At 65.9% G+C, this 55,858-nt stretch carries 51 protein-coding genes and 1 pseudogene (1 of these 52 cut by a window edge); 19 read left to right on the top strand and 33 right to left on the bottom strand.

What is annotated here, in order from left to right:
• Window positions 1-261: the 3' portion of an L-lactate dehydrogenase gene (locus QMG72_RS16060; RefSeq protein ID WP_226775808.1), read on the top strand. Its footprint begins 696 nt before the window's first position; 261 of the gene's 957 nt are visible here — the last part of the coding sequence; the start codon falls outside the window, past its left edge; its stop codon occupies window positions 259-261.
• Window positions 262-464: 203 nt separating this feature from the next.
• Window positions 465-1,781 carry an ATP-binding protein gene (locus QMG72_RS16055; protein ID WP_226775809.1) on the top strand — a complete coding sequence of 439 codons (1,317 nt, stop codon included), beginning with the start codon at window positions 465-467 and terminating at the stop codon, window positions 1,779-1,781.
• A gap of 21 nt (window positions 1,782-1,802) precedes the next feature.
• On the opposite strand, the gene QMG72_RS16050 is transcribed toward QMG72_RS16055, so the two are convergent.
• Genes QMG72_RS16050 through gluQRS form a run of 3 tightly spaced genes read right to left on the bottom strand, consistent with a single transcriptional unit; the run spans window position 1,803 to window position 4,395 of the window.
• Window positions 1,803-2,807 carry an NADP-dependent oxidoreductase gene (locus QMG72_RS16050; protein ID WP_226775828.1) on the bottom strand — a complete coding sequence of 335 codons (1,005 nt, stop codon included), beginning with the start codon at window positions 2,805-2,807 and terminating at the stop codon, window positions 1,803-1,805.
• A gap of 2 nt (window positions 2,808-2,809) precedes the next feature.
• The gene (locus QMG72_RS16045; protein ID WP_283481047.1) at window positions 2,810-3,478 is read right to left on the bottom strand and encodes an HD domain-containing protein; all 669 of its coding nucleotides are present in this window, start codon (window positions 3,476-3,478) and stop codon (window positions 2,810-2,812) included.
• Window positions 3,479-3,513: 35 nt separating this feature from the next.
• The gene (gene gluQRS, locus QMG72_RS16040) at window positions 3,514-4,395 is read right to left on the bottom strand and encodes a tRNA glutamyl-Q(34) synthetase GluQRS (RefSeq protein WP_226775811.1); all 882 of its coding nucleotides are present in this window, start codon (window positions 4,393-4,395) and stop codon (window positions 3,514-3,516) included.
• A 415-nt stretch (window positions 4,396-4,810) separates the two neighbouring features.
• On the opposite strand from gluQRS, the gene QMG72_RS16035 reads away from it, so the two are divergent.
• Window positions 4,811-5,269 carry an Lrp/AsnC family transcriptional regulator gene (locus QMG72_RS16035; RefSeq protein WP_226775829.1) on the top strand — a complete coding sequence of 153 codons (459 nt, stop codon included), beginning with the start codon at window positions 4,811-4,813 and terminating at the stop codon, window positions 5,267-5,269.
• Window positions 5,270-5,451: 182 nt separating this feature from the next.
• Here QMG72_RS16035 and QMG72_RS16030 read toward each other — a convergent pair whose 3' ends face one another.
• From QMG72_RS16030 to QMG72_RS16010, 5 genes are all read right to left on the bottom strand, one after another.
• A complete protein-coding gene (locus QMG72_RS16030; RefSeq protein ID WP_226775812.1) occupies window positions 5,452-5,808 on the bottom strand; it encodes a nuclear transport factor 2 family protein in 357 nt (118 codons plus the stop codon).
• Between the two features lie 46 nt (window positions 5,809-5,854).
• A complete protein-coding gene (locus QMG72_RS16025) occupies window positions 5,855-6,355 on the bottom strand; it encodes a DUF456 domain-containing protein (protein WP_226775813.1) in 501 nt (166 codons plus the stop codon).
• A 23-nt stretch (window positions 6,356-6,378) separates the two neighbouring features.
• Window positions 6,379-7,590 carry an NAD(P)-dependent malic enzyme gene (locus QMG72_RS16020; RefSeq protein ID WP_226775814.1) on the bottom strand — a complete coding sequence of 404 codons (1,212 nt, stop codon included), beginning with the start codon at window positions 7,588-7,590 and terminating at the stop codon, window positions 6,379-6,381.
• A gap of 300 nt (window positions 7,591-7,890) precedes the next feature.
• Window positions 7,891-8,484, bottom strand: a complete 594-nt coding sequence (locus QMG72_RS16015) for a helix-turn-helix domain-containing protein (RefSeq protein ID WP_282468046.1) — start codon at window positions 8,482-8,484, stop codon at window positions 7,891-7,893.
• A gap of 137 nt (window positions 8,485-8,621) precedes the next feature.
• On the bottom strand, window positions 8,622-9,935 hold the full coding sequence (locus tag QMG72_RS16010; RefSeq protein WP_282359991.1) for an MFS transporter: 1,314 nt from the start codon (window positions 9,933-9,935) through the stop codon (window positions 8,622-8,624).
• Between the two features lie 109 nt (window positions 9,936-10,044).
• Here QMG72_RS16010 and rraA point away from each other — a divergent pair, with 109 nt between their 5' ends.
• The 3 genes from rraA to QMG72_RS15995 all read left to right on the top strand — a co-directional run bounded on the left by rraA (window position 10,045) and on the right by QMG72_RS15995 (window position 13,878).
• Window positions 10,045-10,521: a ribonuclease E activity regulator RraA gene (rraA, locus tag QMG72_RS16005; protein ID WP_226775817.1), complete on the top strand. Its 477-nt coding sequence runs from the start codon at window positions 10,045-10,047 to the stop codon at window positions 10,519-10,521.
• A 102-nt stretch (window positions 10,522-10,623) separates the two neighbouring features.
• Window positions 10,624-12,279: an MDR family MFS transporter gene (locus QMG72_RS16000; RefSeq protein WP_282359992.1), complete on the top strand. Its 1,656-nt coding sequence runs from the start codon at window positions 10,624-10,626 to the stop codon at window positions 12,277-12,279.
• A 147-nt stretch (window positions 12,280-12,426) separates the two neighbouring features.
• Window positions 12,427-13,878: a sugar porter family MFS transporter gene (locus QMG72_RS15995; protein WP_226775819.1), complete on the top strand. Its 1,452-nt coding sequence runs from the start codon at window positions 12,427-12,429 to the stop codon at window positions 13,876-13,878.
• A gap of 109 nt (window positions 13,879-13,987) precedes the next feature.
• Here the strand turns inward: QMG72_RS15995 and QMG72_RS15990 are convergent, their stop codons facing one another.
• From QMG72_RS15990 to QMG72_RS15970, 5 genes are all read right to left on the bottom strand, one after another.
• Window positions 13,988-15,214 carry an MFS transporter gene (locus QMG72_RS15990; RefSeq protein ID WP_282359993.1) on the bottom strand — a complete coding sequence of 409 codons (1,227 nt, stop codon included), beginning with the start codon at window positions 15,212-15,214 and terminating at the stop codon, window positions 13,988-13,990.
• Window positions 15,215-15,254: 40 nt separating this feature from the next.
• On the bottom strand, window positions 15,255-15,725 hold the full coding sequence (locus tag QMG72_RS15985; RefSeq protein ID WP_283481040.1) for a MarR family winged helix-turn-helix transcriptional regulator: 471 nt from the start codon (window positions 15,723-15,725) through the stop codon (window positions 15,255-15,257).
• A gap of 207 nt (window positions 15,726-15,932) precedes the next feature.
• Complete coding sequence (locus QMG72_RS15980) at window positions 15,933-17,093, bottom strand: mannitol-1-phosphate 5-dehydrogenase (RefSeq protein ID WP_283481039.1); 1,161 nt, start codon at window positions 17,091-17,093, stop codon at window positions 15,933-15,935.
• Window positions 17,093-19,081 (bottom strand): PTS mannitol transporter subunit IICBA, encoded by a 1,989-nt coding sequence (locus tag QMG72_RS15975; RefSeq protein ID WP_283481037.1) that lies wholly within the window; start codon window positions 19,079-19,081, stop codon window positions 17,093-17,095. Before QMG72_RS15975 ends, QMG72_RS15980 begins: the two co-directional genes overlap by 1 nt.
• A 56-nt stretch (window positions 19,082-19,137) precedes the next feature.
• Complete coding sequence (locus tag QMG72_RS15970; protein ID WP_226775824.1) at window positions 19,138-19,866, bottom strand: TetR/AcrR family transcriptional regulator; 729 nt, start codon at window positions 19,864-19,866, stop codon at window positions 19,138-19,140.
• Between the two features lie 160 nt (window positions 19,867-20,026).
• Here QMG72_RS15970 and ptsP point away from each other — a divergent pair, with 160 nt between their 5' ends.
• From ptsP to QMG72_RS15955, 3 genes are all read left to right on the top strand, one after another.
• Window positions 20,027-21,712, top strand: coding sequence for a phosphoenolpyruvate--protein phosphotransferase (gene ptsP, locus QMG72_RS15965; RefSeq protein ID WP_283481036.1), 1,686 nt, complete (start codon window positions 20,027-20,029; stop codon window positions 21,710-21,712).
• 56 nt (window positions 21,713-21,768) lie between these two features.
• Entirely contained in the window at window positions 21,769-22,191 is a 423-nt protein-coding gene (locus QMG72_RS15960; protein ID WP_283481034.1) for a helix-turn-helix domain-containing protein, read from the top strand.
• Between the two features lie 74 nt (window positions 22,192-22,265).
• Window positions 22,266-22,541: a hypothetical protein gene (locus QMG72_RS15955; RefSeq protein WP_226775665.1), complete on the top strand. Its 276-nt coding sequence runs from the start codon at window positions 22,266-22,268 to the stop codon at window positions 22,539-22,541.
• 11 nt (window positions 22,542-22,552) lie between these two features.
• Here QMG72_RS15955 and QMG72_RS15950 read toward each other — a convergent pair whose 3' ends face one another.
• A complete protein-coding gene (locus QMG72_RS15950) occupies window positions 22,553-23,773 on the bottom strand; it encodes a PucR family transcriptional regulator (protein WP_283481032.1) in 1,221 nt (406 codons plus the stop codon).
• A 256-nt stretch (window positions 23,774-24,029) separates the two neighbouring features.
• Between QMG72_RS15950 and ald the strand changes: the two genes are divergently transcribed.
• Window positions 24,030-25,148: an alanine dehydrogenase gene (gene ald, locus QMG72_RS15945; RefSeq protein ID WP_226775663.1), complete on the top strand. Its 1,119-nt coding sequence runs from the start codon at window positions 24,030-24,032 to the stop codon at window positions 25,146-25,148.
• Between the two features lie 56 nt (window positions 25,149-25,204).
• Here the strand turns inward: ald and QMG72_RS15940 are convergent, their stop codons facing one another.
• The 6 genes from QMG72_RS15940 to QMG72_RS15915 all read right to left on the bottom strand — a co-directional run bounded on the left by QMG72_RS15940 (window position 25,205) and on the right by QMG72_RS15915 (window position 33,332).
• Window positions 25,205-26,263: a Gfo/Idh/MocA family protein gene (locus tag QMG72_RS15940; protein ID WP_283481030.1), complete on the bottom strand. Its 1,059-nt coding sequence runs from the start codon at window positions 26,261-26,263 to the stop codon at window positions 25,205-25,207.
• A gap of 138 nt (window positions 26,264-26,401) precedes the next feature.
• Window positions 26,402-28,111 carry an ABC transporter family substrate-binding protein gene (locus QMG72_RS15935; RefSeq protein ID WP_283481028.1) on the bottom strand — a complete coding sequence of 570 codons (1,710 nt, stop codon included), beginning with the start codon at window positions 28,109-28,111 and terminating at the stop codon, window positions 26,402-26,404.
• A 51-nt stretch (window positions 28,112-28,162) separates the two neighbouring features.
• Complete coding sequence (locus QMG72_RS15930) at window positions 28,163-30,424, bottom strand: dipeptide ABC transporter ATP-binding protein (RefSeq protein ID WP_283481026.1); 2,262 nt, start codon at window positions 30,422-30,424, stop codon at window positions 28,163-28,165.
• Window positions 30,421-31,383 carry an ABC transporter permease gene (locus tag QMG72_RS15925; protein ID WP_283481024.1) on the bottom strand — a complete coding sequence of 321 codons (963 nt, stop codon included), beginning with the start codon at window positions 31,381-31,383 and terminating at the stop codon, window positions 30,421-30,423. Before QMG72_RS15925 ends, QMG72_RS15930 begins: the two co-directional genes overlap by 4 nt.
• A 2-nt stretch (window positions 31,384-31,385) precedes the next feature.
• On the bottom strand, window positions 31,386-32,372 hold the full coding sequence (locus QMG72_RS15920; protein ID WP_226775658.1) for an ABC transporter permease: 987 nt from the start codon (window positions 32,370-32,372) through the stop codon (window positions 31,386-31,388).
• 303 nt (window positions 32,373-32,675) lie between these two features.
• On the bottom strand, window positions 32,676-33,332 hold the full coding sequence (locus QMG72_RS15915) for a TetR/AcrR family transcriptional regulator (protein ID WP_226775657.1): 657 nt from the start codon (window positions 33,330-33,332) through the stop codon (window positions 32,676-32,678).
• A gap of 126 nt (window positions 33,333-33,458) precedes the next feature.
• Here QMG72_RS15915 and QMG72_RS15910 point away from each other — a divergent pair, with 126 nt between their 5' ends.
• The 3 genes from QMG72_RS15910 (at window position 33,459) to QMG72_RS15900 (ending at window position 35,937) form a co-directional block, all read left to right on the top strand.
• A complete protein-coding gene (locus QMG72_RS15910; RefSeq protein ID WP_226775656.1) occupies window positions 33,459-34,022 on the top strand; it encodes an NAD(P)H-dependent oxidoreductase in 564 nt (187 codons plus the stop codon).
• Between the two features lie 140 nt (window positions 34,023-34,162).
• The gene (locus QMG72_RS15905; RefSeq protein ID WP_283481022.1) at window positions 34,163-35,452 is read left to right on the top strand and encodes an aminotransferase-like domain-containing protein; all 1,290 of its coding nucleotides are present in this window, start codon (window positions 34,163-34,165) and stop codon (window positions 35,450-35,452) included.
• 53 nt (window positions 35,453-35,505) lie between these two features.
• On the top strand, window positions 35,506-35,937 hold the full coding sequence (locus QMG72_RS15900) for a universal stress protein (protein ID WP_226775654.1): 432 nt from the start codon (window positions 35,506-35,508) through the stop codon (window positions 35,935-35,937).
• Between the two features lie 29 nt (window positions 35,938-35,966).
• On the opposite strand, the gene QMG72_RS15895 is transcribed toward QMG72_RS15900, so the two are convergent.
• On the bottom strand, window positions 35,967-37,565 hold the full coding sequence (locus tag QMG72_RS15895; RefSeq protein ID WP_226775653.1) for an AMP-binding protein: 1,599 nt from the start codon (window positions 37,563-37,565) through the stop codon (window positions 35,967-35,969).
• Between the two features lie 217 nt (window positions 37,566-37,782).
• Between QMG72_RS15895 and QMG72_RS15890 the strand changes: the two genes are divergently transcribed.
• Complete coding sequence (locus QMG72_RS15890; RefSeq protein WP_253031739.1) at window positions 37,783-38,121, top strand: hypothetical protein; 339 nt, start codon at window positions 37,783-37,785, stop codon at window positions 38,119-38,121.
• A gap of 12 nt (window positions 38,122-38,133) precedes the next feature.
• On the opposite strand, the gene QMG72_RS15885 is transcribed toward QMG72_RS15890, so the two are convergent.
• The 4 genes from QMG72_RS15885 to QMG72_RS15870 all read right to left on the bottom strand — a co-directional run bounded on the left by QMG72_RS15885 (window position 38,134) and on the right by QMG72_RS15870 (window position 43,194).
• On the bottom strand, window positions 38,134-39,645 hold the full coding sequence (locus QMG72_RS15885) for a dihydrolipoamide acetyltransferase family protein (protein WP_283481020.1): 1,512 nt from the start codon (window positions 39,643-39,645) through the stop codon (window positions 38,134-38,136).
• 58 nt (window positions 39,646-39,703) lie between these two features.
• Window positions 39,704-40,684 carry an alpha-ketoacid dehydrogenase subunit beta gene (locus QMG72_RS15880; RefSeq protein WP_226775650.1) on the bottom strand — a complete coding sequence of 327 codons (981 nt, stop codon included), beginning with the start codon at window positions 40,682-40,684 and terminating at the stop codon, window positions 39,704-39,706.
• Window positions 40,684-41,928, bottom strand: coding sequence for a pyruvate dehydrogenase (acetyl-transferring) E1 component subunit alpha (gene pdhA, locus QMG72_RS15875; RefSeq protein WP_283481019.1), 1,245 nt, complete (start codon window positions 41,926-41,928; stop codon window positions 40,684-40,686). The genes QMG72_RS15880 and pdhA overlap by 1 nt, the downstream gene beginning before the upstream one ends.
• 147 nt (window positions 41,929-42,075) lie before the next feature.
• A complete protein-coding gene (locus QMG72_RS15870; RefSeq protein ID WP_226775648.1) occupies window positions 42,076-43,194 on the bottom strand; it encodes a histidinol-phosphate transaminase in 1,119 nt (372 codons plus the stop codon).
• A gap of 83 nt (window positions 43,195-43,277) precedes the next feature.
• On the opposite strand from QMG72_RS15870, the gene QMG72_RS15865 reads away from it, so the two are divergent.
• Entirely contained in the window at window positions 43,278-43,664 is a 387-nt protein-coding gene (locus tag QMG72_RS15865) for a phage holin family protein (RefSeq protein WP_226775647.1), read from the top strand.
• A gap of 37 nt (window positions 43,665-43,701) precedes the next feature.
• Here QMG72_RS15865 and QMG72_RS15860 read toward each other — a convergent pair whose 3' ends face one another.
• Both QMG72_RS15860 and QMG72_RS15855 read right to left on the bottom strand, forming a co-directional pair.
• Window positions 43,702-45,141 carry a hypothetical protein gene (locus tag QMG72_RS15860; RefSeq protein WP_283481018.1) on the bottom strand — a complete coding sequence of 480 codons (1,440 nt, stop codon included), beginning with the start codon at window positions 45,139-45,141 and terminating at the stop codon, window positions 43,702-43,704.
• Window positions 45,141-45,482, bottom strand: a complete 342-nt coding sequence (locus QMG72_RS15855) for a hypothetical protein (RefSeq protein ID WP_226775646.1) — start codon at window positions 45,480-45,482, stop codon at window positions 45,141-45,143. The genes QMG72_RS15860 and QMG72_RS15855 overlap by 1 nt, the downstream gene beginning before the upstream one ends.
• Before the next feature lie 158 nt (window positions 45,483-45,640).
• Here QMG72_RS15855 and purB point away from each other — a divergent pair, with 158 nt between their 5' ends.
• The 3 genes from purB (at window position 45,641) to QMG72_RS15840 (ending at window position 48,349) form a co-directional block, all read left to right on the top strand.
• Entirely contained in the window at window positions 45,641-47,083 is a 1,443-nt protein-coding gene (gene purB, locus QMG72_RS15850; RefSeq protein ID WP_283481017.1) for an adenylosuccinate lyase, read from the top strand.
• Window positions 47,080-47,751, top strand: a complete 672-nt coding sequence (locus QMG72_RS15845) for a histidine phosphatase family protein (protein WP_283481016.1) — start codon at window positions 47,080-47,082, stop codon at window positions 47,749-47,751. Before purB ends, QMG72_RS15845 begins: the two co-directional genes overlap by 4 nt.
• 94 nt (window positions 47,752-47,845) lie before the next feature.
• A complete protein-coding gene (locus tag QMG72_RS15840) occupies window positions 47,846-48,349 on the top strand; it encodes a GNAT family N-acetyltransferase (RefSeq protein WP_226775643.1) in 504 nt (167 codons plus the stop codon).
• A gap of 41 nt (window positions 48,350-48,390) precedes the next feature.
• Here QMG72_RS15840 and QMG72_RS15835 read toward each other — a convergent pair whose 3' ends face one another.
• The 6 genes and pseudogenes from QMG72_RS15835 to QMG72_RS15810 form a co-directional block, all read right to left on the bottom strand.
• Window positions 48,391-49,581 carry a 4-hydroxybenzoate 3-monooxygenase gene (locus QMG72_RS15835; protein WP_283481015.1) on the bottom strand — a complete coding sequence of 397 codons (1,191 nt, stop codon included), beginning with the start codon at window positions 49,579-49,581 and terminating at the stop codon, window positions 48,391-48,393.
• Between the two features lie 94 nt (window positions 49,582-49,675).
• A complete protein-coding gene (locus QMG72_RS15830; RefSeq protein WP_226775641.1) occupies window positions 49,676-50,455 on the bottom strand; it encodes an IclR family transcriptional regulator in 780 nt (259 codons plus the stop codon).
• A gap of 87 nt (window positions 50,456-50,542) precedes the next feature.
• The gene (locus QMG72_RS15825; RefSeq protein ID WP_226775640.1) at window positions 50,543-51,706 is read right to left on the bottom strand and encodes an ABC transporter permease; all 1,164 of its coding nucleotides are present in this window, start codon (window positions 51,704-51,706) and stop codon (window positions 50,543-50,545) included.
• Window positions 51,703-52,857 (bottom strand): ABC transporter permease, encoded by a 1,155-nt coding sequence (locus QMG72_RS15820; protein WP_226775639.1) that lies wholly within the window; start codon window positions 52,855-52,857, stop codon window positions 51,703-51,705. The genes QMG72_RS15825 and QMG72_RS15820 overlap by 4 nt, the downstream gene beginning before the upstream one ends.
• Window positions 52,858-52,876: 19 nt before the next feature.
• The gene (locus QMG72_RS15815) at window positions 52,877-53,836 is read right to left on the bottom strand and encodes an ABC transporter ATP-binding protein (RefSeq protein ID WP_283481014.1); all 960 of its coding nucleotides are present in this window, start codon (window positions 53,834-53,836) and stop codon (window positions 52,877-52,879) included.
• Between the two features lie 69 nt (window positions 53,837-53,905).
• Window positions 53,906-55,013 (bottom strand): annotated as a pseudogene (locus QMG72_RS15810) (FUSC family protein).
• Window positions 55,014-55,218: 205 nt separating this feature from the next.
• Here QMG72_RS15810 and mscL point away from each other — a divergent pair.
• A complete protein-coding gene (gene mscL / locus QMG72_RS15805) occupies window positions 55,219-55,686 on the top strand; it encodes a large conductance mechanosensitive channel protein MscL (protein ID WP_283481013.1) in 468 nt (155 codons plus the stop codon).
• The last annotated feature ends 172 nt before the right edge of the window (window positions 55,687-55,858 follow it).

Genomic DNA, 55,858 nt, shown 5'->3' with positions numbered 1-55,858 from the left:
GGCGCTACCAACTACGCGATCGGTCTGTCCGGCGCCCGGATCGTGGAAGCCCTGCTGCGCTCGGAAAACGCGGTTCTGCCTGTCTCCACGGTGCTCGATGGCCAGTACGGGATCTCCGGAGTGGCACTGTCCCTGCCCAGCATTGTCGGGAACGGCGGGGTTCGCGCGGTCCTGGATACCCCAATGAACGACGGCGAACTCGCCTCCCTGCATCATTCGGCCGAAACCCTGCAACAGACACTGGCGACGCTCGGGATCTAACAGGGCTGCGCCGTCCCGGGGGCGCCGCCGGCGGGACCAGACGGGGGCGCCGCCGGCGGGACCAGACGGGGGCGCCGCCGGCGGGACCAGACTGTGGCGACGCCGTAACGCAACTTCCCCGCAACCCTTAGTATCGGCGCGTCGCATATGCTCAGCAGACAGATTCACGCTGGCTCATCGACGAACCACCCGGGAGACACCTTATGACCAACTGGCGAATCAGGGATTTCCATTCGACCGACCTTGACGGCATCCTGAACCTCTGGGAGTCCCTCAAGGCCACCAATGTCGAGCCGGTATACGCGCTCTCCGAAGTGCTGGCATCCTGCGAGAAGGACCACGCCGTCGTGGCGGTGCAAGGTGATCAGGTGGTGGGCGCCGCCGTCGGCCGGGCCGCCCACGACCAGGGCTGGGTGGTCTTCCTGGCCACCCTCCCCGAGTACCGCGGCCGCGGGATCGGCACATCGCTGCTGGCCGCCGTCGAGAACCGGATGGCGCCCCATGGCCTGAACAAGCTCTCCGCCCTGATGCCGGAATCGGAGACCCGGGTGGAGGCATTTGTGAGCCGCGGCTTTGTGCTGAAGAAGAACCTGCGCTACTTCGAGCGGAAGATCCCGGTGCAGCGGCAGGAACTTGAGCCCCTCAGCCAGCTTGGCGGCCGGATCCTGGCCCGCGACCTGTGGGAAAACGTCGCCGGAATGCGCAAGGAGAAGGAACTGCTGGAGCGCCGCCTTGTCCTGCCGCTCGCGGAGGCCGACCTTGCCGACGAATACGGCGTGGTGCCGCCACGCGCCGTCGTCCTCTTCGGGCCTCCCGGAACCGGCAAAACAACCTTCGCCAAGGCCATCGCGTCCCGCCTCGAATGGCCGTTCGTCGAGGTTTTCCCCTCCCGGCTGGCTTCCGATCCCAAGGGCCTCGCCGGCGCGCTGCGCGAGACATTCCTGGAGATCGCCGAACTGGAGCATGCCGTCGTCTTCATCGACGAGGTGGAAGAGATCGCCTCCCAGCGCTCCGGCGAACCGCCGTCGCCGCTCCAAGGTGTCACGAACGAACTGCTCAAGATCATCCCGGCCTTCCGCGAACAGCCCGGCCGCCTGCTGGTCTGCGCCACCAACTTCATCCGCGCCCTGGACAATGCGTTCCTGCGACATGGCCGCTTCGACTATGTCATCCCCATCGGCCTCCCCGACCGCCAGGCCCGCGAAGCCATGTGGGAGCGCTTTATCCCGGCCACCGTCGTGGACGATGTCGACGTCGAACTGCTGGTGGACCGGACCGAGGGCTTCTCCCCGGCGGACATCGAATATGCGGCCCGGAGCGCGTCCCAGCGGGCGCTGGAGAAGGCCGTGTACGACGACGGCGGGCTGGCGTCCAGCGGCACCGGCCCCAGCCGCGACGCAGTCCGGAAGGGCCCCGCAACCCGGGACTATCTCGATGCGATTGCGGACACCCGGACCACTGTCAGCGACGAAGTCCACCAGCTGTTCCTCGAGGACATCGACGCCCTCGGCCGGGTGTAGCCACCGCCTGGCGGCATGGTCCTAGCGGATAGTGACGACGATCTTGCCCTTGGCGTGGCCCAGCTCAAGGGCGGCGAAAGCCTCACCGATCCGTGCAAACGGGTAACTGCTGTCCATCACCGGCTGCAGTTGCCCGCCGTCGACGAGGGTAGCCAGAACGCGGAGATCATCACCGCTGGGGTGCATAAAGAGGTACCGGTAGCTTGCCTTGACCTTGCGGGCGCGCCGTCGGATTCCCAGGCTCATCAGCGCGAACACGACGGTGATCCACGGTGGCGCCTTCAGGTCCACCGTCGCGGTGCGGGGCTCCGGCACCCCCGCAATGGAGACCACTTTGCCGCCAGGCCGGAGGATGCCGAAGGATTTTTTTAGTGTCTCTCCACCGACCAGATCCAGTACGGCGTCGAAGTTGCTCAGCAGCGCCGGGAATTCCTCCCGGGTGTAGTCGATGACATGGTCGGCGCCAAGCCTGCGCACCAGGGCCAAGCCGGCCGGGGATGCGGTCGTCGTGACGTCTGCCCCGAAGTGTTTGGCCAACTGGATTGCCAATGTGCCAACACCTCCCGAGCCGCCGGAGATGAAAAGCCGGGTCCCGGGGCCGACGCCGAGTACATCGCGCAGCGCCTGCAGTGCCGTCAGCCCCGCCAGCGGCAGTCCTGCGGCTGCGGCGAAATCGAGCGAGGCAGGCATCGCGGCCACCAGTTCCTCCCGGACGCAGACGTACTCTGCGAACGCACCGAGCCGTTTTTTGTCCACGCGCGCATACACGTTGTCGCCGACGGCGAAGCGGCTCGGCCCGGGCCCGACGGCGTCCACGGTCCCGGCGGCTTCGCAGCCGGCGATGATGGGCAAGCGAAGCCGATTGAGAGGGCGCAAATCACCATCGCGGATTCGGAAGTCGACCGGGTTCAGGCCTGCCGCTTCAACTCTGATCCGCACCTCGCCGACCCCCGGTAGGGGTTCGGGGACGTCCTGGAGCTCCATTGCCTCGGCCCCGCCGTAGCGTGTGAGCACAAACGCCCGCATGCTCACTTCTGGTCGGCGCCTTGCCCGGCAGCCGTGTCCCCTACGGCCCCCGCCAGCGGTTCTGCGTCCGCCGGGACGGCCGACGGCGCATCTGCGTACGAGAGATTTTCATAATCGGTGTCATCGGCTTCGTCCAGCAAGTCGTCAAGCTCCTGGAGCAGCCACGGGTTGATCCGGGCGAGGATCTTCCGGGTCTCCTCGACCGGAACAGCTGCGTAGAGCACCGGGCGGGCCTCGTCGTACCGGGTGACGGGCGGCTTGTCGGGCCACTTTTCGGCCAGCGCCTTGACCCTGGAGGGCAAGGAGTTATGCGCGTTGTCGGCGATCTTCACCAAGGTGGCGTCGTGGTCCCCGGCGATATAGCGGATTCCGGCCTGGTAGTCATCCGGGTTCTCGTGCAGGCGCTTCGTGACCCGCTCAACAATGTCCGCCGCCCGCTCCGAGACACCCATGTCCAGCAGTGCCTGCCGGGTCATCGGGGTATCCTCCGCGATATCGTGCAGGTAGCCGGCGATCCGGATGTCGTCGTCGAAGTCCGCCAAGGCATCCCCGACGGCGATAACGTGCTCTCGGTAGGGCTTCTTGAGCTTGTCCTTTTGGCGGTTGTGAGCCACCTCGGCGAGGACCTTCGCGGTCTCAACAGTGAATCGGGGGTGTGCTGGTTCTGACATGGTTCAAGCCTACGCGTCCGGGCCGGCGGCTCAGGTTACACCCCGGGCCACACCCAGGGCTGAAGCGGCAGCATCGCAGGCCGGAATGCCGCAAGGGCTTGGTCCAAGGACCCCGCCGGCAGACCGACGGAGGACAGCAGTATGTCCCTCACGTCCTCGCCCGATACCCCCGCACGGCCCAGGTCTGCCAAGGTCACGGCCCCGTCCCGCTTGGCAAGCCGGATCCCGTCGGCATTGAGGATAAGCGGGACATGGGCATATTCCGGTACGGGAATATTCAGGAGGGAAGCCAGGTAGGCCTGACGGGGTGTGGAGGGCAGCAGATCATCGCCCCGCACCACCTGGTCGACCCCTTGGGCCGCGTCGTCGACCACCACTGCCAGGTTGTAGGCGGCCACACCGTCATTTCGCCTGAGCACAAAGTCGTCCACCACCCCGGTGTAGCTGCCGTGCAGCACATCGTCCACTGTTGCTTCGGCGACGTCGGCGCGGAGCCGGATCGCGGCAGGCCGGACGGCGCGCTTGGCGTCCCGCTCAGCCGCGGACAGGTTCCTGCAGGTGCCCGGGTAGGCCCCCTGCGGCGCATGCGGGGCGGACGGGGCTTCCTGGATTTCGCGGCGGGTGCAGAAGCACTCGTAGCTCAGGCCGGCGGATTCCAGCCGCGAAATCGCCGCCGTGTACAGCGGTTCGCGTTCCGTCTGGCGCACGACGCCGCCGTCCCAGCTCACGCCGATGGCCACCAGGTCCCGCAGCTGCGCGGCCTCGGCCCCGGTCCGTGCGCGGTCCAGGTCTTCGACCCGGAGCAAAAAGCGCCGGCCGGTGGAGCGGGCGAAGAGCCAGGCAAGGACGGCGGTCCGGAGGTTGCCCACGTGCAGTTCGCCGGAGGGGCTGGGGGCGAAGCGGCCGGCAGATGTCATGGCACCACCCTATGCGGGGAAACACAAGGGCCCCTCAGCTACCGATGACAACGGAATACCGGCGCCGGTAGCTCAGGGGCCCTTGCCGTGCCGGACCCGGACTGTTGCTCCGGGCCCTGGCACCGTAAATCCTACGAACAGCGAATCAAATCGTAAGGACAGCGGGTCGGGTAACCGTGACTGTGGAAAGACAATGCGTGAACAAGTGTCAATCAGCGGCGGGTTCCTTGCGGGAAGCCTCATCGAGGGTCCGGGTGGTGTACCGGGGTACCTGTAGCCTTCGGGATCCGGCGGTAGCTCGCATCCCTTTGTTGTCACCATTTGAACAGACGCCCTACAGTTAGTGCAACGGACATCGCTTATATTGGTCAATCTGATCAACATAAGCCGAAGGGATGGGCAAGTAGTGGTCACTTTGCAGCAACTCGACGCCACCGACCGGCGGATCCTCGTCGCCCTGGACGATGACCCCCGGATGCCCATTATGGTGCTGGCCCAGAAACTGGGCCTGGCCCGCGGGACCGTACAGTCGCGTCTTGAGCGGATGACAGCATCGGGCGCGCTGCGTCCCAACAGCAGTCGGGTGCTGCCCTCCGCGCTGGGCCGGGGAGTGGCGGCGTCCGTGAGCGCGGAACTGGACCAGAGCCATCTGAACGAGGCGATCGCCGCGCTGCGGAACATCCCGGAGGTTCTTGAGTGCCACGCTCCGGCCGGCGAGACGGACTTGTTGATCAGGGTGGTGGCCACAAGCCCGGACGATCTGTACCGCGTCTCCGAGGAAATCCGGCTTTGTCCCGGAATTGTGCGGACCTCCACCAGCATGTTCCTGCGCGAGGTCATCCCGTACCGGACAACGGGACTGCTGGCTTCCTGAACCTACGGAGCGGACGTCGCCGCGCCGGGCCGGCTGGCCAGGGACCGGGCCGCAAGCGCGCAGCGGCCCAACCAGCGGCCCAACCAGCTCGGACACAAGCTCAGCGGCACCATCAGCATCAGGCCTCGGCACGGGAACAACGGCGGCCGCAGCAGCCAGGGCGGCCCGGAGCGTCCCCAAAGTCACTGCCGGGGCATAAACCATTCGGTGAATGCCGTGGCGCGGCCGTCCCCCGTGAGCTGGATGACCCAGAGGTTGTTATAGCTTGGGCTGTCACCGCGGTATTCGGTGCGGCCCTGCACGAAGGCCCTGCCGCCGTCGACCCCGAGGAGATTCCACTCAAAGGTCCAGTCCCCCGGCTCGTCCAGCCTGGCGATCCAGCGGTCCACAATTTGCTCACGCCCGCTCCAAGGCTCGGGATCATCAGGACGGGTGAAGTACTGGGCGTCCTCGGTGAAGAGTGCCCTGATGTCCTCCGGTGCGTTCGACGTCCAGGCTGTGATGTAGTGCTGGATCCAGCGCGCTACATTATCTCTCATGCCTCGTTTGTACTCCCTGCTTCCGGGCGCCCGCAAGCGTCCTCGACTAAGCTGCGGCCGTGATCCACAGGCCGATCACCCAGGTGCTGGCGGCGAGGCAGGCGAGGCCGAACTCAACAATCATGCCCAGCCCGGTTGCTTTCAACGCCGCCCAGCTGGACGCCAGGGCCGTGCCGAAAACGCGTGTGCGGTGCAGCTCGCTGAGCAGCAGGCCGGCGGCGAACCCAACAAAAAGTCCCACGACGGGGATGATCAACATCCCCGCCACCCCAAGGACCAGCCCTGCCACCACCGACCGGCCGGGAATGCTGTGCTCTTTGAGTTTCCGCCCGGTCAGGACCGCACTGGCCGCCATTCCCGACAGGACAAAGACCAGTCCGATCCCGAACACCACCCAGCCGGTGGTTCCGGCGCCGCCCCAGATGGCCCAGGCCAGCAGGCTCAGTCCGATCAGGATGCTGCCGGGAAGGACCGGGATCACGGTGCCGGCGACGCCGACCAGAATGGCGATGCCGCACAGGATTGTCACCACAGGCTCAGGGTTCATCTCCCCAGCCTATTCACCTGCGGCTACTCGGCTTCCACCGCCGCGGCGACGGCGGCCGAAACCGCCGGGGCCACCCGGGGATCCAGCGGGCTGGGGACGATGTAGTCCGCGGAAAGGTCCTCGTCGGCGAGTGCGGCGATGGCCCGGGCCGCGGCCAGCTTCATGGCCGGCGTGATGCGTCGGGCGCCAGCGTCGAGGGCTCCGCGGAAGATGCCGGGGAACGCGAGGACATTGTTGATCTGGTTCGGGAAGTCGCTGCGGCCGGTGGCGACCACGGCCGCATACTTGCGTGCGACCTCCGGCAGGACTTCGGGGTCCGGGTTGGACAGCGCGAATACGATCGAATCCCGGCTCATGAGCTTGAGGTGTTCCTCGGCCAGCTTCGATGAGGAGACGCCGATAAAGACGTCCGCGTCCAGGAGCGCCTCGGCGGGGCCGCCGGAGACGCCGCGGGGGTTGCCGCTGGCGGCCAAAGTGGCCTTCTTGCCGGCCGGGTCGGCGGCGATATCCGCACGCCCGCTGTTGAGAACACCCTTCGAATCCAGCAGCACAACGTCGGTGATCCCGGCGGCCAGGAGCATCTGTGCGACGGCGATCCCGGCAGCGCCGGCGCCCGAGACGACAACACGCAATTTCTCAAGGCCCCTTCCGGTCACCTTGGCGGCGCCGGTAAGTGCGGCGAGAACGACGACGGCGGTGCCGTGCTGGTCATCGTGCATCACTGGGCAGTCAAGGGCCGCAATGAGCTTCTCCTCGAGTTCGAAGCAGCGCGGCGCAGAGACGTCTTCAAGATTGACGGCGCCGTAGCTCGGACGCAGGCGGACGAGGGTCTCCACGATCTCGTCGACGTTGGTGGTGTTGAGCACCAGCGGGATGGAGTCAAGTTCGCCGAAAGCCTTGAACAGGGCGGACTTGCCCTCCATCACCGGCAGCGATGCGCTGGGCCCGATGTCGCCGAGGCCCAGGACGGCGGTGCCGTCGCTGACAACGACAACCAGGCGTTGGGCCCAGGTGAGCGTCTTCGCAAGCTCCGGGTTGGCGGCGATTGCACGGCTGACCTGGGCAACGCCGGGCGTATAGGCGATGGACAGCTCGCGCTTGGTGGCGAGCGGCACGGTGCTGGAAACGGAAAGCTTGCCGCCCTGGTGGGAAGCGAAAATTTCCTCGTCGCTGAGCACCGTGAGGGGCTCTGTGGGGGAAGTGGCGTCGGCGGGAATCGTTGTTTCTGTGGACACGTCGTTGTCTCCTAAGGCTCACCGTGGGCGCACGGCTTATGGAAGCTCAAGCACAGGGATGCTCAAGATAATCTGGGGGAACATCGGCTCCGACCCGAGGTTGGCGGATCTGCGGCTTAGCTCCGGTCGTGCAGGCGGCGGGCCGCTCCGGTTCTGTAATGGTAAACAGCCCGGCTCCGGCGTAACGCGCCGCAGGACGGACACCGGACAGGGTGAAACGTTTATCCTCCATGCCTAGTGAGCCCGGTCACAGGAAATCGCCGCTATTTTGCAGAAGAAGGGCCACCTGGACTAGACCAGTTACGCCGCCGGACGGCTGCGGGCCAGCAGGAAACAGGCCTTTTTGAGGTCTTCCTCGGCTTCGAAGAGGGACAGCCGCCGGCAGCGCACGGACTGGACCAGCCCCGTTACGGCGAGCAGCAGCACTCGGGCGCTGGCGGCGTCGCCGCTGACGGCCGTGACCGCCTTCTGCGCCGCGTCGTCAATTTCGCGGAGCAGCTTGGTGGTGTCCGTGTCCGTGGTGTACACCGCCTTGTTCAGGCTCTGCTCCACGGCAGGCTGCATCAGGCGCATGTGCAAGATCTCCATCACGACGCCGGCCAGCGCCAGTGCCGGAACCTCACCCTGGGCCGAGGCTGCGGGATGCTTGGCGCAGCGTCCCGCGGCTGTCCCCGCCGGGGCGTGCAGTTCCGTGAGCTGCTTGCGGTAAAGCGCGAGCACCAGTTGCGCGGCGGAGGGAAAATACCGGTACAGGGTGCCCAGCGGAACGCCGGCTCGGGCGGCGACTTCGGAGAGGACCACGGAGTCCAGCCCCTTGCGCGCGAACCCGGTGGCTACCTCGAGGATCCGGGTATAGCGAATCCGCTGCCTGGGCAGGGTGGGGGGAGGGGCCATCGGTGGAAGTTGTACGGGGAATTCAGGCATCAGCAGCGTTCCGTGGTCAGTTTTCTCGGCAGCCTGGAGGGATTCCCCCCAGCACTGCCGCGGCACTTCCCGTCCACTATACGTGACGCCCCCGGGCCCAACCCGGGCTAGTCGACGCCCTTGATCTTGACCACAAAGACGGCCCCCAGCAGGCCGATGACTGCTGCCGCCACAAACAGCGAAACGTAGCCTCCCCACATCGTCACGAACGGGAAGGCGATGAGCGGCGCGAGCACCTGGGGCAGGGAATTGGCGATATTGAGGACACCCAGGTCCCTGCCGCGGCTCCGTGCCGCCGGCAGCACCTGCGTGATCAGGGCGAAGTCGACCGCAAGGTAGCAACCGAAGCCGAGGCCCAGCACGGAGGCGCCCAGCAGTGCCCCGGTCCAGCTGGGGGCAAACGCCAGAATCAGCGCGGCCGCCGCGATGATGAGTGAGGAAATGATCACGAGCGGCTTCCGCTTCCCCATCCGGTCACTGATTCTGCCGCCGATGACACTGCTGATGATCACCATTACCGCATACAGGCCGGTCAGGACGAGCACACCGAGTTCCGGCGGGATGCCCTGCGTCTGCTCAAGCTGGACTGCGTCCGTGAGGAAAAAGAGCAGGTACAGGGTGATCATGTGGTTTCCGATGTTCACCAGGAGCCTGGTCAGCCAGGCCCAGCCGAAGTCCGGGTAGAGCACCGGCGAAATCCAGAAGCCCGTGGCGAAGTCGGCCAAACGGAACGGCGGCCGGACCTCGGCCGGGAGCGGGACGTCGTCGCTCCTGAAGAAATACAGCACAACGCCGGCGAGCAGGGCCACGGCGCAGACCAGATACCCCACGGCGAAGTTGCCGGTCACCGCGGCAGCTATCACCGCGCCGGCCAGGATGCCGACCGTCTGCCCCATCGCGGCAAGGCCCCCGACCGTGCCGCGCTGGGCCACCGGCACGCGGTCTGGGATGGCTGCGGTAATCGCGGCATACGCCCCGTTGCAGCCGGCCTGCACAAGGCACCAGATCAGCGTCATACTGGCAACGTTCGGCGCCCCGGCGAGCGCGATCAAGGCCACGGCGCCGAGGATGGCCCCGAAGAGGACCCAGGGCACCCGACGGCCCATCCGCGCGGAGGTGCGGTCGCTGAACGCGCCGAACAAGGGATTGGCGACCAGCGAGACTGCTGCGCCGGCCCCGGTGACGAGGGCGAGGATGGCCTCCTTGTCGGCTTCGCTGAAGGTTGCCGCCTGCTGGCCGAGAAGTACTTGGAGCGGGGCGAAAAATGCCGCGTTGATGCCGAGGTTGACGAGCACCACCCCGGCGATCCAGACGGGGCGTACCGCCCGTTCAGGCTCGGCGAGCGCTCCGGCCCTCAATTGTCCCGCGGCGGGGCCATGGGCTGGGTCCGGAGCTGCTCCGGGTAGATCGGACAGGCTCATGTAATTCGGTTCCCCCCCGGAAACGGATGACGCACACTGAAGATCGATGAGCAGCCAGACTATCGTGGGGATGACGATCCGCCCCCCTATTTCCAGCCCAGGAGAACCGATGGCCGCATCTGCAGTGAATACCGCCGACCTTTACGACGAACGGGGCGAGGAGCTCGACTCGATTGCCCTGCAGTTCCAGTCGCTGGGCGGACTATCGCACTTCGGCGGACCGATCCGGACCATCCGCTGCTTCGAGGACAATGCCCTGGTCAAGTCCACCCTCGCCACACCCGGCGGTGGCGCCGTCCTGGTGGTGGACGGCGGCGGCTCGCTGCGCACCGCCCTGATGGGCGACCTGATCGCGGCCAGCGCCGTCGCGAACGGCTGGGCCGGCGTTGTTGTTTACGGCGCGATCCGCGACCGGACGGCCATCGCCGGGCTGCCGCTGGGAGTCAAGGCGCTCGGCAGCAACCCGCGTAAAAGCGCGAAGGCGGGCGCCGGTGCGAGCGGCGTGGAGTTGGAGATCGACGGCGTTGTTCTCCGGCCGGGCGCAATGATCTGGTGCGATCCCGACGGGATACTGGTGGAACGCTGACGACTTTGTTCGCCGGCAGTTGGAGGCGGGAACAAATCAGCCGGTAACATAGTTACTGAAAGCAACTATCGGCTTATTCCCACTCTTCCTCTTGGAGCAGTCATGTCCAAAACCACCTCCGCGCCCGCTGCGGGAGAGGTCCTGACCCATCGTCAGACCATCACCGTCATGGTGGGACTCATGCTCGGCATGTTCCTGTCCTCGCTCGACCAGACGATCGTGTCCACCTCGATCTACACCATCGCCAACGACCTCGACGGATTGTCCCTGCAGGCCTGGGCCACCACGGCGTACCTCATCACCTCCACAGTGAGCACGCCGCTCTACGGCAAGCTCAGCGACATCTTCGGGCGACGCCCGCTGTACCTCATCGCGATCCTGATCTTCCTCGCCGGCTCGCTCTACGCCGGCTCGGTCCACTCCATGACCGAGCTCGCCATCGCCCGCGGCATCCAGGGTATGGGCGCCGGCGGCCTCCTGGCACTCGCCTTGACCATCATCGGCGACATCGTGGCACTCAAGGACCGCGCCAAGTACCAGGGCTACTTTATGTCGGTCTTCGGTGTCTCCTCCGTCCTGGGTCCGGTGATCGGCGGCGCCTTCGCCGGTTCGGCGACCATCCTCGGCATCGACGGCTGGCGCTGGGTATTCCTGATCAACCTGCCGATCGGACTTGCCGCCCTCACGGTGGTCTTTATGTACCTGCACCTGCCGGCCAAGCACGTGAAGCAGAAGATCGACTACTGGGGTGCCGCGGCCATTACGCTGGCGATCGTCCCGCTCCTGCTCGTGGCCGAACAGGGCCGCAGTTGGGGCTGGAGCTCGGCCAACTCCTATCTCTGCTACGGACTGGGCGTTGTGGGCATCGTCGCGTTCCTGCTGGCCGAAAAGCGCGCCGGCGACTACGCACTGATCCCGCTGCGGCTGTTCCAGAACATCACGTTCGGGCTGTCTTCACTGCTGAACTTCATCATCGGCATCGGCATGTTTGGCGCGATCGCAATGCTTCCCATGTACCTGCAGCTGGTCAAGGGCCTGACCCCCACCGAAGCCGGCCTAATGATGATCACCTTCACAGTCGGCATCCTCACCGGTTCCATCACGGCCGGCCGGACCATCTCGGCGTCGGGCACCTACCGGGTCTTCCCGATCCTGGGCACCGCCGTCCTGACGGCGGCCGCCGTCGTTATGGGCCTCTCGCTGGGCGTCGATACTCCGCTGTGGGTCCCGGGTGCCATCGCCGTGTTCTTCGGCCTGGGCCTGGGCTTCTGCATGCAGCCGCTGACGCTGGCCATGCAGGTCTCTGTGCCGTCGAAGGACATGGGCGTGGGCACCTCCGCAGCCGCGTTCTTCCGCTCGATGGGCGGCGCCGTCGGAACCGCCGTATTCATCTCCATGCTTTTCAGCCTCGCAGCAGACAAGATCGCCACCGGCATGAAGGACGCCGCGCAGAACGCGGACTACCTCAAAGTGCTCAAGGATCCGGCAATCGCAGCTGACCCCGCCAACGCCAAGCTGTATGAATTCTTCAAGGGCGGGGCCAGCAACGACTCGCTGAACGACACCAGCTGGCTGCACACCGCGAATTCCACGCTGACACGCCCGATCACCGAGGGCTTCGCGCAGTCAATCGACGCCGTGATGCTCACGGCTGCCGTGCTGACCGGCATCGCATTCCTGATCACCTTCGCCCTGCCGAACAAAAAACTGACGGACCCCAAGGCGATCGCCCGGGAAAGTTCAGCCGCCGCCCACTAGGGTCCGCAGCACCGTGGGGCGCCTGTCCGCCAGAGTGTAAGTTTGCTCTCACTTTCTGGTCTTGTGACAGGCGCTCCACTGCGTCCGGTGTAAGACTGGGAAGTTGCGGCGCAGTCCGTGGAACGTAAAAAAGCCGAGGGAGCCAGGATGACAAGCAGCGCAGAACAGACCCCAGCCAAGATCCCCCAGCGGGTTATTTGGCTGGCAGTCGCGGGGGCGGTGGGCGGATTCCTCTTCGGCTTCGATTCCTCCGTGGTCAACGGCGCCGTCGACGCCATCAAGAACGAGTTTGCCCTCAGCGAGGCCGTGACCGGCTTCGCGGTGGCCGTGGCGCTTCTGGGCTGTGCCGCCGGTGCTTACCTGGCCGGCAAGATCGCCGACCGCTACGGGCGCATCCCCGCCATGAAGCTCGGTGCGCTGCTATTCCTGGTCAGCGCGATCGGGACCGGTTTCGCCTTCAGCGTGTGGGACCTCATCTTCTGGCGGCTGGTCGGCGGCCTGGGCATCGGCCTGGCTTCGGTGATCGCCCCGGCGTACATTTCCGAAATCTCCCCGCGCCACGTCCGCGGCAGGCTGGCTTCACTGCAGCAACTCGCCATCACCACGGGTATTTTCGCTGCTCTGCTCTCAGACGCACTGTTCGCGAACTTCGCCGGCGGCGCCGCTGAAATCCTCTGGTTCGGCATCGAGGCCTGGCGCTGGATGTTCCTCGCGGCCGCCGTGCCCGCCGTCGTCTACGGCTGGATCGCCTTCACCCTGCCCGAGTCGCCGCGGTTCCTGGTGGTTCAGGGGAAGGACGAAGAAGCCCTCAGGATCTTCCGCTCCATCGCCCCGAGCGAAGACACTGACCGCCAGCTGCGGGACATCAAAAAATCCGTCGAGGAGGACCAGATCGCGGGCCAGAAGGGCTCCCTGCGCGGCAAGGCCTTCGGGCTGCAGCCCGTGGTGTGGATCGGCATCATTCTGTCCGTCCTGCAGCAATTCGTCGGCATCAACGTTATCTTCTACTACTCCACAACCCTGTGGAAGGCCGTTGGTTTCCAGGAAAAGGACTCCCTGACCATCTCCGTGGCCACCGCGGTCACGAACATCCTGGTGACGCTCGTGGCGATAGCCCTGGTGGACCGGATCGGCCGGCGGCCCATTATGCTTGCGGGTTCCATCGGGATGGCGGTCTCGCTGGGCACCATGGCCCTGGCCTTCGGTTCCGCCACCGGAACCGGAGACGCCATTTCGCTGCCGGGCGCCTGGGGGCCCGCCGCCCTGGTTGCCGCCAACGTTTTTGTGATCAGCTTCGGTGCCTCCTGGGGCCCGCTGGTCTGGGTACTGCTGGGGGAAATCTTCCCGTCCCGGATCCGTGCCCGCGCCCTGGGCCTCGCCGCGGCCGCCCAGTGGATAGCCAACTTTGCCATCACCCTGAGCTTTCCGGTCATGGCGGCAGCCTCGCTGCCCCTGACCTACGCCATGTACGCGATCTTCGCCGCGGCGTCGTTCTTCTTCGTGAAGTTCAAGGTCCCGGAGACCAACGGCATGTCCCTGGAGCACGCCGAGACCCTTTTTGTTCCGAAGGGCTCGGCGAAGGCTGCCGGAAAGGCCTGAGCCGCAGATCGCGCGGGCCGGGCAGATCTGCCCCGGACGGCAGCAAGACGCCCATGTTCCTGGGGAACATGGGCGTCTTCTGCCTCCCGGCAGAAGGCCGGGCGGGCGGTTAAATGGCGTGCGGTTCGTGCGCCGTCAAATAGCTGCGGCCGCCAAGGACTACGGCAATCGCCGCTGCCATGGCCACCGCAGCAGCGAAGAACGGCACCTGCGGCCCGAAGTTCTCGCCGAGCTGGGCAGCCGCGAACGGCGCCAGTGCGCCGCCCATCCAACGGACGAAGTTGTAGCCCGCGGACGCGACCGGCCGGGGCGAATCCGATACCCCCATCGCCAGCTCGGTGTAGATGGTGTTGTTGATGCCCAGCAGTGCGCCGGAGATCACCACAAGCACCACGACGGCGGGCACCGAGTGGCCGGCGGCCAGCCCCAAACCCACCAGGTCCAGCAGCAACAAGGCGAGCGTGCCGGTGAGGACCCGGACGGCCCCGAAGCGGTTCTGCAGCACGGGGGCCGCGAAAACCGAGAAAACAGCGACGGCGACGCCCCAGCCGAAGAAAACCCCGCCGATCCCATAAGCGTCCATCCCGAGGATAAACGGCGTGAAAGCAAGGACGGTGAAAAAGCCGTAGTTGTAGAACAAGCCGCTCGCCGCCGTCGTCCGCAGGCCCTTGTGGCCAAGAGCCAGCAGCGGATCCCGAAGCCTGACTTTCCGCGCCGGCAGCGCGGTCTTGGGCAACAAGGCCAGCAGGGCGATGAACGCGGCGGCCATCAGCACTGCCGTACCAAAGAACGGCGCCCGCCACTGCCAGCCGCCAAGAAGTGCCCCGAGCAGCGGGCCGAGCGAAATACCCAGGCCCAGGGCCGCTTCGTAGAGGATAATCGCCGTACCGGCGCCGCCGCTGGCGACCCCAACAATAACCGCCAGGGCCGTGGCTACGAACAAGGCATTGCCCAGTCCCCAGCCGGCCCGGAAGCCAATGAGCTCCCCGACGCTTTCCGAAGTACCGGACAACGACGCGAAGACAACGATCACGGCGAGCCCAATCAGCAGTGTGCGCTTCCCGCCGATGCGGGACGAGACGAAGCCGGTAATCAGCATCGCGACGGCCGTGACAAGGAAGTAGCTGGTGAAAAGCAGGGAGACTTCGCTTTGCGAGGCATCGAGGTTTTTGGCGATCGCCGGCAGGATGGGATCCACCAGGCCGATACCCATAAAGGCGAACACGGCGGCAAGGGCTGTCGCCCATACCGCCTTGGGCTGTTTGAGTAATGAGGCCTTTTCGGCTTTGAGGGTATCTTCCGCTACCGGCAGGGTGTCAGCGGGCTGGCCGTGCATGGGGTTGCTCCTAAAAAATGTCGGGAAATCGGGTTGAAAGTCAGTCCTGAAGCATCGCGTTGATCTTGCCGATAACTGGCAGCGCGGCGGCAAGGGCAGCGCGGTCGGCGTCGGAAAGCGAGGCGAGGATTCCGGCCATGGCGGTGTTCCGGCGGTGATCCCCGGAGTCGACGGCGGCGCGTCCCGCCGGGGTGAGCCGCACCCGGACCGCCCGGGAGTCGTCAGGGTCCGGCTCGCGGCGGGCCAGGCCGGCGCGTTCGAGCTTGATGATCTGTTCGGTCGCACTGGGCACCTTGACGCCGAGGTTCCGCGCAATTTCACCAACCCTGGCACCGGTGTTTTCAGCAGGAGCCGGGCCCTCCAGCAACATTTTGAGGGTGCTGAGCTGTGCGGCACTAAGCTCACCGCCGGAGTCCAGCCGGCGAACCAGGTAGACGCTGTGCCGCAGTGCCTCGCGAAAGTCCTGGGCGAGGCGGACCAAAGCGGATGTCGTCGGTTGGCTGTCGTTCATAATTAGGTAGCCTAACTGTTAGGCACCCTAACAGTCAACTCGTCCGCCGCGCCTTGACCCTTCCGGTGGGGCCCGCCGGAGCCCTCGGATAAGGACCCACTGTGATAGCGCACCGCGGGTCACGGCTGGCGTGGGCTTAAACGCCACGACGCCGGAACTCGGCTGAGTTCCGGCGTCGGCGGTGCTGCGTCGAACGAATCAAACGCCTTAGCCGGCGGCTTTGGCCTCCGCGACCAGGGCTGAGACCGCCTGGAACAGCGGGTGCTCCGGGTTTAGTCCGGTGATTTTCGCCGTTGCCTCATCGGCGCCCAAAGACGCCAGGATCTGCCCCAGCTCCACGGCTTCGGCGTCGGCCGGGTCGTTGAAGCGCAGGGCTGCTGCGATGGCGCCGAGCAGGGCCTCCGGGACGATCCCGCGCTCGGCCAGCTCCGCCGCCGGACCGATGAAGCGCTCGTGCCGGCTGAGCTTGCGCAACGGCGCCCGGCCCACGCGGTTCACAGTGTCCGGCAGGTGCGGGTTGGAAAACCGGCCCAGGATCTTTTGGACGTAGCTCTCCTGCTCATCCCGGTTGAAGCCATGCTTGGCCACCAGGAGCTCTTTGGTTTCATCCAGGACGGCACGCACGTCGGCGGCGACGTCCTGATCGGCCATGGCCTCGGAAATCTTTTCCAGGCCGCCCTGGAAACCGAAGTACGCCGCCGCGGCGTGCCCGGTGTTCACGGTGAACAGTTTCCGCTCGATGTATGGCTCCAGTTCATCCACGAAGGTCGCACCCGGAATTTCCGGCTCCTTGCCGGCAAACGGGGTCCGGTCAATAACCCATTCGTAGAACGTCTCGACAGTGACGTCCAGGCCCTGCCCTGCCGCTTGGTTGGGAACGATCCGGTCCACGGCAGTGTTCGCGAACACTGCCTTTTCATCGAGCTTGTCATCGAGCGAACCGGCGGCGCCGTCCCACCGGGCGGAGACCTCGGACTTCAAAATGTCGGTTGCGTTGATCGCGTTCTCGCACGCCATCACCTGCAGCGGAGCGAGGCCGGCCGTTCGAGCGGCGATCCCCTTGGCGATCACGGGAGCCACGAACTTGAGAATATGCGGCCCCACCGCCGTGGTGACCACGTCCGCCGTCGAGATTTCCGCGATGACCTCCGCCTCCTGGCGGGTGGAGTTCAGCGCGCGGAAATTCTCCACGGTGCGGACGGTGGGGTGTTCGCCTACCTCGTGGACCCGGTAGCTGTCGGCTGCCGCGAGGTCGGTGATGAGGTCCTCCGCAACGTCCGCAAACACCACCTCGTACCCCGCCTCGTGCAGCAGCAAGCCCACAAAGCCGCGCCCGATGTTTCCGGCTCCGAAATGAACAGCCTTCACTATGAATTAACCTTTCCGAACAGGTCCAGGATTTCCTCGACAGTGGTGGCAGCCTCGAGCTGTGCCACCTGGGCCTTGTTGGTAAAGACCTTGGCGATCGAGGACAGGATGTGCAGGTGCTCGTTGTTGATTCCGGCGACGCCAACGACGAACTTCACTTCCTTGCCGTTCCAGTCGATGCCCTCGGGGTAGCGGATCACGGAGACCGCCGACTTGATGATGTGGTCCTTGGCGGCGTTGGTACCGTGCGGTATGGCCAGGAAGCTGCCCATGTACGTCGAGACGGATTCCTCGCGCTCGTGCATGGCATCCAAGTAACCGTTGTCGACGGCGCCGCGGTCCAGCAGGAGCTTGCCGGCCTCGTCGATCGCCTGGTCCCGCGTAGTTGCGGTGCCGCTGAGCAGGACGCTCTCGGCCACCAGGATGCCGGCGGTGCCGCCGTCGGATCCGCCTTCCGGAGCCGTCGCGGCGTGCGCACCGCCCGTTGCCGGCGCCGCCTCCGGGGCCCCGGCGGTGTTGCTGTGCGAGACGAGTTCCACCACTTCGTCATACCGCGGGCTGCTCATAAAGTTGTCGACAGAGTAGTGCAGCGCTTTGCCCGTCAGCGGCCTGGCCCGTTCGGTGAGGTCCTGGTGGGTGATCACAACGTCGTAGCTGTCCGTGAGGTTGGCAATGGCGGAGTTGGTGACCTTGACGTCCGGGAAGCCGGCCGCCCTGATTTTGTTGCGCAGCACCGAAGCACCCATGGCGCTGGAGCCCATGCCGGCGTCGCAGGCGAACACAATGCTTTGGATTGGACCTGCCATCACCGCCACCCCGCCGCCGCCGATCAGCGCGGCGGAAACAGAGCTCTTTTTGCCCTTCATTTCTTCCATCCGCGACGTTGCTTCGGCCAGTTCGTCCTCGTCAGAGACTTTGCCCGTTTTGAGGATGACCGCTGCGACCAGGAAGGAGACTGCTGCTGCCAACAGGACCGAAAGGATCACACCGAAGTAGCTGTCCCGGCTGGTCTGGGCGAGGACGGCAATGATGGACCCCGGAGCCGCCGGCGCCACAAGACCGGCGTTGGTCACGGCAAGGGTGGCAATTCCCGTCATGCCGCCGGCGATCGCGGCAAGGATCAGCAGCGGACGCATCAGGACGTACGGGAAGTAGATTTCGTGGATGCCGCCGAAGAAGTGGATGATCGCAGCGCCCGGTGCCGACCCCTTGGCGAGGCCCCGGCCGAAGAACATGTAGGCCAGCAGGATGCCCAGGCCCGGGCCGGGATTAGCCTCGAGCAGGAACAGGATGGATTTTCCCTGCTCCAGGGACTGTTGGACGCCCAGCGGAGTGAGCACGCCGTGGTTGATGGCGTTGTTCAAAAAGAGCACCTTGGCCGGTTCGATAAAGATGCTGGTCAGCGGCAGGAGTCCGTTGTTGACGAGGAACTGTACTACGTTCCCGGCACCGGCGCTGAAGGCGGACACGAGCGGTGAAATGCCGTAGAAGCCCAGCAGGGCCAGCAGGGCGCCCCAAATGCCGGCGGCGAAGTTGTTCACCAGCATTTCAAAACCGGGGCGGATCTTGCCGTCCCAGAGGGCGTCGATCTTTTTTATGGTCCAGCCGCCAAGCGGGCCCATGATCATGGCGCCGATGAACATCGGGATGCCGGCGCCGACAATCACCCCCATGGTGCCGATGGCGCCAACAACGCCGCCGCGGACGTCGTAGACCATCTTCCCGCCGGTGTATCCAATCAGCAGGGGCAGCAGATAGGTGATCATCGGGCCGACGAGGCCCACATTCGGGTCCCCGTCGGCGTTGGTGCCGAAGCCACCCAACGCCGGCACGGGAAGCCAGCCCTTCTCAATGAAGAGGGCCGTGATGATGCCCCACGCAATGAACGCACCGATATTGGGCATAATCATCCCGGACAGGAATGTCCCGAATTTTTGCACGTGCACGCGTGCGCTGGTGCGGGGTTTTGCAACTGTATCTGTTGCCATGTGGTTTCCTAAACGTCACTCCTGCGACAGCGCAGGATGGGTGAATGTGGCGCGGATCAGCCTTTGGCGCTGGTGGAGATCCGGTGGAGCCATTCGAGGAAGAGCTTGAGTTCTGAGCTGGAGAGCTGCGCCGGATCCGAGGACTGGAGTGCGGCGTTCAGGGCGATCGCAGCCACCACCACGGAGGACTCCCCGGAGGAACCGGGCCCGGAGGCCTTGGCCTTGTCCGTGGAGACGGCAAAGACCATGGCATCCCGCGTCATCGCGGACAGCTCAAGGTTTCGGTCGGCAGCACGCTCGGAGATCAGCATCAGCGTAACCCCCACGGTTGCGGCCAGAATGCTTCTGGCAGCCTCCCGCGGGGGAACGTTCAGGTGACCCATCACAGCGGCAGTGGTGAGCAGCTCCTCCATCAGCGCCTCGGCATCAGCGATGACCGCGGGGCGGCTTTCCGGACGGATGTTGCCGAACATCACCAGGTAGAGCTCGGGGTTAGCGAGCCCAAAGTGCACATGGTTGTCCCACATGCGCCGGATATCCTCCATCGGCTGTCCGGACGGGGCGAAATCACGTTCGCCCGCAACATAGGCTCTGAAACCCTCCGTAATAACGGCGTCAAAGAGCCCTTCTTTGTCACCGAAGTGGTGATACAGCGTCGGTGCAGTCACGCGTGCAGCCTGCGTGATCTGGCGCGTCGAGATCGATCCGCCAGCCGACGTGGCGAGCAATTCGGCGGCCGCCTGCAGCAGCCGCGTCTTCGGCGGCAACTCGCCATTCACACTCATACGCGCTAGCCTAGCATCTATAGCAACGCTATATGAAGTGCATCACATACACTTTTCAAGAACGCAGATTTACGGCAGCAACAACAGCGCTAGGCAGCTGCTGCCCCGGCCCGCAGGTGTTCCGACGGGCACGGCTGCCGTCAGAGAATGAGGACCTTCAATGCAGAACTTCCCAGGAGTAGGCGTCAGCCCCGGCCGCATCATCGGACCCGTTCGCCAAATGCCCAAACCAGTCAGCGAACCACCCGCCGGGGAGCAGCTCCCGGCCGGGGTCACGGCCGAGGAGGCGACAGCGGCCCTGAAGACTGCCGCTAGGGCCGTGCACGATGTGCTGAAGGCCCGCGCCGAGACCGTCAGCGGCGACGGGAAGGCAGTCCTGGAGGCAACAGCACTGATGGCGACGGACACCATGCTTCTGAAATCCGCCGCCAAGCTGATCGGCCGCGGCACCTCCGGCCAACGGGCCATCTGGGAAGCCGGCGCTTCCGTCTCGGAAATGCTGCATAACCTGGGCGGCTACATGGCCGAACGCGCTACTGACGTCCTGGACGTCCGCGCCCGCATCGTCGCCGAGCTGCGCGGCGTCCCCGCCCCGGGCATCCCAAACTCCCCCACCCCGTTTATCCTGATCGCCGAAGACCTCGCCCCGGCGGACACCGCGACCCTGGATCCGGATAAGATTCTGGCCCTGCTCACGGCCGGCGGCGGACCGCAGTCCCACACGGCGATCATCGCCCGCTCACTGGGCCTGCCCGCCATCGTTGCCGCCGCCGGCGTCGACCGGATTTCGGACGGCACCGAGGTCTACGTGGACGGCGCCGCCGGCCTGATCACCGTGGACCCGGACGACTCCCAGCGGGCCGCCGCCGAACACTGGGCTGCCACCGCGTCGCTGCTGGCGGACTTCGACGGAACGGGTGCCACGGCGGACGGCCACCTGGTGCCGCTGCTCGCCAACGTCGGCGGGGCCAAGGATGCCGTGGCCGCCGCGAAGCTCAATGCCCAGGGTGTGGGACTGTTCCGGACCGAGTTTTGCTTCCTGGAACGCGACACCGAACCCACAGTTGACGAACAGGCCGCCGCGTACCAGGGCGTCTTTGCTGCCTTCCCCGGCAAGAAGGTTGTGCTCCGAACCCTCGACGCCGGCGCTGACAAGCCGCTGCCTTTCCTTACCGACGCCACCGAACCGAACCCTGCCCTCGGTGTCCGCGGCTACCGCACCGATTTCACCACACCGGGTGTACTGGAACGGCAGTTGCAGGCCATTGCCAGGGCCGAACAGGAATCCGAGGCGGACGTGTGGGTCATGGCGCCGATGATTTCCACCGCCGAGGAGGCCGCCCGCTTCGCCACCCTGTGCGCCGAGGCCGGAATCAAAACCCCCGGGGTCATGGTCGAGGTCCCGTCCGCGGCGCTCACCGCCGAGGCCATCCTTCGCGAGGTGGCCTTCGCGAGCCTGGGTACCAACGACCTCACGCAGTACGCGATGGCAGCCGACCGCCAGCTGGGGCCGCTCGCAGGGCTCAACACACCCTGGCAGCCTGCCGTGCTTCGACTGGTGGGCCTAACCGTTGAAGGTTCCGTCGCGGAGGGCCACCGCAAGCCGGTCGGCGTTTGCGGCGAGGCCGCAGCGGACCCTGCCCTCGCCGTCGTCCTGACCGGGCTTGGCGTCTCGACCTTGTCCATGACGGCCCGGTCCCTGGCAGCAGTGGCCGCGGTGCTGAAGACTGTCACCCTGGCCGAGGCACAGGAACTCGCCAAACTTGCCCTCTCCGCGCCGAGCGCCACCGAGGCCCGCGCCTGGGTCCGGGCGAAGCTGCCCGTCCTGGAAGAACTGGGGCTCTAGCGCCGCAGCAGGGCTAAGGCAATGCAGGGCCGGCCCGGGGCGCTAGGATGCAGTCCATGACACTGATTGCCCCCCGGGTGGCCGCCCCCCTTCTCGCTGAGGACGCGCAGAAACTCCGGTACGCCCTCAACGGCAGCGACGACATTACGGTCTTTGTTGACGGCACCGTGCACCGGCTGCCGGACCAGGCGCGGGACGCCGTTGTGGACTTACTGGCGCGCTTCAGCCGGGGCGAAGCCGTCACGGTGGGCAGCGTGGCGGAAATGCTGACCACGTCCCGGGCAGCCGAGCTGGCCGGAATCTCGCACACCTACCTGCGGAACTTGACGGACCGCGGCGAAATCCCGGTGGAGTACCGGGGCACGCACCGGCGGATCCGGCTCGCCGACATTATGGCCTGGTTGGATAAGCAGAAGAAGAACAGTACCGCCGACGGCGTTGCGCACCACGGACGTGACGACGCCTCGGAAGGTTCGTGACGCGGTGATAAGGATCAAACAACGATCCCGCCTCCGCGCGGAAACGCGGATAACACCGGGGTTACGCTTGGATTGTGGCTAAGTTCAGAGGGTGGCACATCGTGGCTGGCATTGCCGCCATGGTGCTTACCGGCATCCTCGGAAACGCCATGGGACTGAACTACACGGCCGACTTTATGGCCAGCTGCGTGGCGTTTGTCGCCGTTTCCATGTGGATGGACAGTCGGATCTCCCGCCGCAGGGGCAGGGCCGCGCGGGCATCAGCTGCTGCCGCCGACGGTGGTCCCGGCCCCGAATCGGAGCATCCGGCCGAGGCCGAGCGGCCCGAACGCGAGGGCCGCGGCAGCTAGGACTCCGCCGGCTAGATCCTGGGGCGGCCGGCCCAGCGCCGGGCCTTGAGTGCCGAGTGAAGTTCCAGCCGCACCATCCCCTTGAGCGGGTCGACACCGAGCAGCTGCCGAATCCGGCCGAGCCGGTTATAGATGCTGCTCCGGTGCAGGTGGAGCTTGTCCGCGACGCCCTGGACTGAACCGTCATTGTCATAAAAGAGTTCCAGCACCGGCAGCAGCTCATGGTTCCGGTCATGGTCTTCCAGGAGCCGGAAGTAGACCGAGCCCGCGTCCGCCCACGCCCCCGCTCCTCCGCCGGCAGAGGCCAGCAGCTGGTAAATGCCGGTGGCTCGGCAGTCCACGAGCTCACCCAGTTGGGGATCCACCGATGCCGCCTGCGCGGCCTGCCGGGACTGGCGGTATGCGTCAGCGAGTTCGCGCGGCCGCGCGAAGCTCTCGGAAGTCCCCAGGATAATCCTGCGCACCGGCCGGCCCGCTCGTTTGGCCAGCTCCAACTGGTAGTGGACCAGAACCTGGGCGTGGTCTGCCCGGCCGGTTGATGCCCTGAACAACACAACGGCGTGGGTCTCGGTGCCGGCGCTGAACAGGGCCGAATCCACACCGATAGTGGCCTGCAGGGCGGCGGAGCGGTGAATCAGCGTGGCGGCGATCGGATCCGAGCCTTCCGCCCAGCCGTCAGCGTCAAGCACCGTCACGAGTTGCCAGGGGCCGCGGCCCTGTACTTCCTTCCAGCCCGCCACTGCCGCGACGGCGTTGGACTCGCCCCGGCAGGCGGCCAGGAACTCCTGTTCGCGGCGGCGGCGGAACTCGGATTCGGCGGTATTGGAGTCCAACAGCAGCGCCGAAAGCTCCTCCAGCTCACGGGCCACATCCGGCAGCTGGCCAAGAACCGACACCGCGTTCGGCTCCGCCGAGTCCAGCTGGACCCAGAGGTAGCCAACCCGGAAGCCCCGCACCAGGAGGGGCACGCAGACGCGGCCCAGCATGCCGAGCTCTTCGTTGGCCGCGACCACCACAGGGCGCACCGCCGTCGCGATCCCGTGCGAGAGCTGCCAGGCGCTGACGTCCAGCGGGACGCGTTTGCTGAGCAGGAAGTTCACCCGGACCCGGTCAGCGTGGGACTGGTTGGAGCTGTAGGCAAGCAGCAGGCCGTCCAGATCCTCGAGTGAGAGGCCGCGGCCCAGTTTCAGTGCCACATGCTCCACGAGCTGTTCGACATCCTGCTGCTGCATCCTGCCAGACTACTGCCGGCACCTCGCCTCCGGAGAACCCGGGGACCACCAGTGCCAACGGACAGCAGGCGACACCTGACGCTTTGCCGTTCGACAAATGTCCAGCCGCCAAATTGAAAAGACCCGGATTCCCGGGGGCAGCCGCCACTGCTGCCCGACTTCTCCTGTCGTTTGCCTCACAGCGGGATTTATTCTGGAAGTACTACTTCCCCGCATTCACCCGGGCCCATAAGGCCCCCAGCACTGGAGCCCACACATGATCATCGGTGTCCCGAAAGAAATCAAAAACAACGAATTCCGCGTCGCCATTACTGCTGCCGGCGTCCACGAGTTCCGCACCCACGGCCATTCGGTCCTGGTGGAACGCGGCGCAGGCCTGGGCTCGGGCATCACGGACGAGGAATACGCGATCGCCGGTGCCGAGATCGTCGCCGACGCCGATGACGTCTGGGCCCGCGCGGACATGGTCATGAAGGTCAAGGAACCGGTCAAGGCTGAATATCACCGTTTCCGCAAGGACCTGATCCTCTTCACCTACCTGCACCTCGCGGCCGAGCCGGAGCTGACCCAGGAACTCATCAACACCGGCGTCACCGCCATCGCCTATGAGACCGTCCAGGAGGGCCGCACGCTGCCGCTGCTCGCCCCGATGTCCGAGGTTGCCGGCCGCCTGTCCGTCCAGGTGGGCGCCACTTCGCTGATGGCACCGGCCGGCGGCAAGGGTGTGCTGCTCGGCGGCGTTCCGGGCGTCCGCCCGGCCAAGGTTGTTGTCCTGGGCGCCGGTGTTGCCGGCACCAATGCCGCCGCGATGGCCCTGGGCCTCGGCGCCGACGTCACCATCCTGGATATCAACATCAACCGTTTGCGTGAACTGGACGCCCAGTACCAGGGCCGCCTGAAGACCGTGGCCTCCAACGCCTACGAGATTGAGAAGTCCGTCGTCGACGCCGACCTCGTGATCGGCTCGGTGCTGATCCCGGGCGCCAAGGCCCCCAAGCTGGTCACGAACGAGCTCGTCTCCCGGATGAAGCCCGGTTCCGTGCTGGTCGACATCGCGGTGGACCAGGGCGGCTGCTTCGAGGACACTCACCCCACCACGCACCAGGAGCCGACGTACAAGGTGCACAACACCATCTTCTACTGCGTCGCCAACATGCCCGGCGCCGTCCCGAACACGTCCACGTACGCGCTGACCAACGTCACCCTGCGCTACGCCGTCTCGCTTGCCAACCTGGGCGTCAAGGCCGCGTTTGAGCGGGACGGCGCCCTTGCCGCCGGCCTGAACATCGCAGGAGGCAAGGTGGCGCACCGCTCGGTCTCCGAGGCGCACAACCTGCCCCTCGTCACCGACTGGCACCAGCTGGTCTCCGCGTAGCACCAGCTTCCGGACAACGGCAGCCATCCTTCCCGTGGATGGCTGCCGTTGTCCGTTTAATCCGCCAGCGCCCGGGCCTGCTCGATCAGCCGCAGCACCTCAACCGGCCCCGCCGGATCCACGGGGAGGGGCAGCACGGAGGCGGCCCCGCCGTCGTTGATCTTCGCCGCCAGGATCCGGTAAAACTCCGGGTAGGCGCCACGCTTGGTGGGCAGCCGATCCACGTGGCCGTCCCGCCCGAACAGCCCGGCCCAGTCCCGGTCCTCAACGCCGTAGTCCGGGTCCAGCGGGCTGCCGCCGGCCACAATAAACGGCTCCTGCGGGTCCACTCCGTGTTTGGTGAAGCCGCCGCCACTGCCCAGGATCCGGAAACGTGGCCCCTGCTGGGCGCAGAGCATATTCATCCACAGGTGGCTCGTCACCCCGGATTCGTGCTGCAGGGCGAGGAACACATCATCGTCGGTCTTCTCCGCTGGCCGCCGCGCCGCCAGTTCGGCGTGGGTGACCTCGGCGGGACCGAACAACTGCACGGCCTGGTCCAGCAGGTGCGTGCCCAAGTCGAACAGCACCCCTCCGCCCTCGTCCGCCGTCGCGGCCGCTTTCCAGGCTTTCGACACAAGCGGGGACCAGCGTTCGAAGCGGGATTCGAACCGCGTCACGGCTCCGAGGGCAGCACTGTCCAGCAGGCCGCGGACGGTCAGGTAGTCGCCGTCCCAGCGCCGGTTTTGAAAAACGGTGAGCACCCGTCCCAGTCGCGCGGCCAGCCGGATAAGCTCCCGCCCGTCGGCGCTGCGCACCGTAAACGGTTTGTCCACGACGACGTCGAGCCCGGCCTCCAGTGCGGCCCTCGCGAGCGGATAATGGGTGGCCGGCGGGGTGCCCAGGACCAGCAGATCCAGTTCGCCGGCCAGCCCGAGGATGTCCGCCGGGGTGTCGACAATCCGGGCGCCGGGGTACCGGGTGGCGGCAGCGGACTGCCTGCCGGCGTCGGAGGTGGCGATCACAGCGACGGAGAAGGCCGGGTCTGCCGCGAGCAGCGGTGCGTGGAAGATACTGCCGGAGAGGCCGAAGCCGGCAACGGCGGTGCGGATAGGACCTGTCGAGTCGGTGGACATGGCTCCACGTTACCTTTGCCCACTCACCCGACGCTCCCTCAGATTTCGCAGAAATTCAGGCGACGCTCCCTCTAAAGGTGAGGGAGCGTCGCCCAAAAAGCTGCTAAAGGTGAGGGAGCGTCTGCAGGGGAGGTGGGGTTACTTCTTTTCCCAGCCCAGGGTGGTCCAGTCCGGAACCTGGGACAGGCTCTTGAACAGGGACGGACCGTAGTTGGCCAGGCCGGTGCGCACGAAGGAGATCTGCGGCCCGTTCATCACAACACCCATGGAGAAGTATTTCTCCATGTGCTTCTTCTCAACCTCCATGGCCGCCTTGTTGCGCTCGGCGTTGTCTTCAATGGAGGAGAGCTTCTTGATCTCGGCGTCCAGTTCAGCGTCGCCGAGTTCGTTTTCGTTCGTTTTGGAATCGTAGAACTGCTTGACGGCGTCGGTCGTATCCGCGCCGACGGTGTAGCCGGAGACGCTCATATAGAAGTCGCGGCTGCCCAGGACCTTGCCGAAGTCGGCCGAAGCGCGCTGGTCGATGCCGACATCCATGCCGCCGTCCTTAAGCTGCTTCTGCAGGGTCTGTGCGAAGGCCAAGGTGGTGGGGTCATCACCGAAGTTGCTGATCTTGAAGGCGGCGGGGACGCCGTCCTTTTCCATCACACCCGCTGCGTTGGCAGTGTAGCCGGCGTCGGTCAGGACCTTCTTGGCGGCGTCAGGGCCGGTTTCCTTGACGGGGTAGTTGTCCTGGTAGTACTTGGAGAACGGCAGCAGCATCATTGATCCTGAGCTTTCCTCTTCCCAGTTCAGGCCATTAAAGCGGACCTTACGGAGGGCTTCGCGGTCAACGGCGGTGAAGATCGCCTTGCGGATCGCGACGTCGGTCATCGGCGCCTTCTGCGCGTTCAGGTTCAAGCCGCCGGCGAAGAGGCGCTGGCCGCGGCGGACCTCGGAGTCCTTGGTACCGTCGAGCTGCTTGTACGGGGTGACGGTATTTGCGGAGACACCGTCGATTTCGCCGTTCTTGAAGGCGGCAATCTGGGCGCTGGTCTCAAGCTGGCGGAAGACGACTTTGTCCAGGACCGGCTTGGTGCCCCACCACTTGTCGTTCTGGGCGAGCGTGACCGTCTTGGCGGCGCTGTCGTACTGGTCCAGCTTGAACGGCCCGGCCATCCATTCCGGGTGCATCTCCCCGGTGAAGCCCTCGTTGAAGAGTGCCGGGGTGTTCACAGCCGGGTGGACAAAACCGGTGAAGAGCGCATCCAGCGGGTACACCGGCTGGGTGGTGGTAACAACAACTTCCTTGGGGCTGGAACCGGCCTTGACGGAGTCCACGAACTCGTAGGCGCCGGAGCTGACGACGTCGATGTCCTTGTTTTCGCCCTTGAGCATGTTCCAGGTGTTCTCGAAGGTCTTTACGTCGATGGGGGTGCCGTCGTTGTAGCTGGCCTTTTCGTTGACCTTGATGGTGATGGTCTGGTTGCCGTCCTTGACCTCACTCTTGACGTCTTCGCAGAAGTTCTTGTTCGGCGTGGCGGTGCCGTCGAAGTCAAAGTTCCAGCAACCCCACGTGCCGGCCTCGTCGATCGGGCGGTGCAGGGCGGTGTTGTCCGCGCTGTTGCCGTTGTTGGAGAAGCCGTTGAAGTCCGGGCCGATGTTGCCCAGCGGCAGCGTGACCGTGCCACCCGGCTGCAGGTCCTTGGCATCCTTGGCATTGATGCTGACCAGTTTGGCCAAGTCACTTCCCGATTCCTGGCCTTTGGCTGCGTCCGGGCCCTTGGCGGCACCGCCCCCGCCGCAAGCGGTCAGCGCAAGCGCTGCGGCGACGGCGGTAATGCCGCCGATCTTGGTCAGATTCTTCATGTGTTCCCCTTCATTCATTTGGTGCGAGTTCTGCTGAGTGAGACTGGTAACTCAGGTGGTTTCGTGGACAACAAGCATGTCCGCGTCCAGGTCGCCGTCCGGATAGAAGCAGGCGAATTGCTGGTCTGTGGGGGCCGCAGCGGCGGCCGGTGTTGCTGTTGCCGCCGGCATCCCGTGCCGTCCGGCGTCCGCCGCCGGCACAACGGTGGCCAGCGCCGGTTCCAGCGTCAGGCATTTCTCCTGCTTGGCCGGTGGCAGTGCCGCAAACACCGGGCAGCGGGTGGCGAAGTTGCACCCTGCCGGAGCTTCGAGCGGCGAGGGCAGGTCCCCCCGCAGGATGATACGTTCCCGGGTGCGTTCCACGCCGGGGTCCGGGACCGGAATCGCGGAGAGCAGGGCCCGGGTGTACGGGTGCCGCGGGTTGTCGAACACGCTGTCCACGTCCCCGATTTCCACGATCTTGCCCAGATACATCACGGCCACACGGTTGGAGATGTGCCGCACCACGGACAGGTCGTGGGCCACCATCAGGTAGCTCAGTCCGAGTTCGGCGCGGAGCTGGTCCAGGAGGTTGATAACACCGGCCTGGACTGACACGTCCAGAGCGGATACCGGCTCGTCCAGGACTACCAGTTTGGGATTCACGGCAAGGGCCCGCGCGATGCCGATCCGCTGCCGCTGGCCGCCGGAGAACTGGTTGGGGAAGCGGTTGACGTGATCGGGCTGGAGGCCCACGAGTTCCATCAGCTCCATGATCCGCTCCCGGATCCGGGGCTTGGCCATGCCGGCATTTTCAAGCGGTTCGGACAATACCTCAAAGACGGTGAAGCGGGGGTCGAGGGCGCCGGTTGGGTCCTGGAACACCATCTGCAGTTCCTTGCGCATGGCGCTTTTGGTTTTGGCGTTGGAGGCTTCCTTGTTGCTGAGGCCGCCGATGACCACCTCGCCGTCCTGGTCCTTGTGGAATTCCATGATTTCCAGCAACGTCGTGGTCTTTCCGCAGCCGGACTCGCCGACGATCGAGAAGCACTCCCCCTCGCGGATGTCGAAGCTCAACCCGTCGACAGCCTTGACAGTGCCGATCCGGCGCTTGAGCAAGGCCCCCTTCATCAGCGGGAAGTGCTTCTTGACGTCCCTGAGCTCCAGCACGGTCCGGCGCTGTTCGCGCGGGATCGCGTCGAAGCGGGAGACCGGCACCGCCGGAGCCCGGAAGATCTCATGGACGTCCACTTCGAGGCCCAAAGAGTCGGTCTTGATACAGGCGGCCAGGTGCGGCAGGCCGCCGGTCTGGTTGTCCCCGGCGACCGGCCACAGCTCCGGCTCGCCCTGCAGGCAGGCATCGCTGGCTAGTGGGCAGCGCGGCGCGAAAGAACAACCCGTGGGGGTGTGGATGAGGTTCGGCGGGATGCCCTCGATCGGCACCAGCGAGGACTTCGCGGCCGTGTCGACGCGTGGCACTGCGCCCAGCAAGCCCATTGTGTAGGGCATTCGCGGGTTGTAGTAGATCTCGTCAACGCTGCCGGTTTCCACGGGTTTGCCGGCATACATCACCATGATGTCGTCCGCCATGCCGGCGACCACGCCGAGGTCGTGTGTGATCATCACAACGGCGGCGCCGGTTTCCTCCTGCGCGGTGTGGAGGACTTCAAGGACCTGCGCCTGGATGGTGACGTCGAGCGCCGTCGTCGGTTCATCGGCGATCAGCACGCGGGGGTTGTTCGCGATGGCGATGGCGATCATCACACGCTGGCGCATACCGCCGGAGAACTCATGCGGGAAGGCCTTGAGCCGGTCCTTCGGGCTGGGAATACCCACCATGCCCAGCAGTTCGACGGCGCGCGCTTCCTTGGCCTGCCGGCTCATGGTGGGGTTGTGGACGGTCAGCGCTTCGACGATCTGGTTGCCCACCGAGTAGACCGGCGTCAGGGAGGACAACGGGTCCTGGAAGACCATGGCGATTTCGTTGCCGCGGTACTGGCACATGGCCTTGTCACTGAGACCCAGCAGTTCGGTGCCCTGGAGCCGGACCGAACCGGTGATCTCGGCCGTCGGGGGCAGCAGGCCCATGATTGCCATGGAGGTGACGGACTTTCCGGAGCCGGACTCGCCCACGATGCCCAGCGTCTTGCCGGCCCTGAGGTCAAAGTCGATGCCACGGACGGCGTGCACCACCCCGTTCTCCGTGTTGAAGCGCACCTTCAGGTCCCGGACGGAGAGCACCGCGTCCGCGGGCCCGTGCAGCCCGGCAACATGCAGACGCTCGACGGCGGAGAGGTCGGCCGATTCGGGGCTGGCGGTCATTTCGTGGCTCATGTGGTCTTCTTCTTCTTGGCATTGCCAACGGAGCTGGAGCTGGGATCGAATGCGTCGCGCAAGCCGTCGTTCATCATGGCAAGCGAACCGGTCAGCAGGAACATCACGGTCAGCGGGACCCAAAACATCCACGGGAAGGTGGAGACCTGGGAGGTGGCCTGCCCGATCAGCACACCCAGGCTGACATCCGGGACCTTGATGCCGATACCGATGAAGGAGAAGGCAACCTCGGCCAGGATCGCCCCGGTGATGCCGCGGGTGATGTCCAGGACCAGCAGCGAGCCGATGTTCGGGACCAGGTGCCGCCAAACGATCCGCCGAGGCGGGATCCCCATGTACTGGGCGGCCTTGACGAAGTCGCGTGACATCAGGGACATCGAGAGCGAGCGGATGAGGCGGGCGGTTCCCATCCAGCTGAAGACCAGCAGGACGATAATCAGCAGCAGCCAACTCGGCAAGGACTGCTGCAGTCCGATGCCGCCACCGCTCGTGGCCACGGCGACGACCAGCAGCGCCGGCATCATGATCAGGGCTTCGAGGATGAACAGCATCACCTTGTCCACCTTCCCGCCGAAATAGGCCATGGTGCAGCCGTACACGGCGGCGATCAGCACGGAGACGAGGCCAACGACGAGGCCGATCAGGATGGAGATCCGGGTGCCCTCCACGGTCAGGGCGTAGAGGTCGATCCCGGCCTGGGAGGTACCAAGCAGGTGTTCGGACGACGGCGGCATTCCAATGTTGAACGCATCGATAGTCTCCTTGTCCCAGCTGGTGAAGAAGCCGCCAATGAAGGAGAACAGCGTCAGGGCCAAGAAGACGGCCAGGCCAACGACGGCTGTTTTGTTCCGCAGGAAGCGGCGAAGGATGATCGAGGACTTCGCGATGACAACATCGCTGTTTTCGATCTTCGCCTCGCTGGCAACGGCGGCCGGGTCGGTCGTATTGAGGTTTGTCATGTTTACTGCACCCGCACTCTCGGGTCGACAAGCGTGGTGGCGAAGTCCGCGAGGATCGCGCCGATCGCGAAGATCACGGAGCCGTAGGCGAGCGTGGCCGTCGCGGCGTTGACATCCTGCAAGGCAATCGCGTCGATGCTCCAGGAGCCGACGCCGTGCCAGGCGAAGATCTTCTCGGCGAAGAAACCGCCGGCGAAGATGGCAGGGATGGTGAAGGCAATGCTCTGCGCCACAGGGATGAAGGAAACCCGCAGGGCATGCCGGCTGATGGCCTGGTTGCGGGTCAGCCCCTTGGCGCGTGCAGTCCGGACAAAGTCGGCGTTGACATTGTCCAGGAGGTACTGGCGCTGCGCGATCTGGTAAGTGCCCCAACCCACGATGGTGATAGCGAAGGTGGGCACCGCGTAGTGGGCCAGCATGTCGATGAATTGGGCCCAGCCGCTGCCGTCCAGCCCGGGCGTGGAGATGCCGGTGACGAAGAAAATGCGTTCGCCCACCGTCTCGTTGATGTTGATGGCACCGAGCTGCACCAGGAAGTAAGCGATCGGTGCGGGCACGATGTACACGAGGTAGCTGTAAGAGGTAATGACCCGGTCCGAGGCTTTGTATTGCCGTGCTGCCGTGTACACACCCAGTGCGACGCCGATGATCAGGGTCAGGATGATGGAGGCCAGGAAGAGCCGGGTCGAGATCCAGACCCGATCGCCGAATTCTGCGTTGATAAAGGCGCCGTTGGGGCTGCGTCCCCAGTCCCAGCGGGTGACGATCGCGGTGAGCCACTCAACGTAGCGGTCCCAGGCGCTGAGCGCCGGGTCCAGGCCCTTGAGGCGGAAGGAGTTGGCCACCTGCTCGGGGGTGGGCCTTGGGATCCGCTCCTGCTCCAGCAGTGCCGGCTTCAAGGTATTTACGGCCAGGAAATATCCTGCCGTGGTGGTCAGGAAGATCATAAAGACGTATGTGAGAGCACGTTTGGCGAGGTATCGGAGCATGGGACGACTAGTTCTGGATCGCCGTTGCCTGCGCGGCGCGTGCCGGGGCGGGGCCGGCAGCAGCAGCCTCGCCGCGTGCAGGAATATGAAAAGTAGTCACAACTAGATCCTTCCCTAGTCCCTATCCGGCAGGGGATTACCGCTGCTGATCCGGGATCCGGGCCAGTGGGTATCTGGCCATCCGCAGGCCGTGAGGCAAGTCCGTGTGGACTATGTTGCGGATCACATTCCAGAGGAAACTATCACATGGACTCCTCCCCCGGACGACCTGCCCCGCAGTTCCCCGGGGCAGGTATCAGATCGTTATGAATAACTCCCGGGAATTGATTTGGGTTTCCCGCCGGGGTGGGGTTCCGGTTGGGGTTGGGCCCCGCGCACGATGCGCGAAACGAGATCCCGCCAGGAATCGGCGAGTCGCGCGGGGGAAATCCCGTTCACACGGACGGCATGAAGGAGACGCTCGGGTTCCAGGACGGCACTCAATGAGGTGGCCATCAGCCAAGGGTCAGCCGTAACGCCCGCGTCCCGCAGGAGCACCTCCAGGTGCCGATGCCAGAGCGCCGCCGCGGGGACGTCGAACCGGTTGGGTGCCGAGATGTCCGCAGCCCTTGCCAGCTCGCCGAATTCCAATACCCAGGCAATGCGCTCCCCGCCACAGGCGATCAGCCGCTCCAGCGGCGGAGCCCCGGGTCCCAGCGGTGGCGGGCCAAACATAAAGCGCTGCTGGAACGCGGCCTCCGCATCACTGAGCAGGGTCATCATGAGCCCTGCCCGGCTGCCGAACCGCCGGAACACGGTCCCCTTCCCCACACCGGCCCGCTGGGCCAGGGCGCCCATGGTCAAGCCGTCCGCCCCACACTCGTCGACGAGCTCGCGGGCGGCCCGCAACAGCAGCCCGCGGTTCCGGGCGGCATCGCGGCGTTCGGACTCCACGCCGGGACGGATAGGGATCAGGCTCACACCCCACATCCTAGCCCCGGGGAATATAAGCGGACCGCAGTCCGTTTTCAATCGTAAGGGCCGGAACCGGCCTCATCTGTTCAGCCAGCCGCAGGATGGTCCGCGGCGCGACATCTAGGAGTCCACATGTCCAAGAACACCGTCCTCACCCTGGTCGGCAGCTTGCGCGCCGGATCCACGAACCAGCAGCTGGCTGAAGCAATCCAGCTGAACGCCCCGGAAAATGTTGAAGTTCTGATCCACGACAGCCTGGGCAACATACCCTTCTACAACGAGGACATCGACGTTGAAGGCCAGGTTCCCGCCGCCGCGGCCGCCCTGCGTGCCGCTGCCAACGCCGCCGACACCCTGCTGCTGGTAACGCCGGAGCACAACGGCACGGTTCCCGCCTCGCTCAAAAACGCCATCGACTGGCTGTCCCGCCCCTTCGGCGCAGGCGCCCTGAGCGGCAAGCCGACCGCCGTCGTCGGAACCGCCTTCGGCCAGTTCGGCGGAGTCTGGGCCCAGGACGAGGCCCGCAAGGCCGCCGGAATCGCCGGCGCCCGGATCCTCGACACCGTCAAGCTGGCCGTGCCGGGCTCCATGGTCCGTTTCGCCGAGATCCACCCGAAGGATGACGCCGAGGTTGTCGAGCAGATCAAGGCCGTCTTCGATGCGCTGGACGAATCCCGCGCGGTCTCTGCAGCATAGCTCCAGCCCCGCCCTTCATCCTTGACGTCCCCGGCAGGCCCTGCCGGGGACATTCCGCGTCCGGCCGGGAATACTGCGGCTTCGGGCGACCTTGTGAACAATCGTTGCCTCCAAGACAACACGGGTTGTACGCTGGGACTGTGACCCACGAAACACTTGACGCCGCCGAAGCACTTCCGGCCGAGGCCATTGACGCAATCGAACGTGCGGCATCGTCCGCCCACCGCCACGAGGATCTGTTCTCGGAGCGCGCAGCAAATATCAAGCAATCGGCAGTCCGGGATGTCTTCGACATCTCGATGCGCCCCGGCCTCGTCTCGCTGGCCGGCGGCAGCCCGTACCTGCAGTCGCTGCCCCTGGCACGGCTCGGCGAGACCGCCGCGAAGATCATCGCGGAACAGGGTATGACCGCACTGCAATACGGCGGCGGGCAAGGCACCGAGGAACTCCGCAGCCAGATCTGCGAAGTGATGGCCGCGGAGGGAATCCTGGACGCCAGACCCGAAAACGTGGTGATCACCGCCGGCTCGCAGTCAGCGCAGGACGTTGCGACCAAGGTCTTCTGCAACCCCGGCGACGTTGTTCTCGTTGAGGATCCCACCTACGTCGGCGCCCTCAACACCTTCGAGGCCTACCAGGTCGAGGTCGCCACCGTACCCATGGACGGTGATGGCATCGTCCCAGACCTGCTGGAGGCCAAGATCGCCGCTCTGCAGACGGCGGGCAAGAGCATCAAGTTTTTGTACACCATCCCAAGCTTCAACAACCCCTCCGGGGTAACACTGTCCGCGGAGCGGCGGCAACAGGTCGTGGATATATGCCGCAATGCGAATATTTTGGTGCTTGAGGACAACCCTTACGGGCTGCTCCGGTTCGACGGCAAGCCCCTCATCCCGCTGCGGGCCGCCAACCCGGACGACGTAATCTACATGGGGTCGTTCTCGAAAATCTTTGCACCGGGGCTCCGGATCGGTTGGGCGCTCGTCCCGGCGCACCTACAGCGCCGCTATTACCTGGCTTCAGAGGCTGTCACACTATGCCCGCCAACCCTGAACCAGATGCTCGTCTCCGCCTATCTCCGGGACTACGACTGGCGCGGCCAGATCGAGACCTACCGGGGCCTCTACCAGGAGCGCTGCACCGCAATGCTGGCCGCCTTGGATGAGTTCATGCCGCCGGGCGTGAGCTGGACCCGGCCGGAGGGCGGCTTCTTCGTTTGGGTGACCCTGCCCGAGGGCGTAGACACCTATCCCCTGCTGGCAAAAGCGATTAACGCCGGGGTGGTCTTTATTCCTGGGGCTGCCTTCACCCATTCCGATGAGCCATCCCACAAGATTCGACTCGCCTTTAGTGCGGTCCCGCCGGAATCCATCCGCGAAGGCGTCCGGCGGCTGGCGCCGGTCCTGCGCGAAGCGATCGTTGCGGGGTAGCCTGAATCATCGGCCCATGGCCACAGAAGTTTGTTGACCTCAAAGGAGCATTCATGACCGGAATTATTGTTGTCGGCGTCGATGGCAGCGAGACTGCCCTGAAAGCCGCGCACACTGCCCGTGACCTGGCCGCCATTCAAGGGGCCACCCTTCACGTGGTCAGTGCGTTCGACAGCGACCGGACCGAAGTCTTCGGCAGCGGCAGCGACAAATTCATTGTCTCCGATGCGGGTGAAGCCGAGAAGGTCGCCCGACGGGTCGCCGACAGCCTCCGGACGCCGGCACTGAACGTTACCTACGCGGCCGCCCGCGGCAAACCGGCCGAAGCCCTGATCGCCGAGGCTGGCCGCTCCGGTGCGCAGATGATCGTGGTCGGCAACCGGCGGATGAAGGGACTGGGACGCGTGCTCGGCAGCGTCGCCAACTCCGTGGCGCACAACGCCCCCTGCGATGTCTACATCGCCAAGACCGACGCTTCCGACTAGGAAGCGCCGGCCAGTGGCGTCGGGCCGGGCTACCCGGCCGCCGTCCCGGAGGTCTTGAGGATCCGGCGCAGGATTTTGCCGGAAGACGACTTCGGGACGGCATCGATGAACTCGACCCGCCGGATCTTCTTGAACGGCGCCACTTTGGCCGCCACGAACTCCATGACTGCGGCCTCGTCGAGCCGCGCACCGTCGTCCCCGGGCTGGCGCACGACAAACGCCATCGGCACTTCCTGGCCGTCGGCGTCGGACGTGCCAATCACGGCGGCGTCCGCGATGCCGGGGTGGGTGAGGAGCAGCGCCTCCAGTTCCGCCGGCGCGATCTGATAGCCCTTGTACTTGATCAGCTCCTTGAGCCGGTCCACGATGGTGACCACTCCGTCGGCACGGACGGTGGCAATGTCCCCGGTATGCAGGAAGCCGTCCGGGTCGAGAGTGTCCGCCGTTTCCTCCGGCCGGTTAAGGTAGCCGAGCATCACGTTCGGTCCGCGGCACAACAAGTGACCGGGGGCGCTGACGCCCTCGTTGGGCACCTCGATCTCCTCCCCTGTGGCCGGGTCCAGCAGCCGGCAGTCCATGTTCGGGACCGTAAAGCCCACCGAGCTGACGGGGACGTCGGCGGCGTCCACCGGGATCAAGTGGGACACGGGGCTCATCTCGGTCATGCCGTAGCCCTGCAGCACGCGGCAGCCTAGTCGTTCGCCCAGTTTCACGCCGAGATCGCCATCCAGCGGCGCGGCTCCGGAAAGCGTGGTGTGGACGGAACTCAGATCGTAATCAGCCACCAGCGGGTGTTTGGACAAGGCCACAGCCACGGGCGGGGCGATGAACAGGTAACTGCATTTCTGGTCCTGAATGATGCGCAGGAACTCGGTCAGTTCAAACTTCGGCATTGTCACCAGGCATGCCCGCTGCAACAACGCCAAGTTCAGCAGCACGGTCAGCCCGTAAATGTGGAAGAACGGCAGCAGCGCCAGCAAGCGGTCCTCCGGAGCGACCTTCAGCAGTCCGCGGGACTGCGCAGCGTTGGCAATCAAGTTCCGGTGGCTGAGCATCACACCCTTGGGCCGGCCGGTGGTGCCGGAGGAGTACGGCATAACGGCCACGTGGGTGGCGGAATCGAAGGTGACTTGCGGAGCCGGCGCGCCGGAGCTGAGCAGATCCTGCAGCGAGGGATGTCCGGGGGCGCCGTCGAGGACGACGAGGCGCTCTGCCGGGATACCGGCGCGGGCGGCAGCTTCCCGGGCTGCCGGGAGCAAAGCGGAGACGGTGAACAGCCACTCCGCGCCGGCGTCGGCCAACTGGAGCGCGATTTCGTCCGCCGTGTAGAGCGAGTTGACTGTGGTTACCGTCGCGCCGGCCCGCAACAGCCCGTGGAAAACGACGGCGAACGCCGGGACGTTGGGGCACAGGATGGCCGCGACACCGTGGACGCCCAGTCCTTGGGCCGCGACGGCTCCGGCCACGGCGTCGATCTGCGCGACGAGGCTCCGGTAACTCATTTCCGCGCCGCTCACGCCGTCGACAAGGGCGATCCGTTCCAGGTCGGCCTCCTCCAGGCCGCCGAAGAGGTACTCATAAAGGCTTACGTCGGGAATTTCCACATCGGGGAACGGGCTCGAAAACACGCAATATCTCCTTTGATCCGCGTCCGCACGGTTGGCGGCGGCTGGTGCAACTCTAATGCCGCCGGCCGGCCCTGGACAGGAACTGTGTTGAGCCGCGTCACTGCCCTCCATGGCTAGCCTCACGCTGATTCCGGCCGGGCGCAGCATCGGCACGGCGGTAAAATTGGAGCTGCCCCCACCGGCGTGGACATCCAACTTTCTCACTTGGGGGACCACAATGCCCACTCTTCAGCGCCGCCAGCTCGTTGGCCACGACATACTCCTGGCCCGTCACGGCAACCACATCAGCACCATGCGGGTGGACCGCGGGGCCGGCCGGGTTATCGCTTTTTTGGACGACGGCTCCACCGACAGTGCACCCAACGTCATCTCCCCCGGGCTCCGGATGCCGGACACCATCCGGAGCGTCCTGCGCGAGGACTGGAAGTTCTTCGCTGTGGTCACCGCGTGCACCTCCGGCTTCGCCGCGGTGATGATGGCGGCCGCCGCCGCCCTGGCCGGGATCAGCGGGGATCCGGGCCTGGCCGCGATGCTGTCGAGCTACTCGGGCACCTAGCACCCACGGGGCTCAGTCGAGCAGGAGGGCGGGCTCTTCCAGGATCGCCGCCACGTCGGCCATAAACCGCGCCGAGAGGTCGCCGTCGACCACCCGGTGGTCGAACGAGCCGCCGAGCGTTGTAATCCAGCGCGGAATCACTTCGCCGTCGAGGACCCAGGGCTTCTGCTTAATGGTGCCAAAAGCCACGATCGCCACCTCGCCCGGGTTGATGATCGGTGTGCCCGTGTCGATGCCGAGGGCCCCGATGTTGGTGACCGTCAAGGTCCCACCTTGCATCTGGGCGGGCTGGGTCTTTCCGGCCCGGGCAGTGGTCGCAAGGTCATTCAGGGCCAGGGCCAGCTCTTTTAGCGACAGGTCCTGGGCGTTCTTGATGTTCGGGACCATCAGGCCACGGGGCGTTGCCGCCGCAATTCCCAAATTCATAAAGTGCTTGACATGGATCTCGGCGGAGTCGCTGCCGTCCTGGTTGTCCACCCAGGTTGCGTTGACGCTCGGGTTCCTTGCCGCCGCCCAGATGACCGCCTTGGCGAGGATCAGGAGCGGGGAAACCTTGATGCCTTCAAAATCACGGGAGGCCTTGAGCCGTTTGACGAACTCCATGGTCCGGCTGGCGTCGACGTCGACAAAGATGCTGACGTGCGGGGCCGCAAAGGCCGACTCGACCATGGCCCGCGCGGTGGCCTTGCGGACGCCCTTGACCGGAATCCGCTCGATCCGCCGTTCCTGCGGGCTGCCCGTCCTGCCCCAGAAAGTGTCCGCCTTATCCAGTTCCGCGTCGCGCTGGGACTGGTAACTGACCAGGTCTTCGCGGGTCACTTCGCCGCGGGCCCCGGTGGGGACGACGTCGGCCAGATCGATGCCAAGGTCGCGGGCAATCTTTCGCACCGGAGGCTTGGCCAGAACCCGGCTGACCAGGCCTGTGATGGCCCCGCCGAGGGTGGGACGCTGATCCGGCGCGGCAGCCGCGGCCGGGCGTTCGGCGTGCGCGACGGCTTCCGGACTTATCCAGATGTCGTGGCTCTCGACCGGCTCAGCCAGCGCTGCCGGTTCTGCGGCCGGGGCCGCGGACACCGCCTGCCTGGCTGCCGGCGGGGCAACCCGCCGGCGGCGCTTGACGGCGTCGGCCTTGGGACCGGAACCCACCAGGGGACCGGCGGCCGGGCGGCCGTCCGATTCGACGGCGTCGAGCGTGCCCTCCGCCAGCGTGCCGTAAAGCGGCGCATCGGGAGCCGTCGGTTCTGGAGCCGTCGGTTTGGGGGCCGGCGCGCCGGCAGCAGCCTGGGCGTCGGTCACGCTGATGATCGCGGTTCCGACGTCTACCGTCAGTCCCTCCGCGACGAGGAGTTCGGTCACGGTACCAGCGAACGGCGAGGGCAGCTCGACCAGCGATTTTGCCGTCTCGATTTCGCAGAGGACATCGTTGATGGCCACCGTGTCGCCGGGCTTAACCTTCCAGGCGACGATCTCGGCCTCGGTCAGTCCTTCGCCCACATCGGGGAGGTTGAACTTGTGGAGAGTCATGTTGTCCTTGTTGGGAGAAGGCGCCTCAGCGGGAAGCGGCCGGGAGGGAAGGGCTCAGTCAGTAGGAGAGGGCACGGTCCAGTGCCTCAAGGATCCGGTCGATGTCCGGCAGGTAGTCTTCCTCTACCTTGGCCACCGGGTAGGGCATGTGGAAGCCGCCGACGCGGATCACCGGCGCCTCGAGGGAGTGGAAAGCGCGCTCACTGACCCGGGCCGCGATTTCGCCGCCGATGCCGCCGAAGGTGGGAGCCTCGTGGGCCACGATCAGCCGGCCGGTCTTCTTAACGGAGTCCGTGACGGTGTCGAAGTCGATTGGCGAAATGGAACGGAGGTCGATCACCTCGACGCTGTGACCGTCCTCGGCGGCGGCATTGGCAGCCGCGAGGGCCACCGGCACCAGCGGGCCGTAAACAACCACTGTGGCGTCCGTGCCCTCGCGGAGGACATGGGCCTTAAACGGGTCTGCGGAGGCGCCGGGGGAACCGGTGTCGACCTCGCCCTTGAGCCAGTATCGGCGTTTGGGTTCGAAAACAATCACAGGGTCCTGGCACTCGACTGCCTGCTGGATCATCCAGTAAGCGTCGTGCGGGTTCGACGGGGTGATGATGCGCAGTCCGGCGGTATGGGCGAACAATGCCTCCGGGGACTCCGAGTGGTGTTCGATCGAGCCGATGCCGCCGCCATAAGGGATCCTGATGACAACGGGTACCGTCAGGTTGCCGTTGCTGCGGGCACGCATTTTGGCCAGCTGCGTGGTGATCTGGTTGAAGCCCGGAAAAACAAACCCGTCGAACTGGATTTCACAGATCGGCAGGTACCCGCGCAGGGACAACCCGATCGCGGTACCAACGATGCCGGACTCCGCCAGCGGGGTGTCCACCACGCGGTCGGCACCGAATTCGGCGATCAGGCCGTCGGTGACACGGTATACACCGCCCAGGGGCCCAATGTCCTCGCCCATCAGCAGGGACCGGGGGTGGTCCGTCAGCGTCGCTCGGAGGCCTTCATTGATGGCCTTGGCAATGGTCATGGTGGTCATCAGTTGGCACCTTCTGCCGGGGCCGCCGAATCGTCGGCGAAGCCTGCGCTGTACTCCTCGAACCAGGCCAGTTCCTCGGCCACCAGCGGGTGGGCTTCCACGTAGGTGTTGGCGAAGGCGGTCCGGATGTCAGGGGTTTCCAGGTCGTGGGTGGTCTTGCGGACATACGCGGCGAGATCGTCGCCGTCGGCCTTGACCTGAGCGAAGAATGCGTCGTCGGCGAAACCCTCGGCGCGCAGATACTTCTCCAGCCGCTCCAGCGGATCCTTGGCCCGCCAACGGCTTTCCTCGGCTGATTCCCGGTACTTCGTGGGATCGTCAGCCGTGGTGTGCGCGCCGACACGGTAGGTAAACGCCTCGATCAACACCGGGCCTTCGCCCTGGCGGGCACGTTCCAGCGCCCACTCGGTCACGGCATGGACGGCGATCACGTCGTTTCCGTCCACCCGGATGCCCGGGAACCCGTAGCCTTTGGCCCGGTCGGCCAGCGGGACTCGGGTCTGCACGGAACTGGGGACGGAGATCGCCCAGTGATTGTTCTGGCAGAAAAAAACGACGGGTGCCTTGTATGAGGATGCGAAGACCATGGATTCATGGACGTCGCCTTCGGAGCTGGCGCCGTCGCCGAAATAGACCATAACGGCCGCCTTGGGCTCCGGAACCGGCGACGTTGCCCCGTTCGCTGCTGCGGCGGCCGCCGCGAACTTCTGGTCGCGCTGGATTCCCATTGCGTAGCCGACCGCGTGCGGAGTCTGCGCGGCGAGGACAAGTGTGTAGAGATGAAAGTTGGTGTCCTTGGGGTTCCAGCCACCGTTGGACACCCCGCGGAACTGTCGCAGCAGCTCGGCAAGATCCACGTTGCGGGTCAGGGCGACGCCGTGTTCGCGGTAGGTGGGGAAGATGTAGTCCTGTGGCTGGCTGGCCCTGCCGGAGCCGATCTGGGCGGCTTCCTGACCGGTGAGGGGAACCCAGAGGGCCAGCTGGCCCTGGCGTTGCAGCGCAGTCGCCTCGACGTCGAAGCGGCGGATTTTCGCCATATCGGCGTAGAAGCCGCGCAGTTTTTCCGGGTCGAGCCGCCCGGCGTATTCCGAGTAGACGGGATCCGAGCGGAGCGTGCCGTCAGGGGCGAGGAGCTGCACCATCGGCTCATCCGGGTCCCCCACGTGGGCTTCGGCTTCAGCCTCGAGCTGATCCTCAATGTCGGTTCCGTCGAACTCGGTAGAGGGCAGATGTGTGGCGCCCATACCGTCTCCTTGCTTGCCGCATCCGAATGCGTCGCAATCGCTGGGATATATGCCCTGCCGGTTATGCATTCCCGGGCCGGTATATATTTTGGCTTACTGGTCCTAACTTTATCCTCAGCCGGCGAGTCTCGGCCGACATGTTAAGCGCTAGGAACGCCGTGGCGGTTTTGTATAGATCGCACAGAGCTCAAGGAACCGGGTATTAGCGTCGGCTTCGCCGATGCTGACCCGCACACCCTCGTTGGCGAACGCCCGGACGGAGAGGGCCCGCTCCCCTGCCAGGGCGGCAAATTCGGTGCTGTCGGGACCGAGGTCGAGCCACACGAAGTTGCCCTGCGCCTCCGGCACAAACCAGCCCAGTGACCGCAGCCCGGCCGTGACCCGGTCACGTTCGTCCACAATGCTTTGTACCCTTTCTACAACATCACCGAAGTGCTGCAGCGATGCCACGGCGGCTGTTTCAGCGATCTGGGAGACCGCGAAGGGGGTGGCGGCTACGCGCAGGTGCTGCGTGAGCTCGGGGTGGGACACGCTGTAGCCAACGCGCAGCCCGGCGAGGCCGTGGGCCTTTGAAAACGTCCGCAGGACAACAACGTTGGGGTACTTCCGGTACATTTCGATGCCGTCGACGGCGTGCTCGTCGCGGACGAACTCCTGGTAAGCCTCATCGATGACCACCAGGACATCCGAGGGTATCCGCTTGATGAAACGTTCTGTGTCCGCGGTGGTCAGGATCGGCCCGGTGGGGTTGTTCGGTGTGCAGAGCAGGATCATCCGGGTCCGGGCCGTCACCGCTGCGGCCATGGCGTCGAGATCGTGGCGGCCCTCACCGGTCAGCGGGATCCTGACGCTGTCTGCGCCAGCCAGGCCGACGCAGATCGGATAGGCCTCGAAGGAGCGCCAGGCGTAGATGACCTCGTCGGGCTTGCCGTCGTCGTTCTGCCCCGCGAAGGTCGTCAGGAGCTGGTTCAGCGCGCCGAGGCTGCCGGCTCCGGTGACGATATCCTCCGCTGGGACGCCAAGGAAGGCAGCGAGGGCGCTGCGCAGCTTGCTGCTCAAAGGATCCGGGTACCGGTTGAAATCGGTCTGCGCTGCGATGGCCTGCTGCACTGCAGGAATCGGTGGCAGCGGGTTTTCATTGGAGGAAAGCTTGTAGCTGACCAGGCCTTCGACGGGGACTGGCGGCTTGCCGGCCGCGTAGCGGGGAAGGAGGTCTACCACCGGACGTGGCTTGATGCCCCCAGCCGGGTTATCTGATGAAGTCATACCAACAGCCTACGTCGGGTCTTTGCCGCGGATGGGAGATATGGCCCCTGCCCGTGCCGCCGGGCTTATGACAGCATGGGGCCATGCGCTCATTCATCGTACGCGTCATCATCAATGCCCTGGCCCTTGGAATCGCTTGTTGGATCCTCACCGGCCTGAACATTTCCACCGCAGGCGACGACACCCTCAGCATCGTCCTGGGCTACCTGTTCATCGGCCTGATCTTCGGCGTTGTCAACGCGGTCGTCAAGCCGATCGTCAGCCTCCTGTCATTGCCGATCACCATCCTCACCCTGGGCCTTTTCACCGTGGTTATCAACGCCGGAATGCTCTACCTGACGTCCTGGATCAGCAGCTACACCGCTGTGCATTTCACGATTGATACCTTCTTCTGGACAGCGGTTTTGGCCGCCCTTGTCATCAGCGCAGTTTCGCTCCTTGCGAGCGCCCTCCCCGCGCTCGACCGCTAGGAAGTCTGCGCGAACCCATCGGCCGGGCCTGCGCAGGCTAGGCCGCTGGCCGTTCGGTTGCCGGTCCCGAGCCTTCCCCGGGGTTGCGCCGCGGCCCCGGAGCCATCGGCGTCGAGCGCCGAGGCGATGGCATAGCCTCGCGCCGGAGGGAGAACCGAGTCACCGCGGCGGGTCCGCCCGCGCCAACCACTGCCGCGAGCGCGGCCGTGGAAGCCTGCAGCGAGGGATCCCGGCTGACCGCGATGTCCCGGGCACCCTCGGCATAACGTCCCAGGTCGTGGCCCGGCCCCAGGCCCGAACCCAGCCATTCAGGCGCGGGAATCGGGCTGGTTAGCGTGACAGTCACCCGTTCCTTCGTGTCGGGGTTGGGCACTCCGTCCGCCCCGGGGACCCAATCCTGAACATGTTCCAGGTGCAGACTGCTGGCACCGCCGGCAAGTTCAATCCCGCCCACCGGGGAACCCGCCGTGAGCACAAATTTCAGCTCGTAGTCGGCCAGGAATGCCTTGTCCCGGCCGAGGTTCATGGCGTGGATACCACCCTGGCTGTAGCCGACGGCGGCCACCTGGTCTCCTGCCCCGGCGCCCGCCGCTGCCAGTGCCTGCCGGATGGCCGCTGCAGTCCCGGCCGAGTCGTACCCCAAGGCCTCAGCGATGCCTGCCGTGTCAAACGGGTTGGTCCCCTGCTGGGGCCCATCCACCTGTGTTCCGGGGATGATCACCGCCCATGCCGGGTGGCCGTTGTCCTGCATGCGGAGGATCTCGATATCACCGCTGTTGCGGCCGATTGCCCCGGCCCGCACCAGCAGTCCGGCCGGTGAGACGTCGACATCCTCCGTCCGCGTTTCGCTGGCCGCGATGTGCACGGGTCGGGGCCGCAGGAACTCCAGGCCCGGGACGGCCGCCAAACCGCGGATGGCAGAGCGGACACCGGCCCCGTCGCCGGAACCGCCTGCAACGGCGGGGCCCGCCGGTAGCCCAAGCAGAAGCGCCAGCCTCCCGGGGGCCATAGCCACCTCGTCCTCCACCGTGTCGCGGAGGGTGATGGGAGGCAGACCGGCCAGCCCCCACAGCGGGAGGTAGCCCGGGCCGCTTCGGCCGATCCGCAGCAGCAAGGCGTTCCGGGCTTCGGCGAACTCATACTCACGGTGGCTCGCCCGGACCTCGCGGCAAAGCCGTTCCAATCCGATCCGGACTTGGCCCACGGCCCGGGCACCTTCCCCGACCGCGAGGATTGGCTGGCTGCCGTAGGCGTGCGGGTCGGGCTGGTATGGCAGCAGCGCGCGGCGTACCCTGCCTGTTTCCGCTTCCGCCTCCGCCAGCTCCCCGGCGATCCTCTCGAGTGCCGATGCTCCCGCCAGTAACTCCTCAAACTGGAAACTGAGCCCGCCCACGCCGCCACGGATCTGCAGCGTTCCATCCACCGGGGCAGCCGGGACAGGCGCTGCCCCGGAACCGTCCGGCGGGGCCCCGGCCATCAGTAGCCTGGCCGTCCCTGGGCCACCGCCACGCTCCCGGCATGCCGAAGCACTGCGGCCACGGCATCGTGCAATGCAATCCGGCCGTGGCGCAGGGACGCGGCCTGCACGGACAGCGCCGTCCGGTAGGCCCGGCCGGCCGGGGACTGCCAGCTTTGCAGTTCCAGCCTGACCAGATCCGCGAGCGCGGCGTCGGCGCGGTCGGCGCAGCCAGCCAGCCGGGCAGCAAGCTGCTGAACCTCATAACTGCGTGATGCGCACGCCTCGGCCTCCGCGGCCAACAAGGCCCCGGAGGATGTGCCGCCCGCACCAACGCTGATTCCGGCTGTCCCGCTGTCCATAACACCGACGCTAGGGACCCCGGTGAGCACCCGAAAGCCCCCCGCGGCGCCATGTGGACAACCGCCGGTGAAGGCGGCGCCGGGGAGGAGGAAGCTGCCGGAAGTCACATGGTTCAGCGCACTTAAAGCCCGGCACGACTTCGTGAAAGAATCGGAGCATGCCTGAAACTGCCGCCACAGCCGATACCCGCACGCCGTCCGGACGCCTGGCCCTCGCCGCCTCCCCACAACAGATCGCGCTCGGCCCGCTGGACGGCCGGTACCAGTCCGCCGTCGCGCCGCTGGTCGACTACCTGTCCGAGGCCGCCCTGAACCGTGACCGGGTCGCCGTCGAGGTTGAATGGCTGATCCACTTGACCGGCAACAACGTGCTGCCGGGCGCCGGCCCCCTGAGCGCGGCGCAGCAGGAGAAGCTGCGCGCTATCGTCACCGAATTCGACGCCGGTTCAATCACGGAACTGGCAGACATCGAAGCCGTCACGGTGCACGACGTCAAGGCCGTGGAGTACTACATCGGCCGCCGCCTGCCCGGGATCGGCATCGAGGACCTGACGGCCATGGTGCACTTTGGCTGCACCTCCGAGGACATCAACAACCTCTCCTACGCCCTCGGCATCAAGGGCGCCGTCGAGGACGTCTGGCTGCCCGCCGCCCGCAAGCTCGTTGCGCAGATCAGCGCCATGGCCGAGGAGAACCGGTCCGTGCCGATGCTCTCGCGCACGCACGGCCAGCCGGCAACTCCCACCACGCTCGGCAAGGAACTTGCCGTTATCGCGCACCGCCTGACCCGGCAGCTCGACCGCATCGCCCGGACCGAATACCTCGGAAAAATCAACGGCGCGACCGGCACCTACGCCGCCCATGTCACGTCCGTACCCGGTGCCGACTGGCAGCACGTTGCCAAGAGCTTTGTTGAGGGCCTGGGCCTGAGCTGGAACCCGCTGACCACCCAGATTGAAAGCCACGACTGGCAGGCGGAGCTGTACGCCGACGTCGCGCGGTTTAACCGGATCCTGCACAACGTTTGCACAGACATCTGGAGCTACATCTCAATTGGCTACTTCGTGCAGATTCCGGTCGCGGGAGCCACCGGATCCTCCACCATGCCGCACAAAGTCAACCCGATCCGCTTCGAAAACGCCGAGGCCAACCTGGAGATCTCCGCCGGGCTGCTGGACGTCCTGGGATCCACCCTGGTCACTTCCCGCTGGCAGCGGGACCTCACGGATTCCTCTTCGCAGCGCAACATTGGTGTGGCGTTCGGCCATTCGCTGCTGGCCATCTCCAACGTCGCGAAGGGCTTGGACCGGCTCAAGGTCGCCGAAGAGACGCTGGCCGCGGACCTCGACACCAACTGGGAAGTCCTGGGTGAGGCCATCCAGATGGTGATGCGGGCGGAAGCGATCGCCGGCGTGGAAGGGATGGAAAACCCCTACGAGCGGCTCAAGGACCTGACCCGCGGGCAGCGAGTCGACGCGGCCCGGATGCAGGAGTTTGTGCAGAGCCTGGGCCTGTCCCCCGACGCCGAAGCCCGGCTGCTCGCGCTGACCCCCGGCAAGTACACCGGAATCGCGGACCAGCTGGTGGACCACCTGGCATGAGGCTCCTGCTCATCCGCCACGGCCAGACCCCCGGGAACGTCCTGGGACAACTGGACACCGCCCACCCGGGTCCAGGGCTGACCAAGCTCGGCGAGCGGCAGGCAGCCGCCCTGGCGCGGTCGCTGGCGGATGAGCAGATCGAGCTGCTGTTCGCCTCGACCCTGATCCGCACCCAGATCACGGCTGCGCCGCTGTCGACCGTCCGCGGCCTGGAGATCGAGGTGCTGGCGGGGCTGCAGGAGATCGAGGCAGGGGCGTTGGAGAAGCTCACCGACAAGGAATCTCACCTGCGTTACCTCACTACTGTGTTTGAGTGGGCGGCCGGGGAACTGGACCGCAGGATGCCGGCCGGACCCAGCGGGCACGAGTTCTTCGAGCGCTATGACGCCTCGATCGCACGGATCGCCGACGCGGCCGCGGCGAGCGGCGGCGCCGGGGCGGTGGCCGTGGTCAGCCACGGCGCCGCGATCCGGGCTTGGGCAGGGCGCCGGGCCGCGAACGTGGCGCCGGACTTCGCCGCACGCCATGTCCTCGCCAACACCGGGATCGTGGCGCTGGAAGGGGACCCCGACGCCGGCTGGCGGCTCATCCATTGGGACGACAGTCCCGTGGGCGGCCTGGCCCTGGCGGATCCGACGGCGAAAGACCCCACCGGCCGCCCCCGCTAACGAAATTCTTCGAACCCTAACGCGCAGGAAACACTGCCGAAACCGGCGCTGCCTAGCCTTGATCTGCATAACCCTTCGGCGAAGCGAGGAAGCCATGCAGACCAACCCACGGCTCAACATCCGGCAGGTCACTTGGGCCAACCCGGTGGGTGCGGATCTCCGCGCCGCCCAGCAGGCCGAGCTCGATGCCCGCTTCGGCCGGGATGACCATGAACCCGGCCCGCCGCCGTCCGAGGCGGACACGGCCGTGTTCCTGGTCGCCCACGACAAGGCCTCCGGCCAGCCGGTGGGCTGCGGCGGCCTGCGCATCCTCGATGCGCACACCGCCGAGATCAAACGGCTCTATGTACTCCCCTACACCCGCGGCTCCGGGGTGGCCAGCTCCATCCTTGCGGCACTGGAAGCGCAGGCCCATTCCCTGGGCATCATTTCCATCACCGCGGAGGCAGGCTCGGTCCAGACCGACGGCCGGCAATTCTACGAAAACTCCGGCTTCGTCCCGGTGCCGAACTTCGGCCCGTACGTCGGCGTGGAGCACTCGTATTGTTATGCGAAGGGCATCGACTCGCACACCGCCGCGCACACCGCCATGGCCTGAGCCGCGTCCCGCGCCGAAGCAGGGCGCGTCGGACAGGACGGCTAATGCGCGCCCGGCCAGCCGGTGTACGCCTCGGCGAGGTAGGCACGCCCGTGGCGCGATGCCACCAGCGAGTTGAGTTCGCCGAGCTGCCGGGCGCGGGCGAAATCGTCGGCCCCCACGGGGGTGTGCAGCATGGACGTCATCCAGTAGGAGAACTGCTGGGCCTTCCAGACCCGGTCCAGGGCCCGGTCGCTGTAAGCATCCAGGAGCACGGAGTTGCCTGAGGTATAGAAGCTGTCGAGGCCCTCGAACAGGACCTTGACGTCATGCAGCGCCAGGTTCAGGCCCTTGGCGCCGGTCGGCGGGACCGTGTGGGCGGCGTCGCCGGCGAGGAAGAGCTTGCCGTGCCGCATCGGTGCGTGCACAAAGCTGCGGAACTTCAGGACCATCTTGTCGATGACCGGGCCCTCCTTAAGCTCAAAGCCGTTGCCGTTGACCCGGCTGCGGAAGGCGTCCCAGATCCGGTCGTCGCTCCAGTTGTTGACGTCCTCGTTCGGATCGCACTGGAAATACATCCGCTGGACAGTTTCGGTCCGCTGGCTGATTAGGGCAAAGCCGTTCTCGGAGTTGGCGTAAATCAGTTCATCGGAACTGCGCGGAGCCTCGGCCAGGATCCCGAACCAGGCGAAGGGATACTCGTGGAAATACCACGTGCGCTGCGCCTCCGGAATCTGGAAGCGGCTGTGGCTGCGCGAGCCGTCCGCGCCTACGATGAAGTCCGCCTGCAGCTCCCAGTCCACTCCCTCGGCATCGCTGAACCAGACCTTCGGCTTGCTCTCCAGGTCGTGGATGGTGCTGTCGGTGACGCCGTAGCGGACATCGCCGCCGTCGCTCTGGCGACGGGCGGCGAGATCGAGGAAAACATCGGTCTGGGGATAGAGCCAGACCGACTCCCCAACGAGGTCCTGGAAGTCGATGCGGTGGCTCTCGCCGTTAAAGCGCAGTTCGATCCCGTCATGCCGGTCGCCGTCGCGCAGGACGCGGTCCGAGACGCCGCTGTCCACGAGCATATTCACGGAACCGTGTTCCAGGATGCCCGCGCGGACGGTTTCCGAGATTTCCTGGTGGCTGCGGATCTCGATCACGGTGGATTCGATTCCCTGTTTGGCCAGCAGGTGCGAGAGCATCAGCCCTGCCGGGCCGGCGCCCATGATCGCGACCTGGGTGGTGATGACTCTGCGCTGTGCCATGGTGTCCTCGCTTCGTTGCGGGGCCCGGACTGCTGGGCGTCCGGGGCCGGATGTTCTCTCTGGCTACAGTGTGCGCCCGGACACGTGACCGGCGTTACAGAAATTCCGCTGAATGGAATTGAGACGTCGTCCCTGCCGGCGAAAGCTGCCGTCCGATCCCGCGGGCGGCCGTCTGAAGGGCAGGAACCAGCGCCTGCAGACGCATTTCACGCAGCGGCACAACCACGCCGAGCGCCGCGACAGTGCGGTTCCTCGCATCACGCACGGGGACTGCAATCCCCCACGTGTCCGGGTCCACAACTCCGGCCAGCTGCGCAAAACCGTGGCCGGCCGTCTCCTCAAGCAGGCTCCGGAGTTCCTCCCGCCGGACCCTGCCGGCAGGATCGTTGAACTGCTCAAGATACCCGGCCTGGACCTCGGCCGGCTGGTTTGCCATCAGTGCCATCCCGGCAGAGGAAACGTGCACCGGCATACGGCCTGCGATCTGCGCCCGGTTCGCGACGGAGCCGCGGCGGGAGAGCCGCTCGACGAACAGCGCTTCCCAGCCCTCCAGCACGGCCAGGTTCACGTTCTGGTTAAGCACCTGCTGAATGTCCTCCATAAACGGCATGGCCGCCTGGCGGAGGGCCACGGTGGGCGAATTCCGGTTCACCAGCTCCCACAGGCGCAAGCCCAGCCGGACGGAACCGCCGCTGCCCACATCCAGGAGTCCATGTCCGGCGAGCTGCCTCACCAGCCGGTGGGCGGTGCTCGGCGGCAGGCTGGCCCGCTGCGCCAGCTCGGAGAGCGGGAGAACTGTGACGCCGGCGGGGAAGGCTGCTATCAGCCGTACCACACGGTCCACCACGGAGTCCCCGGTGCCGGAGTTAGCCATGGACTCCTCTTCCGCTGAATGGATTCTGCTTCCACTCTACGCCGCAGGCCCCGGTGCCGTCCGGGGCCGGGACACCCGGAACCGCCCCTACAAGGCCCGGTTGAGGCTTCGCCGCAGCAGCCAGGTGCCCAACAGGAGCAGTACCGCGGCCATTCCCGCGAGGACCCCCAGCTGCGGCAGGATATCCGCCAGGGTGCCGTCACGGCGCTGGATGGCCGCGAACGCCTCATAGGCCCAGCGGTGCGGCGTGGCGAAGGAGACCGCGGCCAGCGCTTCCGGGAAGAACTCCGGCGGAACCATACAGCCCCCCAGTCCGCCGAGGACCAGTCCGCCGCCCACCCCCACGCCGGCGGCCGCGGTGTCGTTGTCCATCACCGAGCCCACCGTCATCGCAGCTGCTGCGGACACGGCGCAAAAGATCACCAGTACCAGCGCCGACAGCCATAGATTGCCCCAGTCGACGCCGAACAGCAGCGCGGTGCCGGCCATGATAAAACCGCCTTGGACGGAGGCGATGGCAAACCGCCCCAGGGCCTGCCCGGCGACGATCTGGCCACTGGAAACCGGGGCGGACATCACCCGGCCCACCACCCCGAACCGGCGTGCCTGGATGAGGGTGGCCGCACCGGTCAGGGAGCTGAGGAACACAAAAAGCAGCAACTGCTGCGAGGCGCCGAGATCGAACCTGCCCAGCCCGCGGAACTCCTGCGCAACGTCGTTGGTATTAACGATCTCCACGGTCGGCGCCGCTATCTGCACGGCGGCCTGGTCCAGGGCCGTCCGGGCCCGCTCGGCCGGGATGCCGGCGCCGGTCAGGGCGGCGAGCTGGCTGCGCTCCAGGCCGGCTGCCAGCACGGCGGTGCGGACCTGCTGCATAACGGTCAGCGCGGAGGACTGCGAGGCCATCACGACGTCGAGCTCCGTTGGCCGTCCGGCGTCGAACGCCGCCGCGTCGGAGTTATCCAGGAACACCCCGACGTCGGTGCGTCCGCGGCTGAGGTCCGACCTCGCCGCGTCAGCCCCCGTTGTTGAGACCGCCACGCCCGCTGACTGGAGCTCCGCGGTCAGGGCCCGGGAAAGTTCGCTGGCCGGACCTGAGATAGCCACCCTGGCCTGGCCGCTGCCGGCCCCGAATTGCGAACCAAGCAGCAGGATCAGCATAAGGGGGAAAACGAAGACAAAAAAGATGTTCGACTTGTCGCGCAGGAAGCGCCGGAGTTCCACAGTGGCGATCGCGATCACGGCGCTCATGCCTGCGCCCCCCGGTCCGGCAAAACCCTTGAGAGCAGCAGCCCCGCAGCGGCGAAAGCAAGCATAACGGCGATCGGCCCCGTCACGTCACCGAGGCTCCCGCCGCCGGCGGAGATCCCGAGCCCCCGGATAAACGCGCCGATCGGGTTGAGGTCCAGCAGCGTTGCGGCGAACCCGGTGCCCTGGACCGGGAAAAACGCTCCACCGGCGATTCCCAGCACCATGGCAAGGACGGACTGCGCCGCGTTGGCCTGTTCAGCCGTCCGGACCACCCGCGCGACAACAAACGTCAGGCTGGTCGCGGCGGTCACGACGCTGAGGATCAGGGCGGCCACCACCAGCGGCGAGCCGAAGGAGACGCCGAACAGCAGGGAACCGGCAGTGAGCAGGACAGTTGTGGCAAGCACGCCCAGGATAAAGCCGGTGCAGGCCTTCGCCGTGATGATCATCAAGCCGGAGACCGGCATCGACCGCAGCCGGGCCAGTGTCCCTTGCTCCCGTTCCGCCAGCAGCCCCAGCACGCCGAACCCGACGGTGAACATCAGGAAGAGCCCGGCCTGCCCCCCCACCAGTGTGCCGCGCAGCGAGAGTTGCTCCGCGGCGGCTTTCCCTTCGGTCAGGGTGAGTAACTGCGGTCCGTCCACGGCCTGCCGGGCAAGCGCTGCGAGATCCTGGTCCGGCAGCCCGGACAGGCCGCCGGCGGCCGCTGTCACCGTTCCGGCGGCGAACTGGTCCAGAACCCCCTTGACGGCGGTGATCAGCACTGAGGTTTCCAGCGACCCGTTGTTGCCCTCGACCAGCTGGACCGGCGCGGCCTGCCCGGTGAGCACCGCATTGCTGAAGCCCTCGGGAATGATGATGCCGAGGTCGGCGCCGGTGGCCTTCGTTTCGCTGCGGACATCTGCCGCCGGGACCCGTTTGATGGTCACGTCCATGATCTCGAGTGCATCGACGGCGCCGAGCAAAACGGACCCCAACTGGTCGGCGTCGTCCGCGCTGGCGACCACGGTAGCCGGCTTCAGGTCAACGGTGTCCTCGCCGAGGCCACCAAAGACCAGGCTCAGCACTCCCATCAGTGCGAGCGGGACGATGAGGGAAAAGATGAATACGCTCTTGTCCCGGACTCGCTGGCGGAGGTCGTTCGCGACCATGGCCCACAGACCCCGCATCTCAGTCCCTCAGCGCTTTGCCGGTCAGGTGCAGGAAGACGGACTCGAGGTCCGGCCGGACGATTTCCACGGATGTTACCGACATCCCGGCGCTGGCGGCGCCGGTGACGATTCCCGCGAGCGCTGTGGGGCCGTCGCTGACAGTCAGCATCAGTCCGGCCCCGTCGTTGTCGACATGCTGCACGGCGGGCAATTCCCGGAGGACCTCCGCCGCCCGCGCCATGCTGCCGTCGCCGCGAAGATTAATCCGGTCCACGCCGCCGGTGAGCGTGATCAGTTGCTCCCGCGTGCCCTCTGCCTGAATCCGGCCTTCGTCAATGATCGCGATCCGGTCACAGAGCCGCTCGGCTTCCTCCATGTAGTGGGTTGTGTAGAGGACCGCCATGCCGTCGACCGAGAGTTTCTCCACGGACTCGAGAATGGCGTTGCGGGACTGCGGATCCACCCCGACGGTCGGCTCATCCAGGATCAGCAGGGTGGGACGGTGGAGCAGTCCGATGCCGATGTTCAGCCGGCGCTTCATACCGCCGGAATACTTCTTGGTCTGGTCGCCGGCCCTGTCGGCGAGACCTATCAGCTCCAGCACTTCGTTGCTGCGCTGGGTGAGGCGGCTGCCGGTGAGACCCTGCAGCCGGCCGAAGAATTTCAGGTTTTCCCGGGCCGTCAGGTCCGGGTAGATGGCCAGTTCCTGTGGGACCAGGCCAATGTTCCGCTTGGCCTCCGTCCGGGACGGATCCATCTCCTGGCCGGCCACCCGGACGGTTCCTTCGTTGGCGGCGATCAGGCCCGCGACCATCGAGATGATTGTCGTTTTCCCGGCGCCATTGGGTCCCAGCAGCCCGAAGGTTTCGCCGGCACCGATGTGGAAGGAGACGCCGCCGACGGCGGTGAGCTCCCCATAGCGTTTGACCAGTCCGCTGACGTCAAGCACGTCCCGGATTTGCGCCTGTGCGGCTTCCACCAGCAACCCCCGTAGCCTAGTTCTCCTCCAGACTAGCCTCCCGGTTTCACAAGGCACCGGACAGAGACCTTAGACCCGGAGCCTTGTCCGGCCCGGGGCACCGACAGTACCCGGCCAGCGGGGCTGCCGGAGTCGAAGACGGCGCCGCACCGTCGGGGCCAGCACAACGGCGACCCCGACGGCGGCTCCAATGACGATTTTCGATGATCCGGTCGCGCAACAGTATGCCCGGTGCCGAGGGAGCCACCAGGAGGGTCGAAAGCAGGGCCAGCGGGGTCACGAAGATCTGGGCCAGCCCGTAGTGGCGGGCGATGAACATCTCCGCGCCGAACTGGCAGGCGGCGATCACCAGAACGGTCTGCCAGGGTGCGGGCTGCAGGAGCAGGATCCCGGCCAGGAGTACCAGCCCGATCGCGGTGCCAACGATTCTTTGCAGCCCGCGGCTTACCCGGTGCCGGGTGGTGTGGCCCACGAGCGGGACTACGGCGGCCACCATTGCCCAGTAGTTGTGGCCAACGCCCAGAAGCTGTCCAACCAGCGTTGCGAGGGTTCCGGCCAGGCCCGCCGCCACAAGGGAGCCGAAGCTCCCGCGCAGGGCTGTCCGTTTTTCACCCGGTGCCAGGGAGCCGGTGGCGGGCGCCACCCACGGTGTCCGGCGGCTCCGGACCAGGCGGGAGGACATACCAACCAGGACGGAGAACGCGACGGCCGCCACGGCCGCCGGCAGGCCCTGCCAGAGCCGCGGCCGGTGCGGAATCGCCGCGATCGCTGCGAACGCGAAGATGTGGAACAAGGAGCCTGCGGGGCGAAGCCGCCACCTGGCGACGATCAGCGAGCAGCTTCCGGCCACCAAGGCAGTGGCGAGCACCTGGCGCCAGAGGGCCTCCGACGCCGTGAATGCAGAGGCGACCCCGGCCCGGGCGGGCAGGGCAGCAAGCAGCATAACTGCCAGCATCAGTGCACCGGCCTTCAGCTGCAGCCCGCAGCGCCTGGCGTGCGGTTCATTACGGCCGTAAATCCCGGTGAAAGCGCCCAAGGACGCGAAGATCGCCAGATCCAGGCGGTCCAGGAACACCAGCGTGATCAGCGGGACAAAAACACCGATGGCGCAACGCACGGCGGTCTGGTGGTCCTTGTTGCCGGGCGCAATGCTGAACAGCTCGGCAAGCATTTTCACGGGTTGGCGGCACCTTTCCAGCAGTCCATTGGTTACGACGGCGGCGCGGGCAGCCAGGAGCGATGCTACGCCGGACGGTCCTGGAACCGGCTTTCCCAGCCGTTCAATGGAACCTCGCCGGGAAGTGATAACGTCTACCGGTTGATCCCCCGCGCCCGCGGGACGGCGCACAGATTTTTTTATCTCACAGCACACCGGAGGACCCATGCTCAGAGGATTCAAGGACTTCATCCTGCGCGGCAACGTGATCGAACTGTCCATCGCCGTCGTTGTTGGCACTGCATTTACAGCCCTCGTCGGCGCGTTCACCTCAAACATCGTGAACCCCATCATTGCTGCGGTCGGCGGAGTCGAAACAGACGGGCTCGGATTCCACATCTGGCCGGGAAACGAGAAGACCTTTGTTAACTTTGGCGGGGTCATCACGGCGTTCGTCACGTTTATGATCACCGCGGGGGTCGTCTACTTCCTCTTTGTGGCTCCGCTGAACCGGATCAACCGCCTGGTCAAGAAGCGCCTCGCAACCGCGGAGCCGGAAGAGAAAGCGCTCCCGGCGGACACCGCCCTGCTCGCCGAAATCCGTGACCTGCTGGCGCAACTCGCCGGCCCGGCGCAGGGTCTGCCGTCCGGCCACGGTCCGGCACGGATCGGCGAACCGGGACACGTGAAATGAGGCGGCGGGAAATTGCCACCGGCCGGCGTCCGGCCCGAAAACGGTCGTTATCTAGGGTCGAGGATCGGTAACTTGTCCTGACCTGCGGTTTCGTTTCGTGGACTGTGTCCATGAGGCGATCATACGGTCCAAGTTTTACCAAAGGTTTAGTCGAAAACCGGAACACTACCGC

The organism is Pseudarthrobacter sp. PH31-O2, assembly GCF_030063265.1.
GTDB lineage: Bacteria > Actinomycetota > Actinomycetes > Actinomycetales > Micrococcaceae > Arthrobacter.
This window is presented reverse-complemented; position numbering and strand designations above follow the sequence as displayed.

What these genes read in the sequence shown, in the direction of transcription:
- QMG72_RS16045 (WP_283481047.1), bottom strand. Translation starts at nt 3,478, where the DNA reads ATGTCAGAACCAGCACACCCCCGATTCACTGTTGAGACCGCGAAGGTC.
- QMG72_RS16015 (WP_282468046.1), bottom strand. Translation starts at nt 8,484, where the DNA reads ATGGCCCCTCCCCCCACCCTGCCCAGGCAGCGGATTCGCTATACCCGG.
- ptsP (WP_283481036.1), top strand. Translation starts at nt 20,027, where the DNA reads ATGCAGAACTTCCCAGGAGTAGGCGTCAGCCCCGGCCGCATCATCGGA.
- QMG72_RS16030 (WP_226775812.1), bottom strand. Translation starts at nt 5,808, where the DNA reads ATGAGAGATAATGTAGCGCGCTGGATCCAGCACTACATCACAGCCTGG.
- QMG72_RS15935 (WP_283481028.1), bottom strand. Translation starts at nt 28,111, where the DNA reads ATGAAGAATCTGACCAAGATCGGCGGCATTACCGCCGTCGCCGCAGCG.
- QMG72_RS15865 (WP_226775647.1), top strand. Translation starts at nt 43,278, where the DNA reads ATGCGCTCATTCATCGTACGCGTCATCATCAATGCCCTGGCCCTTGGA.
- QMG72_RS15855 (WP_226775646.1), bottom strand. Translation starts at nt 45,482, where the DNA reads ATGGACAGCGGGACAGCCGGAATCAGCGTTGGTGCGGGCGGCACATCC.
- QMG72_RS15860 (WP_283481018.1), bottom strand. Translation starts at nt 45,141, where the DNA reads ATGGCCGGGGCCCCGCCGGACGGTTCCGGGGCAGCGCCTGTCCCGGCT.
- QMG72_RS15890 (WP_253031739.1), top strand. Translation starts at nt 37,783, where the DNA reads ATGCCCACTCTTCAGCGCCGCCAGCTCGTTGGCCACGACATACTCCTG.
- QMG72_RS15880 (WP_226775650.1), bottom strand. Translation starts at nt 40,684, where the DNA reads ATGACCACCATGACCATTGCCAAGGCCATCAATGAAGGCCTCCGAGCG.
- QMG72_RS15975 (WP_283481037.1), bottom strand. Translation starts at nt 19,081, where the DNA reads ATGGCAACAGATACAGTTGCAAAACCCCGCACCAGCGCACGCGTGCAC.
- QMG72_RS15920 (WP_226775658.1), bottom strand. Translation starts at nt 32,372, where the DNA reads ATGCTCCGATACCTCGCCAAACGTGCTCTCACATACGTCTTTATGATC.
- QMG72_RS15870 (WP_226775648.1), bottom strand. Translation starts at nt 43,194, where the DNA reads ATGACTTCATCAGATAACCCGGCTGGGGGCATCAAGCCACGTCCGGTG.
- QMG72_RS16025 (WP_226775813.1), bottom strand. Translation starts at nt 6,355, where the DNA reads ATGAACCCTGAGCCTGTGGTGACAATCCTGTGCGGCATCGCCATTCTG.
- QMG72_RS15985 (WP_283481040.1), bottom strand. Translation starts at nt 15,725, where the DNA reads ATGAACGACAGCCAACCGACGACATCCGCTTTGGTCCGCCTCGCCCAG.
- QMG72_RS15995 (WP_226775819.1), top strand. Translation starts at nt 12,427, where the DNA reads ATGACAAGCAGCGCAGAACAGACCCCAGCCAAGATCCCCCAGCGGGTT.
- QMG72_RS15885 (WP_283481020.1), bottom strand. Translation starts at nt 39,645, where the DNA reads ATGACTCTCCACAAGTTCAACCTCCCCGATGTGGGCGAAGGACTGACC.
- QMG72_RS16050 (WP_226775828.1), bottom strand. Translation starts at nt 2,807, where the DNA reads ATGCGGGCGTTTGTGCTCACACGCTACGGCGGGGCCGAGGCAATGGAG.
- pdhA (WP_283481019.1), bottom strand. Translation starts at nt 41,928, where the DNA reads ATGGGCGCCACACATCTGCCCTCTACCGAGTTCGACGGAACCGACATT.
- QMG72_RS15925 (WP_283481024.1), bottom strand. Translation starts at nt 31,383, where the DNA reads ATGACAAACCTCAATACGACCGACCCGGCCGCCGTTGCCAGCGAGGCG.
- QMG72_RS15950 (WP_283481032.1), bottom strand. Translation starts at nt 23,773, where the DNA reads ATGCAGCAGCAGGATGTCGAACAGCTCGTGGAGCATGTGGCACTGAAA.
- QMG72_RS15825 (WP_226775640.1), bottom strand. Translation starts at nt 51,706, where the DNA reads ATGAGCGCCGTGATCGCGATCGCCACTGTGGAACTCCGGCGCTTCCTG.
- QMG72_RS15930 (WP_283481026.1), bottom strand. Translation starts at nt 30,424, where the DNA reads ATGAGCCACGAAATGACCGCCAGCCCCGAATCGGCCGACCTCTCCGCC.
- ald (WP_226775663.1), top strand. Translation starts at nt 24,030, where the DNA reads ATGATCATCGGTGTCCCGAAAGAAATCAAAAACAACGAATTCCGCGTC.
- QMG72_RS15970 (WP_226775824.1), bottom strand. Translation starts at nt 19,866, where the DNA reads ATGAGTGTGAATGGCGAGTTGCCGCCGAAGACGCGGCTGCTGCAGGCG.
- rraA (WP_226775817.1), top strand. Translation starts at nt 10,045, where the DNA reads ATGGCCGCATCTGCAGTGAATACCGCCGACCTTTACGACGAACGGGGC.
- QMG72_RS15900 (WP_226775654.1), top strand. Translation starts at nt 35,506, where the DNA reads ATGACCGGAATTATTGTTGTCGGCGTCGATGGCAGCGAGACTGCCCTG.
- QMG72_RS15990 (WP_282359993.1), bottom strand. Translation starts at nt 15,214, where the DNA reads ATGCACGGCCAGCCCGCTGACACCCTGCCGGTAGCGGAAGATACCCTC.
- QMG72_RS16000 (WP_282359992.1), top strand. Translation starts at nt 10,624, where the DNA reads ATGTCCAAAACCACCTCCGCGCCCGCTGCGGGAGAGGTCCTGACCCAT.
- QMG72_RS15840 (WP_226775643.1), top strand. Translation starts at nt 47,846, where the DNA reads ATGCAGACCAACCCACGGCTCAACATCCGGCAGGTCACTTGGGCCAAC.
- QMG72_RS15910 (WP_226775656.1), top strand. Translation starts at nt 33,459, where the DNA reads ATGTCCAAGAACACCGTCCTCACCCTGGTCGGCAGCTTGCGCGCCGGA.
- QMG72_RS15820 (WP_226775639.1), bottom strand. Translation starts at nt 52,857, where the DNA reads ATGGTCGCGAACGACCTCCGCCAGCGAGTCCGGGACAAGAGCGTATTC.
- mscL (WP_283481013.1), top strand. Translation starts at nt 55,219, where the DNA reads ATGCTCAGAGGATTCAAGGACTTCATCCTGCGCGGCAACGTGATCGAA.
- purB (WP_283481017.1), top strand. Translation starts at nt 45,641, where the DNA reads ATGCCTGAAACTGCCGCCACAGCCGATACCCGCACGCCGTCCGGACGC.
- QMG72_RS15845 (WP_283481016.1), top strand. Translation starts at nt 47,080, where the DNA reads ATGAGGCTCCTGCTCATCCGCCACGGCCAGACCCCCGGGAACGTCCTG.
- QMG72_RS16010 (WP_282359991.1), bottom strand. Translation starts at nt 9,935, where the DNA reads ATGAGCCTGTCCGATCTACCCGGAGCAGCTCCGGACCCAGCCCATGGC.
- QMG72_RS15940 (WP_283481030.1), bottom strand. Translation starts at nt 26,263, where the DNA reads ATGTCCACCGACTCGACAGGTCCTATCCGCACCGCCGTTGCCGGCTTC.
- QMG72_RS15960 (WP_283481034.1), top strand. Translation starts at nt 21,769, where the DNA reads ATGACACTGATTGCCCCCCGGGTGGCCGCCCCCCTTCTCGCTGAGGAC.
- QMG72_RS15830 (WP_226775641.1), bottom strand. Translation starts at nt 50,455, where the DNA reads ATGGCTAACTCCGGCACCGGGGACTCCGTGGTGGACCGTGTGGTACGG.
- QMG72_RS16055 (WP_226775809.1), top strand. Translation starts at nt 465, where the DNA reads ATGACCAACTGGCGAATCAGGGATTTCCATTCGACCGACCTTGACGGC.
- QMG72_RS15835 (WP_283481015.1), bottom strand. Translation starts at nt 49,581, where the DNA reads ATGGCACAGCGCAGAGTCATCACCACCCAGGTCGCGATCATGGGCGCC.
- gluQRS (WP_226775811.1), bottom strand. Translation starts at nt 4,395, where the DNA reads ATGACATCTGCCGGCCGCTTCGCCCCCAGCCCCTCCGGCGAACTGCAC.